Here is a 57,671-nt window from a genome sequence, read left to right as displayed (position 1 = left end):
CGTGAAATCTCAAGTCATATGCCATACAGTATTGGTTTCAAAAATGGCACAGATGGTTCGATTCAAATTGCTTTAGATGCTATTCAGTCGGCACAAAATGAGCATCAATTTCTAGGAATGAATCAGCAAGGTTTACCTTCTTTTATTCAGAGTGCCGGCAACCCATTACCACACTTAATTTTGCGTGGAGCGAATCATGGCCCTAATTATGATTTAGCTTCAATTCAGGCAATACGTGAAAAACATAAGCAAAATCTTCCTCCTTTAGTCATTGACTGTAGTCATGGCAATAGTGGTAAAGACCCTTTACGTCAGCCAGAGGTTTTGCAGCAAATCGTTGCTGAACGCTTAAAAACTCAGGTGAAGGGTGTCATGATTGAAAGTCATTTAGTTGATGGTAATCAGAAAATTTCGTGTGAAATGACGTATGGTCAGTCTGTGACAGATGGTTGTTTAGGATGGGATAAAACTGAACAACTTTTGTTAAATGTTGCTGAACAGTTAAAAGCAAATGAGTTAGCTCATTCAGCTTAATGATTTATGGTTTAAAAAAGGGATCTGTTTTTGCAGATCCCTTTTTTTTATGAAGCATGTTTGAGTTCGGATAAGAATGTAGTGATTTCATGTCCGAATTTTTTCGGTTCGGTTAATAATGGCGTGTGGCCAGAACGCTCGAAATAAATTGTTTTTGCATGTTCGACACTATGAGCAATCAGTGTCTGACCAGTTTCTGGATAGAGTGTTGAATTGCGGCCAATAAAGAAAGTTGTTGGGCACTGTAATTGTTGCAATGCCTCACGATAGTCTTCATTGTGAAAAAGATAATTTTCGACGTACCAAAATAAGTAGTCTAAGCGTTGAATCGGTAATAAATATTTCTGTAAAAATGGCTGTTTTAAAGCAGTTTTAAAAACAAATGGACTAAAAGGATTGCTACTTTGCAATTCAATAAAATCTACCCACAAACGTACCAATTTTTGACGGTCTGGAAGTGATAACTCATAAAGATATTTAGCATTTTTATGTTTTGATAATAATTGATAAATATCATTGAGTAATTGTTTAAATTGGGCATGTAATGGTCCGAATAAACCATATTGCCATGTCGCATCTACAGATATTTTAGGCGTTTGATCAATATGTAAATAAGCTTTTAACTGCTGAGCAAGATGAGCATGCTTCATACCATGCATTGCAGTGGTAGCACCCATTGAATAGCCCATTAAAATAAAGTGATCAAGTTTTAGTTGTTCAATTAAATGAGCGACATCTTGCCAGTGGCTTGATATGGCATCTTGCTCGGGAATAGCACAGTTTTTTGAACCGCCAAAACCACGCCAGTCAGGAATAATAAATTCATATTCTTTACGATTTGCGTAGATAAACGGTAGCCATTGCCAACTTTGCATACCTAGACCAGATAATACTAATACTGGTTCACCACGACCAACACGGCGTACAAATAATTTTTCCTGATCGGGCATGGTGTAATAAGGCATGGTTATTCTCCAGATGCGTTATCTTGAGCAAAAAGTTTTAATTGTGGGATGACCTGTTCTAACCATTTGATCCACTCAGTTTCCATAGTGATACCGAGTTCCAAGATCATTTTGTGGATATATAAAACTCGATTATTCAAGTCATCACTATCTTTAAAATCTTTATCGTAAATATTTTGGTAAAGCTTAAGCTTTTCTTGGTGTAAGCCAAGATGTCGTAACAGTTCGGGTAATATTTGATTATTGCCCAATTGTGCCTCGGCACGCAATCTTACCATTAAGTCATCTCTAAGCTGAGCGGGTTCACTTTGCTGTGTCATCCATGAGGCAAGTTCTATACGCCCAAGTTGTTCGACTTGATAAGTCTTTTTTCGGCCGCTATCCATCTCATTTTCTAAAGTAGAAACCCAGCCTTTTTTTAGCATGTTATTGAGTTCACGATAAATTTGCTGATGTGTGGCATTCCAGAAAAAGCCCATAGAGCGGTCAAAACGGCGAGCGAGTTCAAAGCCAGTGCTTGGACGTTCTAGTAAGCTGGTTAGTAAAACATGGGGAAGTGACATGGCAATCCGTTTGTAAGCAAAAGTAAAGTGTGACTCATAAGATTATGCAACATGTTGCATAAAAGTCAAAATTTGATTATAAATTTGTGCAACAAGTTGCATTAAGCAAGCAGATTAGCAAGCCAAGGAGTTGTTATGTCGTTATATCCACATTTATTAAAACCATTAGATTTAGGTTTTACGACATTAAAAAATCGCGTATTGATGGGGTCTATGCACGTTGGTCTAGAAGAAGCGCCAGGTGGCTATGAGCGCATGGCGGCTTTTTATGCGGAACGTGCTAAAGGAGATGTTGGTCTTATTGTTACTGGCGGTATTGCACCTAATCAGGCAGGTTTAACCTTTGCTCATGCTTCTAAGCTAGATAGCACAGAAGAAGCCGAAAAACATAAAGTCATTACCGAAGCTGTACATGCTGCTGGCGGAAAGATTGCTTTACAGATATTACATACGGGTCGATATTCTTATCAGCCAGAGATTGTTGCACCTTCGGCAATTCAAGCACCGATTAATCCAATTAAACCTAAAGCAATGACTTCTGCAGAGGTTCAACAAACGATTGATGATTTTGCAAACTGTGCGAAGCTTGCTCAATACGCTGGATATGACGGCGTTGAGATTATGGGTTCTGAAGGTTATTTAATTAATGAGTTTATAGCAGCAAGAACAAACCATCGTGATGATGAATGGGGTGGTAGCTATGAAAACCGTATTCGTTTTCCTATCGAGATTGTAAAACGTACACGTGAAATAGTGGGTGAAAACTTTATTATTATTTACCGTTTATCTATGCTTGATTTAGTTGAAGGCGGATCTACTTTAGAAGAAGTGATTCAACTTGCTAAAGCAATTGAAAAAGCTGGCGCTACGATCATTAATACGGGTATTGGCTGGCATGAAGCTCGTATACCAACAATTGCCACTAAAGTTCCAAGAGCTGCATTTACTTGGGTCACTGAAAAATTAAAAGGTGAAGTTTCAGTTCCATTAATTACCTCAAACCGTATTAATACCCCAGAAATGGCTGAACATGTATTGGCATCGGGTCATGCAGATATGGTTTCAATGGCACGTCCAATGCTTGCAGATCCTGAGTTTGTTTTAAAAGCAAGTGAAGGTCGTAGTGATGAAATCAATACCTGTATTGGCTGTAACCAAGCCTGTCTTGATCATATTTTCTCTATGAAAATCGCAACATGTCTAGTTAACCCTCGCGCATGTTATGAAACAGAACTTATTTTTAAAGAAGCACGAAATCAGAAAAATATTGCTGTCATTGGTGCAGGACCAGCAGGTTTAAGTTTTGCTGTATATGCGGCAGATCGTGGACACCAAGTTAAAATCTTTGAAGCAAGTCATCAAATTGGTGGACAGTTTAATATTGCTAAAACTGTGCCTGGTAAAGAAGAGTTCTACGAAACACTACGTTATTTTAATCGTCAAATTGAATTACGTCCGAACATTGAACTTGTATTAAATCATAAAGCGACTTATGAAGAGTTAAGCCAATCAGACTTCGATGAAATTGTAGTTGCAACTGGTGTAACACCTCGTCAATTACAATTTGAAGGTATTGATCATCCAAAAGTACTGAGCTACTTACAAGTACTTAAAGAGCGTGTACCAGTAGGTCAACGTGTTGCCATTATTGGGGCAGGTGGTATCGGTTTTGATACAGCTGAGTATCTAACCCATGAAGGTGAAAGTGGTAGTTTAAATCCAGAAAAATTTTATGAAGAGTGGGGTATTGATACTCACTATGAACACGTTGGTGGTTTAAAGCAGCCGAAAGTTGAAGCTTCTGAACGAGAAATCTATTTGTTACAACGTAAAGCTTCTTCAGTAGGTGCGGGACTAGGTAAAACGACTGGTTGGATTCACCGTACAGGGCTTAAGAACAGAAATGTGAAAATGTTGGCAGGCGTACAGTATGACAAAGTAGATGATCAAGGACTTCATATTACTGTTGATGGAAAACCAACAGTGCTTGAAGTTGATAACGTAGTGATTTGCGCAGGGCAAGAATCATTTACTGCAATGTATGACCAATTAAAAGCAGATGGTAAGAATGTTCATTTGATTGGTGGTGCTAAAGAAGCAGGTGAACTAGATGCTAAACGTGCTATTCGTCAAGGTGCTGAACTAGCAGCGGTTCTTTAATGATTTCAATGAGCACTGTCTTGGGTAAGAGAGTGCTCATGATTAAAAACTATTTGAAGGAAAAATAAAAAAATGACACTCGAAACAACTAAACAGTCATTAGAAAAATGGCATCACATGGTTAAATCAAATGACTTATCGAACTTAAATGATTTGCTGGCAGATGAAGTCGTTTTCCGTTCACCAGTCGCTTATAAACCTTATGAGGGAAGACAAGTTGTTTTCTTTATTCTTACTAATGTGATTCAAGTATTCCAAAATTTTACCTATTACAGAGAGTTTTACACAGAAGATGGTGAAAATGTAGTACTGGAGTTTAGTGCGAATGTAGGTGATAAATCATTAAAAGGGATTGACATGATTCGCTTTAATGAACAGGGTAAAATTATTGATTTTGAAGTAATGATTCGTCCAATGAGTGGTTTAGCTGCATTAGCTGAGCAAATGGGTATAAGAATAGCTCAATTTAAACCTCAATAATTTTGTTAAATAGCCTAAGAGTATTGAGATATATAAAATGTGGTTAAAACTTTCAACATTGCTTTTATTGCCCATACTATTTGTACAAGGTAGTAAAGTTCGAAAGAACACGCCACGTTTAGCAGAAGCCAAAGGTGAACGAGAAGGTTGTATTGGTCAAGGCAAGCCTTTATCCATGCTTATTTTGGGAGATTCTGCTGCAGCAGGTGTTGGTGTAGAAAATCAGAAAGATGCTTTGTCTGGTGCTATTATTCAAGAACTGCAAAATGAATTTTCCCTGCAATGGAAACTTCATGCTAAAACTGGTGATACAACTCGACAAGTTTTTAATGCTTTACAGCATTTAGACGAGCAGAAGTATGATGTGATTGTGACATCTATTGGTGTAAACGATGTTACTAAATTAACTTCTGCTAAATCATGGATTAAACAACAGAAGCAATTATTTGAGCACATACAGAAACGTTTTCAGCCAAAGTTGATTATCGTTTCTGGTGTGCCTCCAATGCAACATTTCCCTGCTTTACCCAATCCACTAGCTTGGTTATTTGGGCAATATGCAGAGCAAATGAATCAAAAATTACAACAATGGTTAGCACCGCAGAGCCAGTTTAAGTTTCTTCAATACGATATTGAAAATTTTCAAGCCATGAATTTGACAATGGCAAGTGATGGTTTTCATCCAAGTAAAGAAGTTTACGCAATTTGGGGAAGGCAGGTTGCTGCTTTAGTGCGGCAATCATTTAACTCATAGTCAGAGGTAGTCATTGGACATGGGCATATCTGTTTTTAGTAAAATTAAAGATTTCGGTTCAGAGCTGTTTGATTTAGTGTTAGGTGCTGAGCATCCAAAAGTTTATTATGATCCTCAAGGGCAAATAAAAGATGTGTTGGAGAAGCTTCCTCAACTCAAACAGAAATATCGACCTACGCCTTGGTTAACCAACAGTCATGTCCATTTACTCTATTTTGATCTTATTAGAAAACAGACAATAAAGTTGGCATATGACCGAATTGATCAACTCACTATGAGTGATGGTGGGATTACCGCTATAGCTTGGTATGGATATGATTTACCGGCAGATACTCCAACAATTGTAATTATGCATACTATTACAGGTACGCCTGAAAGTATGCGTGAGTTAGTACGTGATTTGAATCAATATACAGGCTGGCGAATTGCACTATGCCTGCGCCGTGGGCACGCAGGTTTGCCAATGCCTGTGCCGCAAATTTCTCTTTTTGGATCTACTAGTGATTTAAAAGAACAGCTTAACTATATTCAAAGTTTATTTCCGACATCAGATTTATATGCAGTAGGTTCTTCAGCAGGTACTGGCTTGCTTGTTCGTTATTTAGGTGAACAAGGCGAAGATACACCTTTTAAAGCTGCTTTTGCGATGTGCCCGGGTTATAACACGGAAATTGGTTTTAAAAATGTTCATCCTTTTTACAGTAAAATGATGACGAAAAAACTCTTCAAGTATTTTATTTATCCGTATCAAAATACGTGGAGCAAAATAGCATCTTTAGAAAAAGTCTTATCGACGACCAATTTAGAAGAATTTGAAAAAGAATACTTTGAAATGGCAGGTTTTCAAGATTACGAGACTTACTGTAAATCTATTAACCCGATTTATGTGTTTGAAAATATCAAAATTCCATTAATGATTCTTAATGCAGAAGATGACCCTGTTTGCTCTATTAAAAATTTAGAACCTTATAAAGAGCCAATTCAGCAAATGAGTACTGTTGCTGTAGTCACAACTAAAAAGGGAAGTCATTGTGCATTTTATGAAGGATGGCGCAGTACGTCATGGGCAGCACGTCTTATGTCTGATTATTTTCTAATTGAACGAAATAAATAGATAATTATTGAATATATAAGTGAAGCTCAAATTTTGGGCTTTATTTTTATATCTTAAAATAAGAGCGGTATTGCTTCATTTTTCCAAGTGTTTGAATTGAAATTTAAATGAATTTAATCTGTTTTTATTATGAATTTTGTATAAATGCCCAAATCAAAAAATTAATTTGGGCATTTATAAAACAGAAGCTTAGTTTTTAAGTGCTGGTGTTGCAGCAGCAATTGCAGCAGCAACTGCGTCATCTTCTGTCTTCGCAGGCTCAGTTGCCTTAGCTGGTTTAGGCTGAGCCTTTTCAGGTTTAGGTTCTGCTTTAGGCTCAGGTTTTTTTTCAGGTTTAGGTTCTACCTTTGGTGTCTCAGATTTAGGTTGTTCAGCAACTTGTGTCTGTGAAGATTCAGCAGAATGCGCAGGACGGGTTTCTCGGCGAATTTCAGTTGTAGTATTAGTTGTTTCTTCACGTTCAACTTCAACTTGTGGTTGCGCTGGAACTTGAGCTTCTTGATGAGTATCTACACTCTCTAAAGATTCAAATTTTGCAGGCTTCTCTGGTTGAGGTTCTGAAACAGCAGTTTCAACCTTGTCTTGCTCTTCTTCTTTCGGTGTCTCTTTTTTAACGCATGCGGTTAACAATAGTCCAGCCGCAATTGCAGCACAGATTAAAAGTTTTTTATTTGCCATTGCCCTAAACAACATTTAATTGAGGAATTGGCATTATAACAGTAAATAGCAATGAAAAAATCATGTCAGATTGAGCTAATTTTTTATTAAAAATGCTGATAGAATAACCAGTTGTTTATTGTTCTTTGAATTGATGCGGTTTGACTTTGCTTTATAGGGGCAGAGTACAGTAAAATTGCCAAACATTGTAGGCCGATTTCGGCTTGATTGTACGAGAAACTTAATGACCCATTTTATTTTTGTCACTGGTGGTGTGGTTTCATCGCTAGGTAAAGGTATTTCTGCTGCTTCTGTTGCTGCACTTTTGGAAGCTCGTGGCTTAAAAGTCACAATGGTTAAAATGGATCCTTATATTAATGTCGATCCAGGGACAATGAGCCCATTCCAGCATGGTGAAGTTTTTGTTACCGAAGATGGTGCAGAAACCGATCTGGATCTGGGTTATTACGAACGTTTCTTACGTCGCGCGAAAATGACCAAACTAAATAACTTCACTAGTGGTCGTGTATATCAAGACGTTTTAAATAAAGAACGTCGTGGTGATTACTTAGGTGGTACAGTTCAGGTTATTCCTCATATTACCGATAATATTAAAGAACGTGTTCTTCGCGCAGGTGAAGGCTACGATGTTGCTATCGTAGAGATTGGTGGCACCGTAGGTGATATCGAATCTTTACCGTTCATGGAATCGGTTCGTCAGTTAATGGTTGAGCTTGGTCATAAACGTACCATGCTTATGCATTTAACTTTATTGCCATATATTAAGTCGGCAGCAGAGTTAAAAACTAAACCAACTCAGCATTCTGTAAAAGAGTTACTTTCAATCGGTATTCAGCCAGACATTCTTATCTGCCGTACTGAATATGATGTAGATGTTGATACTAAACGCAAAATTGCATTATTCACTAACGTGGAAGCACGTGCTGTAGTGGTATGTAAAGATGCAAAAACGATTTATCAAATTCCACGTACCTTCTATGAACAAAACGTTGATGATCTAATTTGTGAGCGTTTTGGATTTAATGATCTTCCAGAAGCAAATCTAGAAGATTGGGACAATGTAGTCGAAGCATTACTGAACCCTGAATACACTTTACGTGTAGCTATGGTTGGTAAATATGTTGAGTTACCAGATGCTTATAAATCTGTAAACGAAGCATTGTTACATGCGGGTATTAAAAATCGTGTAAAAGTACAAATTGATTATGTCAACGCTGAAGAGCTTGAAAGCCAAGACGTATCTATTTTAAGTACAGCTGACGCAATTTTAGTACCAGGTGGTTTTGGTGAACGTGGTACTGAAGGCAAAATGAAAGCTATTCAATACGCACGTGAAAATCGTATTCCTTTCTTAGGAATCTGTTTAGGTATGCAATTGGCAGTTATTGAATATGCTCGCCATGTTGCAGGTATGCCAGAAGCATCTTCTACAGAATTTAACCGTTCTACAAAATATCCACTCATTGGTTTAATTACTGAATGGTTAGATGAGCGTGGTGAATTACAACAGCGTAGCCTTGAGTCTGACTTAGGCGGAACAATGCGTTTAGGTGCACAAAAATCAGAATTGGTTGAAGGCACAAAAACACGTGAAGTCTACGGAAAAGCTGAAATCACTGAGCGTCATCGTCATCGTTATGAAATGAATAATCGTTTCATTGAGGCGATTGAAAAAGCGGGCATGAAGATTTCTGGTTATTCTTCAGCACAACATTTGGTTGAAACTGTAGAAATTCCTGACCATCCTTGGTTTATTGCTGTACAATTCCACCCGGAATTTACAAGTTCACCACGTGATGGACATCCATTATTTGCTAGTTTTATTGACGCTGCAAAAACACAGCATCAAAAAAGTAAGTAATGCGATTTTAAATAAACTGGGAAAGTTTAAATGCCACAATTAAAACCACAAGAAGTTGTACGTTTAGGCGATATACAAATGGCAAATCATTTGCCATTTGTATTATTTGGCGGAATGAACGTACTTGAGTCAAAAGATTTAGCTTTTGAAATTGCTGAAACTTATATTGATATTTGTAAACGCCTAGATATTCCTTATGTATTTAAGGCGAGCTTTGATAAAGCAAACCGTTCTAGTTTGCATTCATTCCGTGGTCCTGGACTTGAAAAGGGTATTGAATGGTTAGGTGACATTAAAAAGCATTTTAATGTTCCAATTATTACCGACGTTCACGAACCATATCAGGCAGCACCAGTTGCCGAAGTCGCTGATATTATCCAGCTTCCAGCTTTTTTAAGTCGTCAAACTGATCTTGTTGAAGCAATGGCTAAAACCCAAGCTATTATCAACATTAAAAAAGCACAGTTTTTAGCTCCTCATGAAATGCGTCATATTTTGCATAAATGTTTGGAAGCTGGAAATGACAAACTTATTCTTTGTGAGCGTGGCTCAGCATTTGGCTATAACAATTTAGTTGTAGATATGCTTGGCTTTGACATCATGAAAGAAATGAATGTACCGGTATTCTTTGACGTGACTCATGCTTTACAAACTCCAGGTGGTCGTTCTGACTCAGCTGGCGGTCGCCGTGCTCAAATTACAACTTTGGCGCGTGCTGGTATGGCAACAGGTTTAGCGGGATTATTCCTAGAGTCTCATCCAGATCCAGACAAAGCAAAATGTGATGGACCATCTGCATTGCGCCTGTCGCAGCTTGAGCCATTCTTGGCACAACTAAAAGAATTGGATACTTTAGTTAAAGGATTCAAAAAGTTAGATACTCATTGATGCAGGAACTTGCATCGCGTTATTCATTCAACTGAGGAATTGTTCATGAGCCAAATCGTTGACATTCGTGCACGTGAAATTTTGGACTCTCGTGGTAACCCAACCATCGAAGCAGACGTCATCTTAGAATCTGGGGTGGTTGGTCGTGCATGTGCACCATCTGGTGCTTCAACTGGTTCTCGTGAAGCTTTAGAACTTCGTGACGGTGACAAATCACGTTACTTGGGTAAAGGCGTTCGTACTGCTGTTCAGAATGTAAATAGCTCAATTCATGAATTGCTTGTTGGTCAGAGTGTTTTTGATCAAAAAGCACTTGATGAAAAAATGATTGCATTTGACGGTACTGAAAACAAATCTAAATTAGGTGCGAATGCAACTTTGGCAGTATCTTTGGCAGCAGCTCACGCAGCAGCAGCTGAACAAAAACTTCCATTGTTCCAATATATTGCTAACTTACGTGGTCAAACTACTTTGACTATGCCTGTACCAATGATGAACATTTTGAACGGTGGTGCTCACGCAGACAACACTGTTGATATTCAAGAGTTCATGATTGAGCCAGTTGGTTTTACTTCATTTGCTGAAGCATTGCGTGCTGGTGCAGAAGTATTCCATTCTTTGAAATCAGTTCTTAAAAAACAAGGTTTGAATACAGCTGTAGGTGATGAAGGTGGTTTTGCACCTAACCTTCGTTCAAACGAAGAAGCAATTACTGTAATTCTTCAAGCAATTGAGCAAACTGGTTATAAAGCTGGTTCAGATATGATGCTTGCACTTGACTGTGCATCTTCAGAATTCTACAAGAATGGTCAATATATTCTTGAAGGTGAGGGCAACAAGTCTTTTACAAGCAATCAATTTGCTGATTACTTAGCTGGTCTTGTTAAGCAATATCCAATTATCTCTATTGAAGATGGTTTAGATGAGTCTGATTGGGAAGGCTGGAGCTATTTAACTTCAATTCTTGGTGATAAAATCCAATTGGTTGGTGACGATTTATTCGTAACTAATCCTAAGATTTTACAACGTGGTATTGATGAGAAAGTAGGTAACTCAATTCTGATCAAATATAACCAGATTGGTACATTGACTGAAACTTTAGATGCAATCTACCTTGCTAAAGCAAATGGTTACACGACTGTTATTTCTCACCGTTCTGGTGAAACAGAAGATTCAACTATTGCTGATTTAGCAGTTGGTACAGCAGCAGGTCAAATCAAGACTGGTTCACTTTGCCGTTCTGACCGTGTTTCTAAATATAACCAATTACTTCGTATTGAAGAGTTGACTAAAGCGGTTTACCGCGGTAAAGCTGAGTTCAAAGGTTTAAACTAATCTTTTGAATAATACTTTGCTGATTTAAATATTGATGACAAATTAATATTTAAAATATAAGTGCTATTTCTTTTTTGGGAATAGCACTTTTTTATTTATCCTAAACGTCGAGTTTTTAAAGATTCAGCCCAACTATGATGATGACAACGAGAACATTCTTGGTTAATTTTATTTAAAACCTTAGTCTCGCCACATTTCATACAAGAATAAAAAGTATTAATTTTAAGTACTCTAGCTTTGTTATAGGCATCGGGAAATAAAGGAAGTCCCCATTTAACATCTTCATCCTCATAATAAAGTAAGCTCAAAATGCCATCGGATTCAAGCAGTGCTGTTCTGACTTGACCTAAATGTTCTACGTTTTGCTGGCGCATTTCTGAGAAAAATTCATCGTGAGAATATGTTTGTTTCTGAAAATCTTTGTAGACCAAAAGACCCTCTTTGACGACGCAAAGAGCTCTTCCTTCTAACAATGTTTCAATTTTTTTGTGCTTTACCATACCCCAAGTGATAAGGCGATATAAAAAGAGGATTGCAACAAAAACTACTAAAGCGTGTGCAATTGGAACGTCTTTAGTAAACATAGGGTCACCAGCTGCAGATCCTAAACATAAAATGATAGCCAGTTCGAATAAAGAGAGTTGTCGAATACCACGTTTACCAGATAGTCTTAAAAAGCTAATGATAATAATGAACATGACAGTGCATCTTATTAAAATTTCTAAAGCAAAGCCCCATGTGGTATCACCAATAAAAATATTAGAAAGATCCATCTTTATCTCGCTTTTTCAAATTTTACAGATAGGGTAGATTTAAAATTCATAGCAAAATAAAAATCAAAAAACTATAGTTTTTAAGTGGTTATTGGTTAAAAGTATAAAAGATGTGTGATCGTGTATTAATTAAAAATAAATGAAATTCGTAGTGCGATTTTAAAACATAGATTATTGTAGTCTCTTAAGAATAATTATTTTGGTTTGGACTATGATCTATGTGGCACTTGCTTTTATTGGAGTTCTTTCAGGGCTGATTAGTGGAGTGGTTGGAACTGGATCATCAATTATTTTATTACCAATTCTTGCTTATATTTTTGGGGCCAAACTTGTTGTACCTATTATGGCAATTGCTGCAATTATGGGGAACATTTCACGTGTGATAATGTGGCGTAAAGAGCTTAATATTAGAGCATTTCTTTTATTTACAAGTTTGGGCATACCAGCAACGATACTCGGAGCCAATACATTATGGGTGATGTCACCTATGTTATCCAACTTATGTATAGGTGTATTTTTCTTCTGTTTAATACCGATTAGGCATTATGCCAAACGTCATAGTTTTAAATTTAGTTCATGGCAAATGGTCATTGCTGGGGGAGTGCTGGGCTATATCACAGGTGTTGTTTTTTCGACAGGCCCCTTATTACTCCCAGTTTTTAATGGTTTCGGTTTAACGAAGGGGGCTCTCTTGGCGACAGAGGCTGCCGCTTCATTTGGTATCTACGTAACAAAAAGCTTAACTTTTGGTGCACTAAGCGTTTTAAAACAAAATATTTTAATTGCGGGAGTTGCTGTTGGTTTTTCTCTAATTATTGGCAATTATATTGGCAAAACTTTTGTAATAAAGATGTCTGAGAAAACTTTTGATTTATTGCTAGATTGTATGTTGGTAGTTGCTGGTTTTTCGATGATATTGGCAGTTTTTAATCATTCTTAACAGTAACTTTTATATGCATAGATTGATTTATAAACAGTTGTGTTTATAAACATTATTTTCCTTTCCAATTGAGTTTAATTTTGACAAAATGAAACATGTCACAATGGTCAATTTAAAGTAATATGGCCATTCATAGTTTTGCAGGAATGTTGCAGGAATTTTGCATGTCGCTTGTAAATTGTCATACAATACAAAAACTTAATAAAGTTTTTAATTAAAGCTCTTAATGCTATGTTAGAAGTATTTCGATCCACTTCAAGCAAACTTATTTTGCTACTGGTTATTGTTTTAGTAGCTATATTGCAATATCAGTTCTGGTTAGGTGAGGGTGGTTATTTTCCTCATCAAGCACTTATGCAGCAAATTCAACAACAAGCTGAAGTAAATGATGAGCTTAAAGAGCGAAACCGTATTTTGGCAGCTGAGGTTTTCGACCTAAAAAATGGTACGGAAGCGATAGAAGAACATGCTCGTCTGGATCTTGGTTTGGTTAAGCCCCACGAAACATTTGTTCAAATGAGTACGATCAGTACTAATTATAAACCTATTTATATTGACCCGAACGCTAAAGTAGATTTGGAAACTAATGAGACACCTCCATCACCAGATATCCCAGACTAAACTATGGGCAGTTATTCCTGCTGCTGGTTCAGGAAGTCGTTTTTCCAAAACTGAATTAAAGCAATATCAATACATTCAAGATGTGACAGTGTTAGAGCATACTGTTAAGCGTTTAGCTGAGCTTCCATTAGCTGGCTATGTCTTAGCAATTGGTGCGCAGGATACTCTTGCTTCTACTTTAGCTTTTAGCGAAAAGCATAAGGTACATTTTTGTAATGGTGGTGCTGAGCGAGTCCATTCGGTTTTAAATGCGCTAAATTATCTGTCACAAATTACAGATGAGGATGATTGGGTGTTGGTACACGATGCTGCACGACCTTGTGTAACCCTTGATTGCTTAAATGCTCTTGTTTTGCATGCGATAAGTTCAAATCAAAGTGCTATTTTGGCAATTCCTGTGCGCGATACGTTGAAGCTTGTAGATAAAGAACAGCAGATTAATAAAACGGTAAGTCGAGAGTTATTGTGGCAGGCTCAAACGCCTCAAATTGCAAAAATTGGGACACTTAAAAAGGCGATTGAACAAGCGCTAATTAATAATTTGACTATTACTGATGAGGCAAGCGCGCTTGAGTTTATGGGGGAGAGCGTACATGTAGTTATGGGACGGTCTGATAATATAAAAATTACTTATCCCGATGATTTAGAACTTGCGCGTTTGATTCTGCAATCACAATCTTAATATTTTATATACTTAATAGCAGGCTATTTTATTTTAAAATAGCCTAAGTATACGTTTCATTTCTACACATCTATTCAAAATAATTTATATTTTTTTATAGCGGAAGTAGATAACATCATTATGTAATTTAATTAGATAATGTTCGATAGTCGAACAAAAAAATCCTAAATCGAACAAAAGTGTATGTAGCTTACTAGATCAAAATCTGAAAATTATCAAAAATAATCAAAAGGGAAATCTAAGGGAAACACTCGGGATTGAGTGAAATATTTATCTATCTTATTACCCCAGTGTGCCTATTCTCTTACCTTTCTCTTCTTCAATGAGCACAATGGAGTTGTCTAATGATTGACAAAAGTAAGTCCTCACTAAGCGAGGTTCTATCGCAAATTAAAGATGGTGCAACCATTCTGATTGGTGGTTTTGGTACCGCAGGACAACCCGCTGAACTCATTGACGGTCTTATTGAATTGGGTATTAAAGATTTAACCATTGTCAGCAATAACGCCGGTAATGGTGATTACGGTCTGGCTAAACTGCTTAAGGCTGGTTCGGTTAAAAAAGTAATCTGTTCTTTCCCTCGTCAGTCAGACTCTTATGTGTTTGATGAGTTGTACCGTGCTGGAAAGGTCGAGCTTGAAGTAGTGCCACAAGGTAATCTGGCTTGCCGTATTCAAGCTGCTGGTATGGGACTTGGCGCTGTGTTTACTCCAACAGGCTTTGGAACACTTTTGGCTGAGGGCAAAGAAACCCGTGAGATTGATGGAAAGAACTATGTCCTTGAATATCCAATTAAGGCGGACTTTGCTTTGATTAAAGCCTATAAGGGCGACCGCTGGGGCAATCTGGTTTACCGTAAATCTGCACGTAACTTTGGCCCGATTATGGCCATGGCTGCGGATGTCACCATTGCTCAGGTTTCTGAAGTGGTTGAACTCGGTGGCCTAGATCCAGAACACATCATCACCCCAGGTATCTTTGTACAGCACGTTGTACAAGTACAGCCCGCACAGTAAGCAATAAGGAGAAATAACATGAGCTACCAGAAACTCAGCCGTGACCAGATTGCAAAACGTGTGGCACAAGATATTCCAGATGGCGCCTATGTAAACTTGGGCATTGGCTTACCGACTAAAATTGCCAGCTACTTACCTAACGATAAAGATATTTTCCTTCATTCTGAAAATGGACTATTGGCTTTTGGCCCGCCACCAGCTGCAGGTGAAGAAGACCCTGAACTGATTAATGCGGGTAAAGAGTTTGTGACCATGCTAGAAGGCGGCAGCTTTTTCCACCATGGCGACTCGTTTGCGATGATGCGTGGTGGTCACCTTGATATTGCCGTGCTTGGAGCATTTCAGGTTGCTGCGAATGGTGACTTGGCCAACTGGCATACAGGTGCGCCGGATGCGATTCCTGCGGTGGGTGGTGCGATGGATTTGGCAGTTGGTGCCAAGAAAGTATTTATCACCACAGACCATGTGACCAAACAGGGTGAACCAAAGATTGTGGCTGAGCTGACTTATCCGGTAACGGGTAAACACTGTGTTGACCGTATTTACACTGACCTGTGTGTAATTGATGTGACCAAAGATGGTTTAAAGGTGATTGAGAAAGTAGAAGGTCTTAGCTTTGATGAGTTACAGGCTTTAACAGGTGCAACTTTGATTGATGCGACCCAAGGGTAAGGAAGTAGGGAAATGACATTAAAAAATGCTTATATCATCGATGCCATCCGTACTCCATTCGGCCGTTATGCAGGTGGCCTTGCTCCCGTTCGTGCCGATGACCTTGGCGCTGTGCCGATTAAAGCTCTTATGCAGCGTAACCCAAATATTGATTGGGAGCAGGTCGATGATGTGATCTATGGCTGTGCCAACCAAGCCGGTGAAGACAACCGTAATGTCGGTCGTATGTCAGCACTGCTTGCTGGTTTACCTTATCAGGTGCCGGCAACCACCATTAACCGTTTGTGCGGTTCATCACTCGATGCAATTGCCATTGCTGCACGCGCGATTAAAGCTGGCGAAGCAAACCTGGTGATTGCAGGTGGTGTAGAAAGCATGAGCCGTGCACCTTATGTGATGGGTAAGTCAGACAGTGCCTTTGGCCGCAGCCAGAAGATTGAAGACACCACCATGGGATGGCGTTTCATTAACCCAAAACTTAAAGAATTGTATGGTGTAGACACCATGCCCCAGACTGCCGAAAACGTGGCTGAACAGTTCAACGTCAATCGTGCAGATCAGGACCAGTTTGCCTTGGTGAGCCAACAACGCACCGCAAGCGCGCAAGCCAAAGGCTTTTTTTCTAAAGAAATCGTGGCAGTTGAAATCCCCCAGCGTAAGGGGGAGACTGTTGTGATTGATACCGATGAACATCCACGTGCATCAACCACACTTGAAGGCTTAAGCAAACTTAAACCAGTTGTGAAAGCAGATGGCACAGTTACTGCGGGCAATGCTTCAGGCATCAACGATGGCGCAGCAGCTCTACTGATTGCTTCTGATGAAGCAGTTCAGGCTTACAACCTCAAACCACGTGCCAAGATCATTGCTTCAACAGCGGTGGGTGTAGAACCACGCATTATGGGTTTTGCTCCAGCACCAGCCATTAAAAAATTACTTAAACAAACCAACCTGACTTTAGAGCAAATGGATGTAATTGAGCTGAATGAAGCCTTTGCTGCACAGGCTTTGGCAGTGACTCGTGATTTAGATTTACCAGACAACTCTGACAAGGTAAATCCAAACGGTGGTGCCATTGCTTTAGGTCATCCGCTTGGTGCATCAGGTGCACGCTTAGTGACTACAGCCTTAAACCAGCTTGAACAAACAGGCGGCCGTTATGCCTTATGTTCAATGTGTATTGGTGTGGGACAAGGTATTGCTTTGATTATTGAGAGAGTCTAATCATGAGTCAGTTATATGCCAGCTTGTTTTACCAAAAAGACGTCATAGACATCTTTAGTGATTCATCCTTAATCGCATACATGATTCAGGTTGAAGTTGCGTTAGCCCAAGCGCAGGCACAAGTTGGCGTGATTCCTCAAAATGCAGCAAATACCATTGCTCAAGTAGGTGAGCAGGCGCTAGAAAAGTTTGATTTTTCCGCTTTGGCGGTAGCAACTGGCTTAGCTGGGAATATCGCAATTCCGTTTGTAAAGCAGCTTACGGCAATTGTTAAAGATACTGATGAAGATGCTTCACGTTATGTGCATTGGGGTGCAACCAGTCAGGATATTTTAGACACAGCTTGTATTTTGCAATGCCGTGATGCGTTGAGTGTTATGGAAGCGCACCTTCAACAGTGCTACACCACAGCATTACAACAAGCTAAACAATATCGCCATCAAGTCATGATTGGGCGTACATGGTTACAGCAAGCTTTACCTATTACTTTAGGCCATAAGCTTGCTCGTTGGGCTTCTGCATTTAAACGTGATTTAGACCGTATACAAGCTATGAAATCACGTGTGCTCACTGCTCAGTTAGGCGGTGCTGTGGGTTCGTTGGCTTCATTGCAAGACCAAGGTTCGCTTGTGGTCAGTGCATTTGCGGAGCAACTGAATCTGACTGTACCAACAAGTACATGGCATGGTGAGCGTGACCGTATTGTAGAAATTGCAAGTGTGCTTGGCATGATTGTCGGGAATACGGGCAAGATGGCACGCGATTGGTCACTCATGATGCAAACTGAAATTGCAGAGTTGTTTGAGCCAACCGCAAAGGGTCGTGGTGGTTCATCGACCATGCCTCATAAGCGTAATCCAGTCGCAGCAGCTTCAGTACTTGCAGCAGCGAATCGTGTACCAGCGCTGATGTCTAGCATTTATCAAAGCATGGTACAGGAACATGAACGGAGTTTAGGTGCATGGCATGCAGAATGGTTAGCAGTTCCAGAAATCTTTCAGCTTTGTGCTGGAGCATTAAGCCGTACTAATGAAGTTCTACAAGGTTTTGAAGTTAATGCTGAGCATATGCAACAGAACCTTGAGTGTACCAACGGATTAATTATGGCAGAAGCTGTGATGATGGCACTTGCTCCCAAGATTGGCCGTTTAAATGCTCATCATTTAGTTGAAGCTGCATGTAAGACAGCGGTAGCACAAAACCAGCATTTGTTTGATGTTGTTAGCCAACTAGATGAAGTAAAAGGACAGTTTAGCCAGCAAGAAATACGAGATATTTTCAAACCAGAAAATTATTTAGGCAATATTCAGCAACAGATTGATGCGGTTTTGCAAGAAGCACAAGGAGAGTCAAAGTGAAACAGACTATTCGTAATCGTCAAGGAAAACAGTTAGCAGTTTATATAGATGGTCTAAAAGATGCTTCTGTGCTTGTGTTTTCTAATTCATTAGGAACAGACCATGGTATGTGGCAACCTCAGCTGAATGAGTTAAAAAGTCATTTTAATGTCATTACATACGACACACGTGGTCATGGTGAAAGTGATGTAATTAGTGAGACCACATTGCAAAACTTAGCTGAAGATGTTGTTGATATTTTAGATGCCTTGAATATTGAAAAAGCTCATTTTTGTGGCATTTCAATGGGCGGAATTACAGGGCTTTGGTTGGGTATTCATCATCAAAATCGTTTTAATAGCATTACAGTTGCAAACTCGGCAGCCAAAATTGGTCAGACTGAAGCTTGGTTAAGTCGTGCTGAATCGGTAGAACAAAATGGCTTAGCTGAGCTGGTTAAAACCACGCATACCCGCTGGTTCAGTGAAAAATTCGACTATCAACATAATATTGTTGCACAGACGACGATTCAAAGTCTGGCAAACACACCAGCACAAGGTTATGCCAACGCATGTCGTGCTTTAGCGTATGCCGATTTAAGAGATGAAATTGCACAAATTCAAATTCCAGTACTGCTGATTGCAGGAACAGAAGATCCGGTAACTACAGTAGCAGATGCCGAATTTATGCAGAAGGCAATTAAGAACAGTCAGCTAGCAAAACTGGAAGCATCTCATCTTTCTAATATTGAGCAACCACAGAGATTTACACAGGAATTGACTAGGTTTATTCAGCAAATCTAATCGCTTAGTAATTTAAAAGGAATTGGCCTTAAGGAGGCAAATATGGCGTCTCAGGATTACGCTACACCAAACAAAAGCATCGATGCTCAAGCACTGATTAATGATGCTCCACTTAGTAAATATCAATGGATGATCGCAATCATCTGTTTCTTAATTATTTTTACTGATGGTATCGATACAGCTGCGATGGGCTTTATTGCACCAGCATTGGCACAAGACTGGGGAATTGATCGTTCTCAGTTAGGACCGGTGATGAGTGCAGCACTTGGTGGAATGATTATTGGCGCTTTAGTTTCTGGTCCGACAGCGGACCGTTTCGGTCGAAAAGTTGTTTTAGCTGTGGCAATGCTTGTGTTCGGTGGTTTTACTTTGGCATCTGCTTATGCAACCAACTTGGATAGCCTTGTCGTTTTACGTTTTTTAACCGGTATTGGCCTTGGTGCAGCAATGCCAAATGCCACCACTTTATTTTCTGAGTACTGTCCAACCCGCATTCGCTCATTACTCGTGACATGTATGTTCTGTGGCTACAACTTGGGTATGGCTACTGGCGGTTTTATTAGTAGCTGGCTTATCCCGACTTATGGTTGGCATAGCTTATTTTTGCTCGGCGGCTGGTCACCTTTAATTTTAATGATTTTAGTGATTGTAGTGCTACCTGAGTCTTACCGCTTCTTAATCGTGAAAGGTAAGAATCCAGAAAAAGTACGCAAAATCTTAAATCATATTGCGCCAACACAAATTCAGAATGCGACTGCATTTCACGTTCCTGAAGAAAAAACTGAAACAGCTCAAAAGAAAAATGTCTTTGGAATTATGTTTTCTAAGCCATATGCCAAAGGAACAATTTTACTTTGGGTAACTTACTTCATGGGACTCGTGGTTGTGTACTTGCTGACAAGCTGGTTACCAACACTTATGCGTGAAACAGGTGCTTCGATGGAGCGTGCTGCATTTATTGGAGGTTTGTTCCAGTTCGGCGGTGTGGTAAGCGCTTTGTTCATTGGCTGGGCAATGGACAAATTCAACCCGAACCGAGTCATCGCTATTTTCTACTTTGCCGCAGGTCTATTTGCAATTGCGGTCGGTCAAAGCTTAGGCAACTCAACCTTACTTGCAGTATTAGTGCTTTGTGCTGGTATCGCCATTAATGGTGCGCAATCTTCGATGCCTGCGTTAAGTGCACGCTTCTATCCAACTCAGTGCCGTGCAACGGGTGTGTCTTGGATGACTGGTATTGGGCGTTTTGGTGCGGTATTTGGTGCATGGATTGGTGCGGTGCTACTCGGTAATGATTGGTCATTCACCGCTATTCTCAGTTTATTACTAATTCCAGCGACTGCTGCGGCTGTTGCTGTATTTGTTAAATCACTTGTTGCGCATACCGATGCAACTTAATAGAGGTCTATCACAATGAATGATGAACAACGCTATAAACAAGGCATTGAAGTGCGGACTGAAGTTTTAGGTGAAAAGCATGTTGGTCGGTCTTTGCAAAACCTAAATGACTTTAACCAAGATTTTCAAAATTTTATTAGCCGTTACGCATGGGGTGAGGTGTGGTCGCGTCCGGGCTTGCCACGTCATACACGTAGTTTAGTGACTATCGCAATTTTATTGGCACTGGGCCGTGAAGATGAACTACGCATGCATTTACGTGCTTGTTTCAACAATGGTGTAACCAAAGAAGATTTAAAAGAGCTGATCTTACACAGTTCACTCTATGCAGGTTTACCTGCTGCAAACGCTGCAATGCACATGGCTGAAGAAGTCTTTAAAGAGTTGGGAATAGAAGTAAACCCAATTGCAGCGAAAGAACAGGATTAAGGAGATAAAGATGTCACAACATAGCTGGGGTGCCTACGCCCAACGTAATACAGATGATCATCCACCAGCGTATACGCCAGGTTATAAAACAAGTGTATTGCGTTCGCCAAAAAATGCATTGATCTCTATTAACGAGACTTTAACTGAAGTTACTGCACCGCATTTTTCTTCAAATCTATTTGGTCCAAAAGATAACGATTTGATTTTGAACTATGCCAAAGATGGTTTGCCAATTGGTGAGCGTGTCATTGTTCATGGCTATGTTCGTGATCAGTTTGGTCGTCCTGTAAAAAATGCACTTCTAGAAGTATGGCAAGCCAATGCTTCTGGTCGTTATCGTCATCCAAATGACAAGTTTATTGGTGCAATGGACCCTAACTTTGGTGGTTGTGGTCGTACCTTAACAGATGAAAACGGTTTTTATATTTTCCGTACCATTAAACCGGGTCCGTACCCATGGCGTAACCGTATTAATGAATGGCGTCCTGCCCATATTCATTTCTCATTAATTGCTGATGGTTGGGCGCAGCGTTTGATTTCGCAATTTTATTTTGAAGGTGACACGCTCATCGACACTTGCCCGATCTTAAAAACAATTCCTTCTGAAGATCAACGTCGTGCCTTGATTGCGCTAGAAGATAAAAACAACTTTATCGAAGCCGATAGCCGTTGTTACCGTTTTGACATCACTTTGCGTGGTCGTCGAGCGACTTACTTCGAAAATGAATTGACTTAATCGGGAGCACGAGCATGAATAACTGGAATTTTCAGGAATTAAAAGAAACTCCATCTCAAACAGGTGGTCCTTACGTTCATATTGGGTTATTGCCACAACAAGCAAATATCGAAGTGTTTGAAAACAACTTTAATAACCAATTAGTACAAGACCAGACTCAAGGTGAACGTATTCGTCTTGAAGGTCAAGTGTTTGACGGGTTAGGTCTACCTTTACGTGATGTGCTTATCGAGATTTGGCAGGCTGATGCAAATGGTATCTACCCAAGTCATGCCGATACACGGGAGCAAAAAGCTGATCCTGCATTTCACGGCTGGGGTCGTACAGGTGCAGACTTTGAAACAGGTATTTGGAGTTTCAATACGATTAAACCGGGCGCGACAGCAGGCCGTAAAGGCTCAACTCAGGCACCACATATTGCATTAGTCATTTTCGCTCGCGGTATTAACTTAGGTCTTCATACACGTGTTTATTTTGACGATGAAGCTGAGGCAAATGCTAACGACCCAATTCTAAATAGTATTGAATGGGCACCACGTCGCCAAACACTTATTGCGAAACGTTTTGAAGAAAATGGTGAAGTTGTTTATCGCTTCGATATTCGCATTCAAGGCGATGATGAAACTGTATTTTTTGATATTTAAGAAACACCTAAGGCTACACCTGATTATTCAAGGATGTGTGTAGCCTTTTTAAGGATGAACTCTATGAACATGAAAACATTATTAAGCCTAAGTTTGCTTGTAGTCCCATTTTTTACAGCACAGGCAAATGCTGAACCTGTCGTTTTGGCTGCTCAAACACAAACTGCATCTACAGCTGTTAAAACGATTGTTCCGATTACCGCAAAAACCAAAGAACAAGCTCTGGCACAGGCTCAAGTGATTGCAAACACAGCAGATGCTGATTTGGCAGAGTTCCGTATCGATTTATTAAGCTTTGCCAGCGATACAAAACAAGTCATTGCCTTAGGTCATGAGTTGAAAAAGATTTTAGGCAACAAGCCATTGATTGCCACCATTCGTACGAAAAACGAAGGAGGTCAGCTTGAAATTAGTGATGCGGATTATGGTAAGACCTATCAAGCTTACTTAAAAAATCCGTTCATGGACTGGTTAGATGTTGAAATGTTCCGTGATCAAAAAGTAGTTTCAGAAATTGTTCAAAAAGCACATCAAAAGAAAGTGCTCGTTGTCATGTCTAATCACGACTTCCAAAAAACACCAAGCCAAGATGAAATTGAAAAACGCTTGTTAAAACAAGATCAAATGGGCGCAGATGTTCTCAAAATTGCTGTAATGCCTAAATCTAAACAAGATGTTTTCACTTTAATGAACGCAACTTTAAAGGTAAGCCAGCAGACCACTAAACCTTTATTGACGATGTCGATGGGCCAATTAGGTACGATTTCTCGTGTTGCAACTGCCAATATGGGCGGAAGTTATAGCTTTGGCATGATTGGTCAGGCTTCTGCACCAGGTCAAATTGATGTGACTAAGCTCAAACAGATTTTACAAACCGTTCAACCAACAAACCCATAAATCATAAGGATATGATGAAATGACTACATTACGTTTAACTACTCTTGCATTAGGTTTGATGGTTTCAGGCATAGCTGCGGCTCAAACTTATGTGGTTGACCGTTATCAAGACGATAGCAATAAAGGCTCTTTACGCTGGGCAATTGAACAAGCCAATGCGAACCCAAGCGAAGCTAGCGATATCTTGATTCAAGCAGTAGGCAAAGCACCTTATGCGATTAAATTAAACAGCGCACTTCCTGAAATTAAAGCCCCAGTTAAAATCATTGGTACTCAGTGGGATAAAACTGGCGAATATATTGCAATTGATGGTTCAAATTATATTAAAGGCGAAGGTGCAAAAGCTTGTCCAGGTGCAAACCCTGAGCAGTACGGTACCAATGTACGTACTATGACTTTACCGGGGTTGGTATTACGTGACGTCAACAATGTCACTTTAAAAGGTTTAGACATTCATCGCTTCTGTATTGGGGTATTGATTAACCGCTCAAGCAATAACCTGATTCAACATAACCGTATTAGTAATAACTATGGTGGTGCTGGTGTTATGTTGACGGGTGATGATGGTAAAGGTAACCCAACTGCAACCACGACTAATAACAATAAGGTTTTAGACAACATTTTCCAAGACAATGGAGATGGTTTAGAACTGACACGTGGTGCTGCTTTTAACTTAATTGCGAATAACCATTTTGTTTCAACCAAAGCAAATCCAGAACCATCACAAGGTATTGAAATTTTGTGGGGTAATGACAATGCCGTAGTTGGTAATAAATTCGAAAACTATTCAGATGGTTTACAGATTAACTGGGGCAAACGTAACTATATCGCCTACAACGAAATGACCAATAACTCGATTGGTTTCAATATGACGGGTGATGGCAACATTCTTGATAGCAATAAAGTACATGGTAACCGTATTGGTGTAGCCATCCGCTCTGAAAAAGATGCAAATGCAAGAATTACATTAACTAAAAACCTGATTTGGGACAATGGTAAAGATATTAAACGTTGTGAAGCAGGTGGTTCATGTGTACCAGATCAGCGTTTAGGGGCAATTGTATTTGGAGTACCTGCACTTGAGCATGAAGGGTTTGTTGGCTCTCGTGGTGGTGGTGTGGTGATTGAACCATCTAAGCTTCAAAAGACATGTACTCAGCCAAATGAGCAAGGCTGTAATGCTCAGCCGAATCAGGGTATTAAAGCTCCTAAGTTAACAGCGAATAAAGGTTCAGTTACAGTAGAAGTTAATGGCTTACCAAATCAACGCTATCAAGTTGAGTTTTTTGGCAACCAAAATACAGTATCAAAAGAAGCTGAGCAATATTTAGGAACAATAACAGTAGCTACAGATACCGAAGGTAAAGCAAAAGCCAATTGGAAACCAACAGTCAAAGTTGCCTCAATTACAGCAAATGTGACTGATCGCTTTGGTGCTACATCTGAACTCGGGTTTGTGCAAGTTAAATAACAAAAAATAAAGCGCCTCAAAACAGGGGCGCATTTCAGAAAAGACAAAAGGGACTTGAAATGCCAAATGTAATGAAATTGAGTGTGCTAACAATTGCTGTATTGGGCAGCCAATTTGCACTTGCAAATGAGCCGTGGTCACAAGACCGTCAATGGTTGCTTGGTGATTGGAATGGAAAACGCCAGCAATTAGAGCAACAGGGCTATAAATTTACTGCTTCTATTATGAGCCAAGCTGCTACAAACTTAGATGGTGGTTACAACGACAATAATACTTTTGAAAACGCTGCACAGCTTTCTTTAGGTGCAAACTTTGATTTAGAAAAAATCGCTGGATGGAAAGATACAACAGCGAGTCTCGTTGTGACTAAACGTGATGGTAATGCGCTTACTTTAGAGCGTATTAAAGACCCACGCTCTAGCCAATTAGGTAATGCACAAGAGATTTATGGTCGCGGTAAAATCTGGCGTCTGTCTCAAGCATGGGTAAAGAAAGGCTTTGTTGATAATACTGTACAGGTCAAATTTGGTCGTATGGGAATGTCAGAGGACTTTAATAGTTCTCAATGTGAGTTTCAGAACTTATTGCTTTGCGGTGGGCAGTTAGGAAAATCAATTGGTTCAATTTGGTATAACTCACCAGTCGGTGTTTGGGCGACAAACGTTAAATATCAGTTTGCACCTGAATGGACTTTAGGTGTTGGTGTGTATGAGGTCAATCCAGACAATATTAAAACTGAATCAAACAGTGATGGTTTTAATCTGGATATGAATAACGTCAAGGGTGCTACCATACCAGTTGAACTTGCATGGAAACCAAAACTTGCTGCTTTTAATGGTTTACCGGGTGAATATAAAGTAGGTGCGCTGTACTCAACCGCAGAAGCAAATGATATTAAAACTGCGGGTAAAGTGCATGACGGAAAACAAAGCTTCTGGATTAATGCACAGCAACAACTTACGAATAATGGCCAAGATCCGAAACGCGGTTTATATGTCAGTTTTAACAGCGTTGTAAATGATAAAGCAACGACTTTTGTTCAAAGTACGCAACAGCTTGCTCTTTGGTATAAGGGACCGTTTGATAGCCGTCCAAATGATTCGATTGGTTTTGGTATTGCCAATTATGTAGTCAATGATCGTGCTAAAGATAAACAGATCGCGACAAACGAAAGCCGCGGATACTATAGCTATGATCCGATTGCATCTGACTATATTCCAATTCAAGACGACGAGTTAAATGTCGAGTTGAACTATACCTATCAATGGTCTCCGGCCGTCATGCTGCGACCAAATATTCAATATATCCATCAACCTGCTGGTGTGAAAGAAGTCGATGATGCTTGGGTGGCAGGCCTGAGTGTAAAAGTTAATTTTTAATAATATTGATGGCTGGTTAGACATAGTTTAACTGGCCCAAATGCTTGAACTATTCGGGTTCAGTATATGTGGAGTAGGATCTATGTCTGAGTCAGATTCTAAGTTTCATATCTTATTCAAAATATGGTGTTTTATTTTAGGTTTAGCTTTATTGGCTACTGGTATTTTTTATATCGTGGGCGGTGGAAAGCTAGTATCTCTCGGTGGTTCTTGGTATTTCCTTATCTCAGGACTGTTTATAACCATTTCAGCAATTAGTATTTTCCGAAAAAAAGCGCTGGGCGTCTGGATTTTTGCGGCTGTTTTTGTTGGTACGGTAATTTGGTCACTCATTGATGCTGGATGGGAATTTTGGCCGTTATTTTCGCGGTTAATGTTTCCTGCTGGTCTTTTTGCTGCGTTGTTATTTACCTTACCTTCAATTCGACGCTACCAATTTCAAACTAGTTTGGCATCTTCAGCCTATGCAGTAGGTGGCTTAGTTGTTGTGGGAATGTTGATTGCGCTCTACCAAATGTTCCAACCGCATCCAACGGTCGCAAGTTCAGGTGAAAAACTACCTTTAGTACCAGTTGACCCTGCAAAAAAACAGGTGAATTGGGAAAATTATGGAAACGATACGGGCGGTAGTCGCTTTGTTGCTCTCGACCAAATTAACCGAGATAACGTTCATAAACTAAAAGAAGCATGGCGCTTTAGAACAGGTGATTTTACAACGGGTAGTGGTAATGGTGCTGAAGACCAAATGACCCCGCTACAAGTTGGAAATAAAGTCTTTTTATGTACGCCACATAACAACATTTTTGCGATAGATGCTGACTCGGGCAAACAACTCTGGAAAGCTGAGGTGAACTCTAAAGCCGATGCTTGGGAGCGTTGCCGTGGTGTTGCATACTTTGATTCAACAAAAACGCTTGTACAACCAACTTTAGCTGGTGCAACTCCGGTCACTACTGTTGCGAGCAACACAGCCTGTCCACGCCGTGTATATACCAATACGCCAGATGGCCGTTTAATTGCAGTCAATGCAGATAATGGTCAGCGCTGTGCGGACTTTGGGGTAAATGGAACAGTTGATCTACTCGAAGGCTTAGGCGGTGGGACTAAGGCTCCACGTTTTGAAGTGACTTCTGCACCGACTATTGCTGGAACAACTATTGTGGTGGGTAGCCGTATTGCCGACAACGTGGCAGCAGATATGCCGGGTGGTGTAATACGTGGTTATGACGTGATTACGGGTAAACTTCGCTGGGCATTTGACCCGCGTAATCCAAACCCTAACTATGTTCTTAAACCGGGTGAAACCTATAAACGTAGTTCGGCAAACTCTTGGGCTGCAATGTCATATGATCCACAAATGAATACAGTGTTCCTACCGATGGGTAGTTCATCTGTCGACATTTGGGGGGGTAACCGTAATCCGTTAGATCACAAATACAATACTTCTGTTTTGGCACTTGATGCGACAACGGGTAAAGAAAAGTGGGTATATCAAACTGTTCATAATGACTTATGGGACTTTGACTTACCAATGCAACCAAGTCTAGTCGACTTTCCATTAAAAGATGGTACGACTAAGCCAGCTGTTGTGATTGGAACCAAATCAGGTCAATTCTTTGTCCTTGACCGCATAACTGGTAAACCGCTAACTAAAGTAATTGAACAGCCAGTGAAAGCGGCAAATATTCCGGGTGAGCAATACAGTTTAACTCAACCACGTTCTGTTGAAATGCCTCAAATTGGTAATCAGACTTTAACTGAGTCAGATATGTGGGGTGCAACGCCGTTTGACCAACTAATGTGTCGTATTAACTTTAAGTCAATGCGTTACGAAGGTTTATTTACTGCACCGGGTACTGATGTTTCATTAAGCTTCCCTGGTTCTTTAGGTGGCATGAACTGGGGTAGTATTGCTTTTGACCCGACACATCGTTACATGTTCGTAAACGATATGCGTCTTGGTTTATGGGTTCAACTCATTAAACAAACACCTGAAGATATTAAGATTCAGGCGAGTGGTGGCGAAAAAGTAAATACAGGTATGGGTGCTGTACCAATGAAAGGTACACCATATAAAGTGAATAAAAACCGCTTTATGTCCGCTTTAAGTATTCCTTGTCAAAAACCACCGTTTGGTACCATGACAGCAATTGACATGAAAACTCGTCAGATTGCATGGCAAGTACCACTTGGTACAGTTGAGGACACTGGACCACTTGGTATTAAGATGGGCTTGAAAGCACCGATTGGTATGCCAACTATTGGTGGGCCAATGGCAACTCAAGGTGGTTTAGTTTTCTTTGCTGCAACTCAAGATTATTACTTGCGTGCTTTTGATTCATCTACAGGTAAAGAGCTGTGGAAGTCACGTATGCCAGTAGGTAGTCAAGGTACACCAATCAGCTATGTTTCACCTAAAACAGGTAAACAATATATAGTGGTTACCGCGGGTGGTGCACGACAGTCCCCAGACCATGGTGATTATGTGATCGCATATAGTTTAGAGAAATAATGAAAGAGGGCAAAAGGTTAAATTTTCTTTTGCCCTTATTTTTTTAATATCTTTTTTCTATTAGAGTGTTTGCGTAAATTCTGTAATTTTAGTGAGATAGCTTTACCAAATAGTAAAAAAGTGCTTGAAGTTATTGCTAAACTTAAAATATTCCTATAATTGATTCATCCTGAACACTAGATATAGCCGAACTATTAAGCATTTTTTTATAATGTTTTACCTATAAATAAAATTTCAAAATTTATTAAGTTTCGTTTAACTTAAAGTTGTGAATTTTAATTAAAAATAAACATTATTGAGTTTTTAACTCTAAAAAACAGGTTTTTTTTGTTGGAAAAACGAGCGTAAATATATACTTATATTATATTTAAATAATGTATTGCATTAAGATAGAATGGTCGGCGCAGGTTATTACTACCCAGTAATAATTTGTATTTCAGGAATTTAAGCTTTAATTGGCTTAAGGCTCATCTAACGATGGGCCTTTTTTTATGTGCTTTATATTTTAATTTTCTTGATAACTAAAAATAGCCTAAGTAATAGTAAATAATACTATGAAAAATGAGTCTTTAATGACAATTTGCATATGATTTGTTAGATTAATGCCACTTGATAATAATAGGTGATGTAATGAGATTTTTAGTTCTTGCAACTTTATCCGGTTTGGCTTTAATGGGTTGTGCTTCTGTTCAACAAGCACCTAATACACAAGAAACCATTCGTTATGCTTCTAGTCCATGTTTCGGCGCATGCCCAATTTACTCAGTAGAAGTAACACCTACAGGTTTAATTCGTTTTGAAGGTAAGCAATATACAAAAGCAATTGGCGTTAAAGAAATTCAAGGTAGCGTAAAAGATTATCAAAAACTTGCTGATGAATTAAAAACTTATCGTCCGCAAACAGGAACCCAATCTAAAACTGCAGGTTGTCAGCAAACTGCGACCGATATGCCTAGCTATTACATCACCTGGATTCAACCAAATGGTACAGAAACAAAATTAAGCCATTACACAGGTTGTATCTCTCCAGCAAATAATAGATTAAATAAAGTTATGGAAAAGTTACCTGAACAATTAGGCATTAAAGATCTAATTTAATGATAAAAGCCCCAAAATCTTGGGGCTTTTTCTTTTTAAGAAGAATTATAAACTCAAAAGTTTTATATTAAGTATTTCTAAAAGAATCAGCGTATAATATAGATTATAAAAACATATATTGTTAAGAGTGCTTATATGTCAAGTATTGTCTATGCCTTTGTGGGTGGTTTATTACTCGGTATCGCAACAGTTGGGTATTTATATATAAATGGTCGTATAGCTGGAATTAGTGGTTTGCTTGCTCAATTCATTAGCCCATCTAGAGATATATTTAAAAGTTCTGCATTCTGGTTCATTGCAGGACTCGTGATTACACCTTTCATATATGGTTACTTTTATCAGCCTGAAATCGAAATTAAAGCCAATTCATTTGTACTTATTCTGGCAGGGATACTTGTTGGTTTTGGTACACGACTTGGATCAGGCTGTACAAGTGGGCATGGCATTTGTGGAATGAGCAGGCTATCAAAACGCTCAATAATAGCGACCGCAGTTTTTATGTTTGCTGGCATGTTAACTGTTTATATCGTTCGTCATGTTTTGGGGTAATGTCATGAAAAACATTTTGGCTTTTATATTTGGTAGTTTGTTCTCTTTAGGTTTAATGATTTCGGGCATGTCTAATCCTGAAAAAGTATTAGGTTTCTTAGATATTTTTGGGCAGTGGGATATTAGCTTAATGTTTGTGATGCTAGGTGCTATTGCTGTGGCATTTATTCCGTTTCAAAGGGCCATTAAAAAATCAAAAACGATTTTTAATGAACAAATTCAATTACCAACAAATACACAGATTGACCAAAGGTTAATTGTAGGCGCTTTTATTTTCGGTATAGGCTGGGGAATAGCAGGTATATGTCCAGCGCCCGCTTTAACTCTTATTGGATTAGGGCATTTTGAAGCACTTTATTTTATTGTCGCGATGTTAGTAGGAATGTTTATTTACCGAATTTTAAATAAAGGAAATTAAAGCTATGCAACAACCTCTAGTAAAAGATTTTTTTGATGAAAATACCAATACTTTTAGCTATGTTGTTGCGGATTTAGCGACTCGTCAATGCGCAATTATTGATAGTGTGCTTGACTATGATGCTGCTTCGGCCACTACAAAAACAACTAATGCTGATCTGATCGTCGATTATGTCTTGGCGCAAAACTTCAAAGTACAATGGATTTTAGAAACCCATGTACATGCGGACCATATGACTGCGGCTCAATATTTAAAATCTAAATTGGGCGGTACAATTGCGATTAGTCAAAAAATCTCGGTAGTACAAGAAACATTTTCGGCTATTTATAATTTTGATTTTAAGAAATTCAATGAAAATCAGCCTTTTGATTATCTATTTGAAGATTATGAACATTTCAAAATAGGGGAAATAGATGCCTATAACATTCCTACACCAGGGCATACACCTGCTTGCTTAAGCTATGTGATTGGTGATGCTATTTTTGTCGGGGATACTTTATTTATGCCCGATTATGGTTCGGCTAGATGCGACTTTCCTAAAGGGAGTGCTGCTGCACTTTATGATTCGGTACAAAAGCTTTATACACTTCCTGATGATATGCGTATGTTTCTTTGCCATGACTATAAGCCTGAAGGCCGTGACGAATATATCTGTCAAACAGATATAAAAACTCAAAAACAAAGCAATATCCATTTAAATCGACGAGTTTCCAAAGAATCATTCATAAAAATGCGTCAAGAAAGAGATGCTACTTTGGCAATGCCAAAATTAATTCTGCCTTCAATTCAAATTAATATGAACGGTGGAAATTTTCCGGAACCTGAAGCGAATGGCATCCGCTATTTAAAAATCCCATTTAATTACTTTTAGAAATAGCCTAAGTATACATTCTGATCATTTTATTTAACCAAATAGCCTAAGCAAAAATAAAATTAATCTTATGTAAATAGCCTAAGCAAGATTTAAAGAACTTGTCTTAAATCCCGCGCAGTCTCTTGCAATAGCGGCAAAATATGTTGAATTAAATATTCTTCAGTTGTTCTGATGGTTGGAGAAACAATATTTAAGGCAGCAACCACTTTAAAATCTTGTCCATAAATCGGTACGGCGAGCGCATGGACACCTAATTCGTGCTCTTCACGTGAATAACACCAATCTTGTTCTCGGATTTCTTTTAGTAACTCTAAAAATTTATCATTTTCGACATGCGTATATTTAGTTAAACGCTGAAGTGGATATTTTTGAAGCCAGTCCAATTGTTCTTCTTGGCTTAAATGTGCTAGTAAAATTTTACCCGCTGAAGTTGCATGAGCAGGTAAGCGATTACCCAAGTGCAAACCATATGGATTTACACGGTCAGTTTGTTGGTGGGCAGCACTACGGGCAATCGTAATGGCTTCATAACCATCAAGAACCATCACTGAATAAATAAGGGAAGTCTGGTTAGTTAACAGATTTAATAAAGGCTGGGACACTTTTGGAAGCTGAGCTGCACCTAAATAAGCTCCTGAAAATTTAAGAATCTTTGGGGTTAAATAGTAATAGTGGCCATCTGACTCAAGATATCCTAAATATTCTAATGTTAATAAATGGCGTCTTGCTGCCGCTCGGGTGAGCCCGGTTTTTTCAGCCGCCATAGAAATGTTTAAACGATGTTGATTACTACTAAAACTATCTAAAATCGCCATGCCTTTACCAATGCCAGCAATGTAATCTTCATGACGAATCGTTTTTTTGTTGTCCTGATTCTGGATTATCCGTTCATCTTTACTCATTACTGATCCTTGTACGATAGAAGCTTAGTAGATCAATTTGCTTTACTGAAAAAGTTTAATAATTTCATGTCGCAAAAATTGATGCCTTAAATTATCCCTTAAATCTTCGTGCCAAAACATACCCATTTTAATATTGGTCATCTCAAAAGGTAGAGAATGTAACCGAATCTTAGGGCTATAAGATAAATGCTGCAAAATCATACGGGGCATGGTGAGTATTGCGTCGGCTTGGGCTCCCAAGACTTGTAACGCGGTTGAGTAGTTTTGACAGCGCATAAATACATTTCTTGAAATTTTTTGGTGTTGGTTTAAATAAATATCTTCAAGTAAAGCACCCGTACGGCGTGATGAAACACCAATGTGCCGTCCATTAATATAACTAGCTAAATCGACTTCTTTAAGTTGGCTGCAAATAACGAACTCATCTGTGACCAAATGATCAAAGGTAATTTTTGGAGATAAGTATTGTTCTAGATCAATCACGAAATCGAGCTGCTGTGTCGCCAAGTCCGCCATAATATGTTTTCGATCGAGTTTCATACTGACAAACTGCAAATCTAAATTAAGATTTTGAAAATGTTGAGCCAGTCTTGGGAGAATAATCGGCTCAATTTCATCATGCACGGCGATTTTTAAGTTTTTTAAGCTTGTTGGATCGAACATATGTTTCTGTTGGCTAATATTTTGAATCGTTAAAAGTGCTTGCTTAACAGTTGGATAAATCTGCTCGGCAAAAGGAGTAGCAGACATTTTATTGCCTACACGTATAAATACATCATCTTCAAGTTGCTGGCGTAAACGCTGCAAAGCATGACTTGCTGCTGACTGCGTAATATTGAGACTACTTGCCGCGTTTGAAATACTTTTTTGCTCATAAATCGCGATAAAAAGCGGATATAAATTAATATCAATTCGGTGAAAAAAACTTAGGTCTAGACCATGTAAGTTATGAATATTATTCATGATGCATTATTTAATAAAATCATTTCATTCATATTAAGTTTCAAGTTATGTTGATGTAAAGACCAGATAATGATGTAAAGGAAAAAGAATGTTTGAACTCTCCAAGAAAGCTCAAGATTTTGCTGAGCGAACTAAAAAATTTATTTTAGAAGAAATAGAACCTGTTGAAGCAAAATTTTGGGAAGAAGTTCATGAGTTAAATCCAGATGGAAACTGGAAAAAATGGCAATGGCCAGACCTTTTAGAAACTCTAAAATCTAAAGCCAAACAGGCAGGCCTTTGGAATATGTTTTTACCCGATGAAAAGCTAGGTGCTGGGTTAACTGTTCAAGAATATGCACATATTGCTGAATTGACTGGCCGCAGTTTATTGGCACCAACCGTTTTTAACTGTAATGCACCAGATACGGGAAATATGGAGGTGTTATGGCGCTATGGCAGTGAACAGCAAAAACAACAATGGTTACAGCCTTTATTGGACGGAAAAATTCGTTCTGTTTTTTGTATGACTGAACCAGATGTTGCGTCAAGTGATGCAACCAATATGCAAGCGACTGCACTCATCGAAGGAAATGAAATTGTTTTAAATGGCAAAAAGTGGTGGTCGTCTGGTTTAGGTGATCCAAATGCCAAAGTCATTATTTTTATGGCGCATACTCCAGATGAAACTAAAGATCGCCATCATCAACACTCTATGGTTTTAGTACCGATTGATACGGCGGGTGTTGAAATTCAGCGTATGTTACCTGTGTTTGGTGATTACGATGCACCACATGGACATGGTGAAGTTCACTTTAAAAATGTTCGAGTACCTCTTGAAAACTTTATTGGTGGTGCAGGCCAAGGTTTCGAAATTGCACAAGGTCGCTTAGGGCCAGGGCGTATTCACCATTGCATGCGCTGTATCGGAGCTGCTGAAAAAGCACTAGAGCTTATGATTGATAGAGGTATGTCTAGAACGGCGTTTGGCAAAGAAATTTTAAAACTCGGTGGGAACCTTGAACGTGTAGCCGATGCGCGAGTAGCCATAGATCAAGCTAGACTTTTAACCTTGTATGCTGCTTATAAAATGGATACTTTAGGAAACATGGCCGCTTTAACAGAAATATCTGCAATTAAAGTCGTGGCTCCAAGTGTATTAGAAAAAGTAGTCGACATGGCAATTCAGCTACATGGCGGTGCAGGCGTTTCACGAGATACACCTTTAACAGGTTTCTTTGCTCAAGCACGTAGTTTACGTTTAGCTGATGGTCCGGATGAAGTACATAAAGGCATGATTGCCAAATTAGAGTTGGCCAAACGTGGTTATGGTCGTCATAAGAAAGTATAAGTTTAAAGGAAGAGAATATGTCGGTAATTGATATTGGCGGTGAAGTACGTGAAGGTGAAGAACTTGATATTGGGGCAGTTGAAAACTGGTTAAAAAAGCAAGGTGTTGAGCTGGTTGGCCCAGCAGTCGTTACTCAATATACGGGCGGGGCCTCGAATTGGACTTATCGTTTAAAGTATGAAAATACGGATTTAATTTTACGACGTCCACCAAAAGGAACAAAAGCCAAGTCAGCCCACGATATGGCTCGTGAGTATACAGTGCAGAAAAACCTTGCACCTTATTATCCAGTACTTCCTAAAATGGTGGCACTTTGTCAGGATGAATCGGTCATTGGCTGTGATTTTTATGTCATGGAACGCATTGAAGGAATTATTCCTCGTGCAAAATTGCCGCCTGAGCTTAGCTTTAATGAAGAAGATGTTCATGAGCTTTGTTTAAACGTTATTGATAAACTCATTGAGCTACATCAAGTTCCTTATGAGAACACACCTTTAGCTGAACTTGGCAAAGGTACTGGCTATTGTCGTAGACAAGTTGAAGGTTGGGATAAACGTTATGAAAAAGTCCGCACAATTAACGTTCCTTCATTTAAATATGTCCGAAAATGGCTAAACGATAATATTCCTCAAGACTCTACGACTTGTATTATTCACAATGATTGGCGTTTTGATAACGTAATTTTAAATCCAGAGCACCCAACAGAAGTGATTGGGGTGCTGGATTGGGAAATGGCGACCTTGGGTGATCCATTAATGGATTTAGGTAGTGCTTTAGCTTATTGGGTTGAGCCTACGGATAATATGATCTTCAGGTCAACACGCCGTCAGCCTACTCACCTAAAGGGAATGTTCTCTCGCAAAGAAGTCGTTGACTATTATTTGCAAAAAACTGGTCTGGAACCTCAAAACTGGACTTTTTATGAAGTCTTCGGGGTATTCCGTTTAGCAGTGATCGCTCAGCAAATCTATTACCGTTATTATCATAAACAGACCCGAAACCCTGCATTTAAAGATTTCTGGATAGTGATCCATGCACTACATATGAGAGCTTTAAAACTTATCGCGCAGCAAAAATTGCAAGAATCGGAATTTGCTCAGCAATCTCTACAAAAAATACAGGGTATTTTAAGAAGATGACCACAATTTATCTGGTAAGACATGGACAGGCATCATTTGGTAAAAGTAACTATGATGAGTTGTCTGAAAATGGTGAAGCTCAAGCAACTTTATTAGGCCAATATTTTAAGAAAATATTGAAAGAACAACCTTATGTAGTTGCAGGAACTATGCAGCGCCATGAACAAACTGCACAGCTTGCACTGAAAGAATGTTTTCCAGATGCGGTAATTCATCATAATAATTTATGGAATGAGTTTAACCATCAACAGGTTTTTGCCCGTTATGAGCCGCGTTTTGAACAGCCTGAACTGTTAAAAGCTGATGTCGCAAAAGAGCATAACCCTCGCGCGTATCTTGCCAAAATCTTTGAGGGTGCGATTGAACGATGGACCGACGGCGATTTTCATCATGAATATGATGAGTCTTGGCCGCATTTTAAAAGCAGAGTCGAAACGGCGCTACAGCAACTTTGTGATGATTTGGCAAAAACCAAACCTCGTTATGCAGTCGTTTTTACCTCGGGTGGTGTGATTTCGGTAGCAATTGGCAAGCTGCTTGAACTGAGCCCTAATCGAACTTTTGCTTTGAATTGGGCAATTACCAATACAAGCCTCACGACTTTACGTTTAGTTGGAAATGAAGCTCAGGTTTTAAGTTTAAATGAACACCATTTTATAAAAGCTGAGCGTCCAGATTTACTGACATGGATTTAAAATAAGGATAAAAGCATGGCGAAGACAATTTTAATTACAGGCGCAAGTTCTGGTTTAGGCGCAGGTATGGCGCATGAATTTGCAGCAAAAGGTTATAACTTGGCGATTTGTGCACGCCGTTTAGACCGATTAGAGACTTTAAAAACCGAACTAGAACATCAGTACGGTATTAAAGTCATTGCGAAAAGTCTGGACGTTACCAATTACGATCAGGTTTTTGAAGTTTTTCGTGCCTTTAAACAAGAATTTGGCTATTTAGACCGAATTATTGTAAATGCCGGAGTCGGAAATGGTCGCCGTATTGGTAAAGGTAATTTTGAAATTAACAGAGCCACGGCCGAAACAAACTTTATCTCTGCTTTAGCACAGTGTGAGGCAGCGATTGAAATTTTTAGAGCGCAAAATGCAGGTCATTTGGTGGTCATGTCGTCTATGAGTGCGATGCGCGGATTACCAAAACATTTATCGACCTATGCGGCGAGTAAAGCTGCAGTTGCTCACTTGGCCGAGGGTATTCGTGCTGAATTACTGGATACTCCAATTAAAGTCTCAACCATTTTCCCGGGTTACATCCGAACTGAAATGAATGAAGGTGCTAAACATTTACCTTTTGAAGTAGACGCCAAAACAGGGTGTAAAGCTTTAGTAAAAGCTATCGAAAAACAACCTGTAAAAGCTTATGTGCCACAGTGGCCGTGGTTACCAATGAGTATTGCTATGAAGGTTTTACCATTAAAGTTGGTCAATAAATTAGGATAAAAAATTGCCCCCTAAAATTAGGGGGTAATTTTTATTTAGAATTTTTTGGTGTAATTAACAAATAAACGGTCTTCGCCAAAGTCATTGCCGTGTTTTACGTTGTAATCAATACGAATATATTGTAGGGCCACGCCTTTTAAAAATGGTTGTTGGAATGCATAGTTTAAAATCACATTTGACTCGGTTTCGTGGTTTTTCTCACCATTAGCTGCTTTAAAGTCATGACCATAAACATATTTCACCATTGCGTTTAAGCCGGGAATGTAATCTTTAAAGTCATAGCCATACATGACATGGTAAGACTTTTCATCTTCTTTAAAGAAACCTGTAGCATTCCAGTTAATGAAATAGGTTTCTGGCAAGAAACCATCTGGTAGAGGGTAAGCCGACTCTCCAATAATTTGTTGGTAACCCAAACCAAAGGTATGGTTTTTTACTTTGACGGTTTCAAGTAAACCAATGTTCTGAGCATCAATATCAAAGGTATTGCCATCATCTTTCGCATTAAAGTATTTAAATTTGGAGGTCAGGGCAAAAGTTGGTTGTTTCCACGTATGCTCAAGCCCTACATAGTGTTTATTGTAGAGATCTTCTAAATTACCAAAATAATATTCGCCCTTCAAAGACGGCGTGAATTGATAGCGCAGATCTATGTAATTTAAACCATCAGATTCTTTAGTAACTCCATTTGCAGTAAAGGAAAACTTTTTAAAGTCTTCTTCATTACGTGGAGAGACTTTTTCAACTCGGCCAATTTCTGCATACAGCTGATCTGAAAGTTGTGACTTAAGATTGGTTCCCCAATACGAAGTGAGTAACTGACGACTAGCATCAACAGCCGTTACAGGTAAATCTAGCCAGAGTTCACCGACACTTAAAAGAGTTTTGTCATAACCTAGTTTTAAAGTCGCGCCGTATTTTAGATAATCAGATGCTTGAGATTGCATTTCTTTATTAAAAGGCAAAACTGTATCTGCGACATGTTTGTCTGAACTCAAGCGTACGGCGTATTGAACGGAAGCATCAGCTCCAATGGTGATAGGCTTATCTGCTATGACTAGTGGAGTGTCATGCATTTTCGATTTATAAAATAAAGATGCTGCCTGAGACCAACTACCGGTATCTTTAAGGGCGTCATTATCAAAATCACGATTGATATAGGCATTTTTTAAAGTGAATTTCCACTCATCTTCAGTTTGCTGATTTGGATTTGCAGCCCAAGAACTGCTGCACATAATAAATAAAGTGGCAAAAGCTAAAGTGTGTGGTTTAAAGCGGTGAAATAATTCCATAATCCATTTCCAAGATATATGCCAGTCCTCGGCATTACGTATTGTGAAATATTGGTGTGGTGTTCCCTAAATTGTTTAAAGGGAACTCCTGTTTTTATAAGTGGCTGTTGCTTCAATTAACGTAATTTTTCAAGCTTCATGCTTTCACTAAAGGATTTACAGCCTTTGAAAAGTAGAGCCAAAGCCAGTACACAGGACAAACCACCCACAATAGATAAAGAAGAACCCACCATTAATGGATTGCCAAAAACCTTATCTGTAATAATTGCGACTAATGTTGTACCAACACCTAGTCCAATTAAGTTACTTACCAAAAGGAATAGGGCAGAAAGGCGTGCTCTAAATTGGTTGGGTGCTAACATTTGCAATGCTGTTGCCGAAATCACAAGCGGGAAGGAGGCAAAGAACATTGCAGGAATGAGCAAAGTTACTGAAAGCCAGAGTTGATCTGTTTGGGTAAAAAATGCAATTGGAATAATCAGGCCAACAATACCAATCACACCCGTGAACATCGGTGCATCTTGGCGTCCTTTTTTAATAAACCAGTCGTTTAGCCATCCTGCACAAAACACGCCTAAAGTATTTGCAACCAGCAATATAGTGCCGAGCATATAGCCTGTTTCAGTCGGCGCGAGTTGAAACTTACGAATATAAAATGCTGGTGTCCAACTAGTCAGACTGTAGAGTGCCATTGCATAAAAGGTAAAACCTAAATAGTGACAAGCAAATGTTTTTGCATGTTTCTTGATAAACTGAAGGCACTGCGTGAATTTAACTTGGTCAACTTGTCCGCTTTGGTTGAGCTGCTGTCCTTTACGTGCAGGATCTTTAACTGTCAAAATAAATAGCAAACCAATAATAATGCCGGGTAACCCCACCACTAAAAAGGCAATTTGCCATGCCTTGAGTGCACCTAATAAAGGAACTTCAATGAGTGTCACGCCTTTAAGCAGGTTAATCACGTAACCGCCAACTAAAAAGGCGATACCTCCACCTAAGAAAGCACCAATTGAATAGATCCCGACCGCGCGGCCTAGTTTGTCTTTACTGAACATGTCACTAAACATTGAATAGGCCGCTGGAGATAAAGCTGCTTCACCAACGCCCACAGCCATACGGCTTAGGAATAGTTGAATAAAGTTTTTACTTAAACCGCAAGTTGCTGTTGCTAAGCTCCAGACAATAATCCCGATTGAAATCAGTTTTGGTCGGGAAAAACGGTCGGCAATATAGGCTAATGGTAAGCCCATCACAGCGTAGAATAGTGAAAAGGCAAGGCCATGTAACAAGCTAAATTGAGTATCTGAAAGTTGAAGGTCTGCTTTGATGGGTTCAATCATCAAGGCCAGAATTTGACGGTCAATAAATGAAAATATATAGGCCAACATACAAAGTATGACCACATACCATGCATATGCATTGGTTTTCTTTTGTGTCCTTTCAACAGCGATATTACTTTGGTTCATACACTTAATCCTTATGTATAAAACGCTTTAAAGAAATTGATCTCTAGCTTCTATTCATCCTCAAAATTTTTGATACGTCCCCATTTGAAATGAATTATGAAACGGCTAGAAATGATTGAATTTGGTTTGGTAAGGGGCCTTGAAGAAGGTGACTTAACACAAACGGAAATAGTAATGCTGACTAGATTATTGAATTATTATTTTCTTTTTATATGTAAAATTCCATTACTTGTTGAGTATGTTTAGATACCTAAAAAGTATGTTAAGTGAGCTATTGGAAGGGTTTTATTTTTATAAATATTTGAATTTAATAAATTTTATTATTGATGGCAGATTTTTTATAGTGAGCAGCTAAAGAAAGACTAGCTTTAACTGCTCTAGAGCCAAGTTAATTTAGTGTCGATGGAAATAATTAACTTGATGGCATGAGATCAAATAATTTTTTTAACTGATGATTTAGGTTATGCAGTTCATCTTCTGAAAAAGCATTGAGGATCCCCGCTAAGGTAACCACACTAATTTGGTTAATCTGTTCAACCAGCTCAACACCTTTGGCCGTTAATTTCACCATCGAAATCCGTTCATCAGCGGTAGAAGAGTAGACTTCCACAATGCCATCTTCTACCAATCGATATACAGCCTTTGTTGCTGTTGTGAGTTTTAAAGTAGAAAGATTGGCAATGTCAGTGATACTGGCTTCCCCAAGCGCATTGGTACTTAAAATAATTTTGCGGCGAGTATTATCAATGCCAAGTTTCTTTATAGATTTTTCAATAAGTTGTGAATATTTACCATTAACTTGGGAAATCCAGAAAAAGGGGAAGTTTTGAATACTCGACGGTTCTTTATTGGGAAGAAATTGTTCTAAATGATCAAGCATAGCTAAGCAATAACTTAGTAAAAAAAGGGTAATTCTATTATAAACAAAATTTTGCATATTTCCTTGAACGCACATTAGAAAAATTACTTGACAATTCCATTAAATTTTCTGATATTTTAATTAATGGATAAAAATACATGGAAAAGTGAATGAATATTATTAGCCAAAGTGTGCACAAAGGAAATGGCAAGCTCAAGGTGATGGTGAAGGACACAATTGATATTCAAGGTCTAAAAACCATTGCTGGCAGTAAAGCTTTATTAGAAGTTGAACCTGCGCACGATGATGCAGAGGTGGTTAAAAACATCTTAAAAGCTGATTGCGAAATTATTGGCAAGACAAATTTGCACGAATTGGCTTTTGGAATTACAGGTATTAACCACGCTTTTGGTACACCTATTAACCCTAAATATCCTGAACTTATTCCGGGCGGCTCTTCAAGTGGTTCAGCCGCGGCAGTTGCAGCAAAACAAGCTGACTTTACTCTAGGCACCGACACGGGCGGCTCTATCCGTATGCCCGCTGCGTGCTGCGGAGTTTTTGGTTTAAAACCGACTTTTGGTCGGGTAAGTCGCGAAGGCGTATACCCGCCGTCAAGTTCTTTGGATTGCGTTGGTCCTTTTGCAAATTCAGTCGAGATGATTGAAAAAGCCATGCAAATTATTGATCCAACTTTTAAGCCGGCTGAATGCACTCGTACACCAAAGCTTGCGCTGCTCAATGTCAAAGCAGATGAGGTTGTTTGGAACTGTATTTATCAAGCACTTCAAAAAGCGAATTTAGAGACCGTTTTAGAAAAAGTTGAACATTTTGAAGCAGCTTATGATGCAGGCATGCAGATTATTAACTATGAAAACTGGCAAGCTTTTGGTGAGTTAACTCAAACAGGCTTAATTGGTTCTGATGTAAATAATCGTTTATTAAAAGCTGCCGCAACAACTTTAGAGCAAGTAAAACAAGCAGAAGTTGTGAAAGCGCAGTTGAACCAAGAACTCGATGCTTTATTAGAAAAATATGATGCATTGGTTCTACCGACACTTCCACAAATTCCACCAAAAGTTTCTGAAGCTGAAAACACGGTCGCTTTTTTGAACCTAACCGGTTTAGTTCGACCATTTAACTTATCAGGACATCCAGCCATTTCAGTGCCACTTGAAACCAGTGAAGGTTTGCCTGTGGGCTTACAGATCGTATCAAAGCATCAAAAAGATGAGCAATTATGTGCAATAGCTAAATTTTGTGTTGATGCAATGCAATAAATTACAAGGAGTTAGATGATGAATAAGTTGTCTAAAATGGAGTTTGCTTCTCAAGACAAAGCAGTTGACTTAGATGCTTTGTGCCAAGAAATTCGTGAGCGTGCCTGTGCAGGTGAATTTGATAATCAGGCCTATGTGAGCCAAGACATTATCGAAAAACTTAAAAAAATTGGTGTTTACCGTGCCTTAGTGCCTAAACGTTTTGGTGGTGAAGAATGGTCACCGCGGCAGTTTTGTGAGTTGATCGAAACTTTATCTAAAGCTGACGGTTCAGTGGGTTGGGTGGCAAGTTTCGGTATGAGCCCTGCGTATTTAGGAAGTTTGCCGGAAGAAACGCTTAAAGAGTTATACCAAAACGGGCCAGATGTCGTATTTGCCGGAGGTATTTTTCCGCCGCAGCCTGCCGAAATTACCGATGAAGGTGTGGTGGTGCGCGGACGCTGGAAATTCTCAAGTGGTTGTATGGGCGCTGACATTGTTGGCGTGGGAATTTCACCCCTTAAAAATAATGAAATGCAAGGTTTACCACGCATGGCAGTGATGCCTGCCAACAAAGCCAAAATCGAAATGACATGGGACACTGTTGGCCTAAAAGGTACCGGAAGCCATGATTTGGTGGTTGAAGATGTATTGGTCGAAAAGAAATGGACCTTTGTACGTGGCGAACCCTCAAAACTCAGCGAGCCATTTTTTAAATATCCATCACTGTCTTTAGCGACTCAAGTATTAACCGTGGTGGGTATTGGGGTTGCAGCTGCCGCATTAGAAGAATTTGAAAAATTAGCACCGGGTAAAGCATCTATTACGGGTGGATCAGAAATTGCAAACCGCCCAGTGACTCAATATGAGTTTGCTCAAGCTGATGCAGAGTTTCAGGCGGCAAAGTCTTGGTTTTATCAAACCATGGATATTGTGTGGAATGAAATTATTGCTGGTCGTGAAGCAACTGCTGAACAAATTAGTGATATGCGTTTGGCATGTACCCATGCAGCTCGCGTTTGCGCCAAAGTGACCCGAAAAATGCAAATGCTCGCGGGTATGACAGCGATTTATACCAACAATCCATTTAGCCGTTTTGTAAATGACACCAATGTGGTGACCCAACATGCCTTTATGGGTGATGCAACTTTACAAAATGCAGGTTTAGTCAGTTTCGGGTTAAAGCCAACCCCAGGTTATCTATAAGTTTAAATTTTGAAAAAGGAATATTGAGATGGAAGCTAAAAAACCATTACGCGTGTTGTTTTGCATGGGTATTAACCAGAACTTTTTTGATGCAGAACCTGCTGAAGCAAAAGCGGTTTGGGCAGCATTTGGTGAAATGTGGAATGGCATTCATGACCTACCTGATGTGCATGTTTTTGGGAATCTTGATGATGACCAAAGCATGGTGGGTGCAAGTACGGGCTGGCCTTGGACCACTTATTTGCTTGCAGATGTTCCGGATATTGAGACAGTACATGCAGCTTGTAACTTGTTTAGAACGACCGTGGTGGGTGAAGGGCCATACAAACTTTGGAAATATTGCAAAGTTGAAGCTCGTGTTGGGCGTGAATTGATTATTCAACGTTAAGGCGACCGCAATGACTGACAAAGTGAATATTGCAGAAATTATAAAACGGCTAGAACAGTTGGAAGCACTTAATGCCATTCGTAACTGCATAAACCGTTATATGGAAATCTGCGACGAGCTCAATGCAAATACAGATCTTTATGAGTTGATGAATCTTTTTGATCAAGACTGTATTTGGGAAGGTATTGGTGACAAATATTCCAAATCCTTTGGTCGTTATGATTCTTGGCAGTCGATTTACGACATGTTCAAACGCTATACCCAAAAAGAATCTCACTTTGTCATGAATGCACACTTTGTAAATTCAGAACAAATTTATGTAAATCAAAATGATGCAAATGCTTCATGGCTGATGTTGCAAACTTCAACTTTTCAAGATGGCCGGAGTCATCTGAATGCGGCAAAGCTCAAGGTGAAGTTTCATAAGCAAGCAGATGGAACATGGAAAATTAAACATTTCCAAACACAGAATATTTTCAGTCGTCCGGTATCGCATTGGCACAGTGAAGCCGAGTTGCCGGTACCTTCCCAGGAATGACCCAGGACATATTTAAAAGGACTATTGATATGAACAGTATTATCTCAACGCATAACATTGGCATTGATTACGATGCTTTAGTTAAAAGTGACCGTGCCCATACTTCTCTTTATAAAGATGAACGCATTTTTGATGAAGAGATGGAAAAAATCTTTTATAGCACTTGGGTGTGGGTTGCGCATGCTAGCGAAATTCCGGAAGGCGGAAGCTATAAAACCATTAACATTGGTAAACAGCCTGTGGTTGTGGTACGTGACCGTAAAAAGAAAGTCCATGTACTTTTAAACCGTTGCCGTCACCGTGCAGCAACCGTATGCGAACATAAAAAAGGGAAAACCAACAGTTTTGTATGCCCATATCACGGTTGGAGTTATGCACTTGATGGCAGTTTACGTGGTGTGCCATCTCCGGAAAGTTACGGCGATTGTTTAGATAAATCAGAATTACCACTAGTGAGTCTACGGGTAGAAGAATATAACGGCATGATCTTCGCTTCATTTAAAGAAGACATTCAACCGCTTGAAGAGTTCCTTGGGCCAGCAAAAAAATGGATCGACCTGTTTATGAAGCAAGGTGCGGGTTATCCAATTAAAGTGTTGGGTGAACACCGTTTCCGTTTCCCGGGTAACTGGAAAATCCAGCTTGAAAATACCACCGATGCATATCACTTCCCGTTGGTACACAAATCATTCTTAAGTTCTGTAGATGAAAAAACCGAAGAACTCTTTAACTTCGAAAACCAGCCTGGCTTTGTTGAAGACTTAGGCAACGGTCACAGTGTCATGGTGATGATTCCTGAACTGGTTGATTTAGAAGAAGACTTAATGGAGCGACCAATTCAAGAGCGTTTCGAAGACTTGGCTCAAGCTTTGCGTGACGAAGGGCATGAAGAGTTAGAAGTACGCCGTATTGTTCGTGCAGTGGGTGGTTCTGGCTTTAACTTAAATTTATTTCCGAATATTGCATGTTCAATGGCGTTCTTCCGTGTGTTACAGCCAATTTCAGTTGCTGAAACAGAAATTCATCACTCGGTGATTACGATGGATGGCGGTCCACAAATTGCCAATCAATATCGCTTACGTTTGCATGAACATTTCCAAGGCCCATTTGGTTTTGGTACGCCAGATGACTCTGAGGCTTGGGAACGCGTACAACATGGTGCCAATGCCGGTAATGATTTATGGATCATGCTCAACCGTGGTTTACCGGGCGAAGTCAAAACTGAAGATGGCTTAAAAAGTGATGTCAGTGCTGAAACAGGTATGCGTGCAGCATATCAGCAGTGGAAAAAGATGATGACAGCTTAAGGAGAGAGCAATGAATATTAATCTGCAATTATTAAATGAAGTCACTGCTTTCATCTGGGCCGAAGCAGATATGTTAGACCATAGCGAGTACCGTGAATGGCTCAATTTATGGAATGAAAAGGGTGTTTATATCATTCCGATTGACCCGAACCTCACAGACTACGAAAACAACTTAAATTATGCCTATGACGATAATCATATGCGTAAGTTACGTGTAGAACGACTCGAAAATGGTGAGGCAATTTCTACGGCACCAAAGGCGAATACGGTACGCAGTATTTCGCGAGTACGAGTGATTCAAGATCAAGATGATGAAATCGTTTTACGCTGTGCTCAAAATTTACGTGAATTCCGTAAAGAAAACCTCAAGCATTACACGGCCGATATTACGTACCATCTAACCCGTAATGCCGATACTGGTTTTAAGATTAACCGTAAAATCATTAACTTGGTTAACTCAACCGATACCTTAGCTGGTATTAGCTACATTCTTTAGGAGCGGTAACATGAAACAGGTTGTTTTAGTGACAGGTGCTGCTTCTGGACTCGGTAATGTGATTGCTGAATATTTTGCGAGCCAAGGTCATCAAGTGATTTTGTCGGCAAGTACGCTTGAAAAAGCCGAAAATGCCAAAGCACAAAGTCAGTATGCCCAAAATATGCTTCCTTTAAAGCTGGATATTTCGGTCGAGGCAGATTTTCATGCAGCGGTGCAATGGATTGAAGAGAAATTTTCTAAACTTGATGTGTTAATTAACAATGCTACCGTCACTAAAGCAACACCCGTATTAGAAATTACCGCAGCCGATTTTGATTGGGTGACCCAAGTTAACCAACGCGGCACCTTTCAAGCTTGTCAAATTGTTGGTCAATACATGGCCAAAAAAGGTTATGGACGCATCATTAATATGGCGTCTTTGGCAGGACAAAACGGCGGTACTGCAACGGGTGCACACTACGCGGCAACCAAAGGGGCCATTGTGACGTTAACCAAAATTTTTGCCAAAGAGTTTGCGGCAAAAGGGGTGACGGTTAATGCGGTTGCACCAGGACCAATGGAATCTCCAATCGTTCATAGTGTGGTGCCAGACGAAAAAATGGAACAGTTCATCCAGAATATTCCGGTTAAAGCCTTAGGAAGTATGCATTTTATTGCTGAAACTTGTGGGTTGCTTGCGAGTCCAAATGCGGGGTTTGTGACTGGTGCAACATGGGATATTAACGGTGGTTTATTCATGCGTTAAGCCAATCGCTTAAGCATGAAAAGGGAGTTAAATCATGACTACACTTTATGATGTTGTCGTTAAAAATCGCCATGTGGAAGGTGGAAATATTGCAGTTATGGAATTTGAATCTGCAACTTCTGCTGCATTACCAAAGGTTGAACCCGGTGCACATATTGATGTGCACTTACCGAATGGTATGGTGCGCCAATATTCGCTTTGCCAAAATCCAAATGACGAAGGAAAGTTTCGCCTTGGAATCTTACGTGACCCTGAATCACGTGGCGGCTCGATTTCTGCATTTGATGAAATTAAAGATGGGATGCAAATTCAGGTCAGTGAGCCAAAAAATTTATTTCCACTTTTAAAAGCCAAGCACAGTGTATTGATTGGCGGTGGAATCGGGATTACGCCATTAATTACGATGGCATATCAACTTGCACATGAAGGTGCATCATTTGAGCTTCACTACTGTGGTGCTAGCTCTGAAAAATGTGCTTTTGTTGATGAAATTAAAAATGGTGAGTTAGCACAATACACAACTTTCCATTTTAAATCCGAAGGTGCAAGCCACAGAGCATTTTTTGAATCTGCCATTAAAGATATTAACCCTGAAAGTCATATTTATACCTGTGGTCCAGTCGGTTTCATGGATTGGGTGATTAATCTCGCCACGACTCACGATTTTCCTGAGCAGCAAATCCACAAAGAGTATTTCCAAGTCGAAACAGACACGTCAGGAGATTCATTTGAGGTGGTGGCTGAGCGAAGTGGAAAAATCATTATGGTCGAAGCTGGTGAAACCATTTTGCAGGCTTTGGCTAAAGAAGGCATCGAGATCGAAATGTCATGCGAGCAAGGCGTATGTGGAACCTGCATGTGCGATGTGATTGAAGGCGAACCAGATCACAGAGATGTTTATTTTACTGATGAAGAAAAGGCCAGCAATGAGCAAATATTAGTGTGCTGTTCACGTTCTAAAACACCGAGATTAGTTTTAGATATCTAATGCTCTCGCGATTTATATGGATGTAAGAGAAGGTTTAGGAGAAAGATGATGAATGTATTACAACAAATAGATGAGTTTACGGTCGATCCACTACAGTTTCGACGAGCATTAGGAAATTTTGCAACAGGCGTTACCATTGTTACTGCACAAAATGCACAAGGTGAGAAAGTCGGTGTAACCGCAAATAGTTTTAACTCGGTATCACTCGATCCACCACTTATTTTGTGGAGTATTGATAAAAAATCGTCAAGTTTTTCAGTATTTGAAGAAGCAACACATTTTGCAGTCAATATTTTATCAGGCACGCAAATTGAGCTGTCTAATAAGTTTTCGAGACGCAATATTGATAAATTTGCCGACACAAATTTTCAACTTGGCGCAGGACGCGCACCCATTTTAGAAAATTGTTCTGCGGTGTTTGAGTGCGAACGTTATCAAGTGATCGAAGGTGGTGACCACTGGATTATTATTGGTAAAGTGGTTCGTTTCCATGACCAAGGCCGAAGCCCGCTGGTTTACCATCAAGGTGCATATTCTTGTGTAATGCCGCATCCAAGCCTTCAAGTTAAACAAACTGAAGAGAACGGCGTAGACCAAACACATTATGGGCACTTATATAATAATGTTTGCTATTTGATGAGTCGTGCTTTTAAAGCTTATCAAACCGACTATATTCCTAAGCAAATGGCTTCGGGTTTCCGTACCAGTGAATCACGTCTTTTGCTCGTTTTAGCCAGTGGTACTGCTTCAAGTAAGGAAGATTTACCGCGTGATATTGCTATGCCAATGCAAGAAGTTGAAAGATCAGCTGAAATTCTAAAATTTGAAGGGCTATTGGTTGACCACGATAATTTATATGCACTAACGGAAAAGGGTAAACAAACGGCGCAGTATTTATTTGATATTGCCGATAGCCATCAAAATGAGGTGTTTAAAAAGTATTCTGAGGAACAAAAGGATATTTTTATTACCATGCTGAGAGATTTTGCAGGAGTAGCATAAGTCCCATTAAGCTGATAAATTGAATTGATTTATCAGCTTATTCATATCTAGCTGACTATCATCAAAACAATTCCAAGGATAAGGAATTTTTGGCACACAATTTGTTTATCAATAAAACAAGATTGCAAATAAGCCAAGACAGTGCACCACCACAAACGCAAAATTTTGAGTGGTGGCATATGTATAGAGAGGTAAGGGATGAACCAATATGTAAGCGATGCATTACTCACATGGACGCACCATATTAAAAGTGTGTGCGGCAATTTTGAAACCGATTTTGACGGGACCCGTAATTTATTCATAGGTGAAGTTCAGTGCTTTTTATTGGGCGATACCGAAATTGCTTTTATCAAAAACAATGCCAATAAAATTGTCCGAAAAGCCGATGAAATCGATCGAGTGAATAATCGTTTTTGTTTTTTGATTTTGCAGTATTCGGGAAAAATGCTGCTCGAGTATAAAAATGAAACCTTAAGCCTAAATGAAGGCGATATTGTTTTGGTCGACCCGGTCGAAACAATTTCGATGTATCCGCAAGGTTTAGTCAGCCAGATTTCAGTCCATCTATCGCGTGAAAAATTACTGAAAGAAAATATTAGTACCGAATATTTTGGAAAACTGATTACTCAAAATATGAGCGGCTTTTTACTTAAAAATATTTTGAAAAACATGTCTGCTGAAAATATCAAACTTTGGTACGCAACTGAAGATGGTAATGCTTTTGAAGATGCGTTAATTGCTCTAATTAAACCGACAATTAATTATAAAAATATTAATAGCTCAAATAATCTAATGGAAAAAGCTGAGCGTTATATTATAGAAAACTTAGCAAAACCAGATTTAACCCCTAAATTAATTGCAGAGCATATTGGGGTGTCGCTACGTCATCTCTACCGTTTATTTCTTCAAGAAAATTTATCTATTAACAAATATATACAGCTCAAACGCCTAGAAAAAGTCAAAGCAGATTTGCTTGATAAAAGAAATAAACAAAGCTCAATTACCCAAATTGCCTTGAAGTGGGGTTTTTGGGACGGTGCTCATTTTTCAAAAATCTTTAAAAAGACTTATGGTATTTCTCCTAAAGAATTTAGAGAGGGTATGTCGGTTTAATTCTTTCATCTCTCAATGTCATTTTTAGACAAATCCGACGTCATTCTTGAACAAGCTAGCCTTATGTAACTGTGTTGAAATTAAATTCATTAGAGCAGGTTAGATAAGCTTAATAACCATAAAACTATTAAGTTGGTCTAATAAATTTCACTCACAGGAAGTGCATTTTAACTATCTGATTCAGATAGTTCAGGGATAGATGAAAAGGATGAAACCAATGCGTAAACAACGATTATTGAATGACATACAAAAAATACTGGCACTTAACTTATCAATCGCTGCAAGCTTTTGGGGACTCAATACTCAAGCGTTTGCTCATGCTGGAAAGGCCGACATGGTCTCACTTTATCAAAACATGAGTGAGCAAGGCGCTAAAGTCATTAAAGATGACTTTACCAATACCTATACAATTACTAAAGGCTCTATGGTGGTTAGAGCCAAGCCAAACTCAAATCAGGTTTTAGTGAATGGCAAACCTTTCAAACTCAGCGTGCCTTTATTAATTAAAGATGGTAAACCTGTTATTGGAAAAGATTTTTTTAATGAAGTCTTCCAGTCTGGGTTGGATCAAACCTTTAAAGTTGAAAATACTTTTCATCCGCTCAACAGTTTAAATTCTGACGAAATTAAAAAAACATTTGATGTGATTAACCGCTCGAAATATGCCTATAAAAATATGCGTTTTGCCGAGTTAAAGCTTAAAGAGCCTGAAAAAGCAAAAGTTTGGGATTACTTTATTAATCACAAAGAATTTAAAGAAGATCGTATTGCCTCTTTTATTTTGTTAAAGGGGAGTCAAGCGATTGAAGGTGAAGTTAATCTTAACACTCAACAAGTCACCAAATGGAATGTACTTAAAGACACTCATGGAATGGTGCTGCTCGATAATTTTGAAGCCGTACAGCGTGTAATTGAGACAAGTAAAGAATATCAGGAAGCTTTACGGAAACGCGGCATTACCGATGTGAAGAAAGTGATTGCTACACCGCTAACTGTTGGATATTTTGGCGGTAAAGATGGTTTGGACAAACAACTCAATATATTAAAAGTTGTTGCTTACTTTGATGTCGGTGATGGTAACTACTGGGCGCATCCGATTGAAAATTTAGTTGCCGTAGTCGATTTAGATAAAGAAAAAATTATTAAGATTGAAGAAGGTTCAATCATTCCTGTACCAATGGCAAATCGACCTTATATGTCGAATAAGCCAGTACCAAGTAAGCTAAAACCACTCAATATTACTGAACCTGAGGGTAAGAACTTTAGCATTACAGGTCAAACCATACATTGGGGCAACTGGTGTTTGCATGTGGCCTTAGACTCTCGTGTTGGCTTACAGCTTTCAACCGTGACCTATAAAGATAAAGGCGTTAAGCGTAAAGTCATGTATGAAGGGAACTTGGGTGGAATGGTGGTTCCATATGGTGACCCTGATATTGGCTGGTACTTCAAATCTTATTTGGACTCTGGCGAATATGGTATGGGAACACTCACATCATCTATTCTTCCTGGAACAGATGCACCAGACAACGCTGTTTTACTTGATGCCGTGATTGCAGACTATAAAGGCCAACCACAAGTAATTCCAAATGCGATTGCTGTATTTGAACGTTATGCTGGGCCTGAATATAAACATCACGAAATTTTTGGCAACCAAGATGCGAGTGAAGCCCGCCGTGAACTTGTTGTGCGCTGGATTAGTACAGTGGGGAACTACGATTACATGTTTGACTGGGTATTTGCCCAAAATGGTGTAATTGGGATTAATGCGGGTGCAACAGGTATTGAAGCTGTTAAAGGTGTTAAATCACGCACCATGCATGACAGTAACGCAAAAGAAGACACTAAATATGGAACTTTAATTGACCATAATATTGTGGGTACAACGCATCAGCACATCTATAACTTCCGCTTAGACATGGATGTAGATGGGGAAAACAACAGCTTTATGCATATGGACCCTGTGGTGAAAGCCAATGACAAAAGTGGTGTCCGTACAAGCTCAATGCAAATTGACAGTAAAGTCATTACGAATGAGCAAAATGCAGCTGAAAAATTTGATCCATCCACTATTCGCTTACTCACGAATTTCAACAAAGAAAATAAACTAGGTAATCCGGTTTCTTATCAACTCATTCCTTTTGCAGGTGGAACACACCCTGTAGCAAAAGGAGCCAATTTCTCTAAAGATGAATGGTTATTTAAACGTTTGAACTTTATGGATAAGCAAATTTGGGTGACTCAGTACAATCCAGACGAACGCTACCCTGAAGGGAAATATTCAAACCGTTCAACTCATGACACAGGATTAGGACAATTCATTGGCAACAATGAGAATATTGAAAATAAAGACCTTGTGGTGTGGATGACAACAGGAACAACCCATGTGGCACGTGCTGAAGAGTGGCCAATCATGCCAACAGAATGGGTAAATACACTCATCAAACCTTGGAACTTCTTTGACAGTACCCCGACTTTAAACTTGGGTGAAGACGAGCAAAACACACAGCACGACCATCACTAAACGGGTGCATGATCTAGAGTGGGTAACGAATCAGTTACCCACACTTGAGCACGGTTAGGCCGTTCGCAAAAAAGGAATTTCTCAATGAAAAATTTATTTTCTCAGGTTGTGAGAGGGACTCTCTTTGTCTCATTTTTTTCAACTGTGCATGCTGGTGAGCTTGAAATTAAGCCAACTTTTGAAGCAACTTTTGGGGCTTTTAGTAGCGGCAAAAGCTATAACGGCGAAAACCTAGATGATGAAAGAGTCAATTGGCAAGAAGGTCATCTTAAATATGGTGCGAAGGGAAACTACACCTTTAAAAACAATCAGCTCTATGCAAGCTTGAGCGGTATTAGCTCGGCAACATTTGGTGATGGTGACGCAGGCCAAAATAGTAATGGTAAAGAACGTAAAACAGATGTGAATGAATGGATCATTGGTTTTAAAGACGGCACCAATAAAGATGAGTTAACGACCTATGATTTAAGTATCGGTCGACAAAATATCATGATTGGTGATGGGTTCTTCATTGCGGGTGATGCGTTAAATCTTGGTAAAGCGCCTGCGGATGGCACCCTAGATCGGGGCGGAGCATATTATCTGGCAGCTCGTCGAAGCTTTGATTTTACAAGTTTGCTTCAATATAAACCGCAAGAAAATACAACGCTAAAGCTGGCTTATCTAAAGTCAGACAATAAAGCACAATTTTCCCCAGAACTCTTTGTGACTGATCTGATGTATCAGCTTAAAGATAAAGGCGTTGGGTTTACTTATTTAAATGTATTAGACCTTAAAGATGCTGAACAGGTTTCAGAGCGACAAGATCTCAAAAACTATGCTTTACGTTTGAATTATCAACCTTTGCCAGAGTTACAAGTTAAAACTGAGTTTGTAGTTCAAGATAAAAAAGATGGACAAGAAAATGCTGGCTACTTAGCGCTGAACTATAACTTTTTATCTTCAAAATATACCTCCTCATTAGGTTACCGTTTTAGCCATTTTTCCGACCAATACGATCCAATGTTTTATGGCAATACAGTCGGGTTCGGTACTTGGTTTCAGGGCGAAGTTGCCGGAAATTATGCTGGTCCATTCAATAAAAATGCAGATATTCATCAAGTCTCTTACACGATGAATTTGAAAGAAAATTTTATGTTGGGTGCTTTGGCTTATAAGTTCAAAACAGTAAATAAGTCTTTAACCAATGTAGATGGACATGAGCTGGATGTATTCTCGGTTTGGTCGGTCAATAAAAAATTCAACGTGATTCCTTTAGTGGGACTCTATAAACCGAAACACGATATCCATAGTGGTGCTACACAAAACTACGATGACAAAACCAATGTCTATGGGCAGTTAATTTTGCAATACATCTATTAATAGATCCTTTAAATGAATTGAGAGAAATAAAATGAGTGAAGTTCAGATTTTACAAAGCGTGCAGCAATTTATGGCACGTCAACATGGACATTTTATTGATGGAAAATTAGTTGCTGCTGAACATTTGGATAAAGTGGATATTGTGAATCCATCGACTGAACAAGTGGTTGCTCAAATTAGTATCGGTAGTCAACAAGATGTCGAAAGCGCCGTGAAAAGTGCTGAACATGCTTTTCAAAATGCTTGGGCTGAAACGACGCCGTATGAACGTGGCGTTAAACTAAATAAGTTAGCAGATTTAATTGAGCAACATGGTGAAGAACTTGCACAGCTCGAGTCGTTATCCACCGGAAAGCTTATCAATATTTCCCGTCATCTTGAAGTCGCACAATCCGTTATTTTCTTAAGATATTTTGCAGGTTGGGCAACCAAAATTAATGGTCAAACCATGCAACCTTCTATTCCTTCTATGCAAGGTGAGAAATATACGGCCTTTACTTTAAGACAGCCTATTGGCGTGGTTGCAGGTATTGTGCCTTGGAATTTCTCACTGATGATTGGAGTTTGGAAAATAGGTTCAGCTTTGACAACTGGTTGTACCATTGTGCTTAAACCAAGTGAGTTTGCCAGCTTATCTTTATTACGTTTAGCTGAACTTGCCATTAAGGCAGGTATTCCGGCAGGTGTGATTAATGTGGTTACAGGTAAGGGAGATACAGGGCAATATTTAATTGAGTCGCCACTCGTTAAGAAAGTTTCATTTACAGGTTCGGTACCAACAGGTATTGCCATCGGTAAACTTGCGATGAGTAGTGATTTAACCCGTGTAAGTCTGGAGCTGGGCGGTAAAAATGCCATAGCTGTTTTAGCCGATGCAAATATTGATGAGATTTTACCGACTTTGTTGCAAGCAACTTTTGTACATCAAGGTCAAGTTTGTGCATCCCCAGAGCGTTTTTTTGTACACCATACAAAACATAATGAACTAGTCGAAAAACTCTCTAAAGCACTTTCTAGTTTAAAAATTGGATCGGCTATGGATGAAGGAAGTATGTTTGGTCCACTCTCTAATCAGCCACACTTTCATAAAGTGAAACATTATTTAGATATGGCTAAAGCCAACAACCAGATTATTGCTGGAGGTGAGGCTTTAGATCGATCAGGATATTTTGTACAACCGACTTTAATTTCCTTTAAAAATACCAATGATCCTTTATTTTCAGAAGAAACTTTTGGTCCAGTAGTCGGGGTAATGCCATTCGAAACTGATGAAGAACTTATTCAGCTTATGAATCAGTCGCGCTTTGGTTTAACCGCAAGTATTTGGACAAATGATTTGTCTAAAGCTTTGCGTTTAATTCCTAAAATTGAAGCAGGGACCTTGTGGGTCAATATGCATACGTTCTTAGATCCCTCAGTTCCATTTGGTGGTGTGAAAGCTTCAGGAATTGGTAGAGAGTTTTCAGATGCATTTATTGAAGATTACACCGAATTAAAATCGGTGATGATTCGTTATTAATTTTAAAAACTAAATGCAGATATAAAAAATGGCCCCTATAGGCCATTTTTTTTGAATCATTAAATTAGCCTAATAAAAAATCCTTTAGGATTTTATTAAAAGCTTCAGGCTGTTCTACATTGGAAATATGAGAAGCGTCTATCTCTGCAAGTTGTGATTGTGGAATGCGCTGCTGCATAAATTGACCATCTGCAACAGTCGTTACAGGGTCTTGAGTTCCAGCAATCACCAATACAGGTATTTTGATGTCTTTTAACTGCTCACGGACATCCGCTTTAGCCAAAGCCTCGCAACAATTGGCATAACCTATTGCGCTGCCAGCACTTAAGTCGTTACACAGGTTGTTGACAATTGAAGGATGACTTTGGATAAAGGGATCTGTAAACCATCGCGAAGCTGCTGTAGCTGCGATTGGCTGTAAACCTTGCTCACGTACTAATTTTGCACGGTCAAGCCACGCCTGCTCTTGTCCGATTTTAGCGGCAGTATTTGCAACAATGACATGACTAAAACGGTTAGGGTAGTGAATCGCAAGCCATTGACCTGTTAAACCGCCCATTGAAATACCACAAAAAGCAGCTTTGCTAATATTTAGATGGTCGAGTAAACGGACAACATCTTCACCTAATTGCTCTACAGTATATGGACCGTCAGGCGTAGATGATGAACCGTGACCACGAGTGTCATAACAGATCACAAAAAATTGATCTTTTAACTCATTAAACTGTTTTTGCCACATGCCATAGTTAGTGCCCAAAGAATTGGAAAACACCAGAGCAGGGGAAGAAGGTTCGCCAAAAGTTTGATAGTTAATTTGTGCATCGGCAGATTGAAAAGATGGCATTTGTTTCTCCTTAAAGTGCTTCAACACGTTCAATAATGAGTGCAATCCCTTGTCCCACACCAATACACATTGAACACAAGGCATAACGACCACCTGTTTGTTCAAGCTGGTTCAAGGCTGTAGTGACTAGCCGTGCACCCGAGGCACCAAGTGGATGGCCCAATGCAATTGCTCCACCGTTTGGATTGACCTTGTCAGAGTTGTCTGGCAAACCTAAATCACGAGTCACTGCCAAAGCCTGTGCAGCAAAGGCTTCATTCAGCTCAATTACATCCATCTGCTCTAAAGTCAGGTTGGCTTGTTTCAGTAATTTTTTAATGGCTGGTGCCGGAGCAAAACCCATAATGCGTGGTTCTACACCCACCGCTGTTGAAGCAATGATCTTGGCACGTGGTTTGAGGTTGTAAGCCTGAACTGCATCATCAGAAGCAATCAGTAAAGCTGCCGCACCATCGTTGATGCCTGAAGCATTACCCGCAGTAACTGTACCATCTGCTTTCACAACAGGTTTAAGTTTGCTTAAACCTTCAAGTGTGGTGGATGCACGTGGATGTTCATCAGTATCAATCACAACAGCCTCACCCTTACGCTGAGGGATTTCAACTGGCACGATTTCTTTAGAAAAAAAGCCTTTGGCTTGCGCGCTTGCGGTGCGTTGTTGGCTCACCAAGGCAAACTGGTCCTGATCTGCACGATTGACGTTGAACTGTTCAGCGACGTTTTCGGCAGTCTGGGGCATGGTGTCTACACCATACCATTCTTTAAGTTTGGGGTTAATGAAACGCCAACCCATGGTGGTATCTTCAATCTTCTGGCTACGGCCAAAAGCACTGTCAGACTTACCCATCACATAGGGGGCACGGCTCATACTTTCCACACCACCTGCAATCACCAAGTTCGCTTCACCTGCTTTAATGGCACGGGCAGCAATAGCAATCGCATCGAGTGATGAACCGCATAAACGGTTAATGGTGGTTGCCGGCACCTGATACGGTAAACCAGCAAGCAGTGCTGACATACGGCCAACATTACGGTTGTCTTCACCGGCTTGGTTGGCACAGCCATAAATCACATCATCGACCTGTTCCCAATCTACACTTGGGTTACGCTGCATGAGGGCTTTAATGGGTACAGCACCAAGGTCATCGGCACGAACGGGAGCAAGGC

Annotated in this window: 56 protein-coding genes (1 of these 56 running past the window's edge); 45 read left to right on the top strand and 11 right to left on the bottom strand. The window is 39.5% G+C overall.

All coding sequences use genetic code 11. The annotated features are described in order from the left end of the window. Positions 1-534: the 3' portion of a 3-deoxy-7-phosphoheptulonate synthase gene (locus tag J582_RS08695; RefSeq protein WP_032047765.1), read on the top strand. It extends 522 nt beyond the left edge of the window; only the last 534 of its 1,056 coding nucleotides appear in the window; the start codon falls outside the window, past its left edge; its stop codon occupies positions 532-534. Between the two features lie 47 nt (positions 535-581). Here J582_RS08695 and J582_RS08690 read toward each other — a convergent pair whose 3' ends face one another. Both J582_RS08690 and J582_RS08685 read right to left on the bottom strand, forming a co-directional pair. Further along, positions 582-1,499 (bottom strand): alpha/beta fold hydrolase, encoded by a 918-nt coding sequence (locus tag J582_RS08690; RefSeq protein ID WP_002050701.1) that lies wholly within the window; start codon positions 1,497-1,499, stop codon positions 582-584. 2 nt (positions 1,500-1,501) lie between these two features. Next, the gene (locus tag J582_RS08685) at positions 1,502-2,062 is read right to left on the bottom strand and encodes a PadR family transcriptional regulator (RefSeq protein ID WP_002050679.1); all 561 of its coding nucleotides are present in this window, start codon (positions 2,060-2,062) and stop codon (positions 1,502-1,504) included. A gap of 135 nt (positions 2,063-2,197) precedes the next feature. Between J582_RS08685 and J582_RS08680 the strand changes: the two genes are divergently transcribed. The 4 genes from J582_RS08680 (at position 2,198) to J582_RS08665 (ending at position 6,570) form a co-directional block, all read left to right on the top strand. Next, positions 2,198-4,222 (top strand): NADPH-dependent 2,4-dienoyl-CoA reductase, encoded by a 2,025-nt coding sequence (locus J582_RS08680; RefSeq protein WP_032047763.1) that lies wholly within the window; start codon positions 2,198-2,200, stop codon positions 4,220-4,222. Positions 4,223-4,294: 72 nt separating this feature from the next. After that, positions 4,295-4,702, top strand: coding sequence for a nuclear transport factor 2 family protein (locus J582_RS08675; protein WP_032047762.1), 408 nt, complete (start codon positions 4,295-4,297; stop codon positions 4,700-4,702). Positions 4,703-4,739: 37 nt separating this feature from the next. Continuing rightward, positions 4,740-5,456: an SGNH/GDSL hydrolase family protein gene (locus J582_RS08670; protein WP_032047761.1), complete on the top strand. Its 717-nt coding sequence runs from the start codon at positions 4,740-4,742 to the stop codon at positions 5,454-5,456. A gap of 19 nt (positions 5,457-5,475) precedes the next feature. Further along, positions 5,476-6,570, top strand: coding sequence for a YheT family hydrolase (locus J582_RS08665; protein WP_032047759.1), 1,095 nt, complete (start codon positions 5,476-5,478; stop codon positions 6,568-6,570). A gap of 189 nt (positions 6,571-6,759) precedes the next feature. Here the strand turns inward: J582_RS08665 and J582_RS08660 are convergent, their stop codons facing one another. Continuing rightward, on the bottom strand, positions 6,760-7,248 hold the full coding sequence (locus J582_RS08660) for a hypothetical protein (RefSeq protein ID WP_032047758.1): 489 nt from the start codon (positions 7,246-7,248) through the stop codon (positions 6,760-6,762). Positions 7,249-7,471: 223 nt separating this feature from the next. Here J582_RS08660 and J582_RS08655 point away from each other — a divergent pair, with 223 nt between their 5' ends. The 3 genes from J582_RS08655 to eno are packed head-to-tail and all read left to right on the top strand — an operon-like array spanning position 7,472 to position 11,332. After that, a complete protein-coding gene (locus tag J582_RS08655; protein WP_002050609.1) occupies positions 7,472-9,109 on the top strand; it encodes a CTP synthase in 1,638 nt (545 codons plus the stop codon). Between the two features lie 30 nt (positions 9,110-9,139). Next, complete coding sequence (gene kdsA, locus J582_RS08650; RefSeq protein WP_002050694.1) at positions 9,140-9,997, top strand: 3-deoxy-8-phosphooctulonate synthase; 858 nt, start codon at positions 9,140-9,142, stop codon at positions 9,995-9,997. Between the two features lie 45 nt (positions 9,998-10,042). Beyond that, positions 10,043-11,332, top strand: a complete 1,290-nt coding sequence (gene eno, locus J582_RS08645) for a phosphopyruvate hydratase (RefSeq protein ID WP_004708520.1) — start codon at positions 10,043-10,045, stop codon at positions 11,330-11,332. Positions 11,333-11,427: 95 nt separating this feature from the next. Here the strand turns inward: eno and J582_RS08640 are convergent, their stop codons facing one another. Next, entirely contained in the window at positions 11,428-12,105 is a 678-nt protein-coding gene (locus tag J582_RS08640) for a DUF421 domain-containing protein (RefSeq protein WP_032047757.1), read from the bottom strand. 211 nt (positions 12,106-12,316) lie between these two features. Here J582_RS08640 and J582_RS08635 point away from each other — a divergent pair, with 211 nt between their 5' ends. The 20 genes from J582_RS08635 (at position 12,317) to J582_RS08540 (ending at position 31,802) form a co-directional block, all read left to right on the top strand. Next, positions 12,317-13,045, top strand: a complete 729-nt coding sequence (locus J582_RS08635) for a sulfite exporter TauE/SafE family protein (RefSeq protein ID WP_032047755.1) — start codon at positions 12,317-12,319, stop codon at positions 13,043-13,045. Positions 13,046-13,276: 231 nt separating this feature from the next. Continuing rightward, on the top strand, positions 13,277-13,666 hold the full coding sequence (gene ftsB / locus J582_RS08630) for a cell division protein FtsB (protein ID WP_004701341.1): 390 nt from the start codon (positions 13,277-13,279) through the stop codon (positions 13,664-13,666). Next, positions 13,632-14,348, top strand: coding sequence for a 2-C-methyl-D-erythritol 4-phosphate cytidylyltransferase (ispD, locus tag J582_RS08625; RefSeq protein ID WP_032047753.1), 717 nt, complete (start codon positions 13,632-13,634; stop codon positions 14,346-14,348). Before ftsB ends, ispD begins: the two co-directional genes overlap by 35 nt. Positions 14,349-14,692: 344 nt before the next feature. Then, positions 14,693-15,364, top strand: coding sequence for a 3-oxoacid CoA-transferase subunit A (locus J582_RS08620; protein WP_032047752.1), 672 nt, complete (start codon positions 14,693-14,695; stop codon positions 15,362-15,364). An 18-nt stretch (positions 15,365-15,382) separates the two neighbouring features. Beyond that, a complete protein-coding gene (locus J582_RS08615) occupies positions 15,383-16,036 on the top strand; it encodes a 3-oxoacid CoA-transferase subunit B (protein ID WP_004792076.1) in 654 nt (217 codons plus the stop codon). Positions 16,037-16,048: 12 nt separating this feature from the next. Beyond that, the gene (gene pcaF / locus J582_RS08610) at positions 16,049-17,260 is read left to right on the top strand and encodes a 3-oxoadipyl-CoA thiolase (RefSeq protein ID WP_032047751.1); all 1,212 of its coding nucleotides are present in this window, start codon (positions 16,049-16,051) and stop codon (positions 17,258-17,260) included. 2 nt (positions 17,261-17,262) lie between these two features. Continuing rightward, on the top strand, positions 17,263-18,618 hold the full coding sequence (locus J582_RS08605; RefSeq protein WP_032047750.1) for a 3-carboxy-cis,cis-muconate cycloisomerase: 1,356 nt from the start codon (positions 17,263-17,265) through the stop codon (positions 18,616-18,618). Beyond that, positions 18,615-19,400, top strand: a complete 786-nt coding sequence (gene pcaD, locus J582_RS08600; protein ID WP_032047748.1) for a 3-oxoadipate enol-lactonase — start codon at positions 18,615-18,617, stop codon at positions 19,398-19,400. Before J582_RS08605 ends, pcaD (J582_RS08600) begins: the two co-directional genes overlap by 4 nt. A gap of 42 nt (positions 19,401-19,442) precedes the next feature. Further along, positions 19,443-20,798: an MFS transporter gene (locus J582_RS08595; protein ID WP_002048835.1), complete on the top strand. Its 1,356-nt coding sequence runs from the start codon at positions 19,443-19,445 to the stop codon at positions 20,796-20,798. Between the two features lie 15 nt (positions 20,799-20,813). After that, a complete protein-coding gene (gene pcaC / locus J582_RS08590) occupies positions 20,814-21,227 on the top strand; it encodes a 4-carboxymuconolactone decarboxylase (protein ID WP_000997505.1) in 414 nt (137 codons plus the stop codon). 10 nt (positions 21,228-21,237) lie between these two features. Further along, positions 21,238-21,963 carry a protocatechuate 3,4-dioxygenase subunit beta gene (pcaH, locus tag J582_RS08585; RefSeq protein ID WP_000077913.1) on the top strand — a complete coding sequence of 242 codons (726 nt, stop codon included), beginning with the start codon at positions 21,238-21,240 and terminating at the stop codon, positions 21,961-21,963. A 14-nt stretch (positions 21,964-21,977) separates the two neighbouring features. Continuing rightward, positions 21,978-22,607: a protocatechuate 3,4-dioxygenase subunit alpha gene (pcaG, locus tag J582_RS08580; RefSeq protein ID WP_002048841.1), complete on the top strand. Its 630-nt coding sequence runs from the start codon at positions 21,978-21,980 to the stop codon at positions 22,605-22,607. Positions 22,608-22,676: 69 nt separating this feature from the next. Next, entirely contained in the window at positions 22,677-23,504 is an 828-nt protein-coding gene (gene aroD / locus J582_RS08575; RefSeq protein ID WP_080961401.1) for a type I 3-dehydroquinate dehydratase, read from the top strand. 19 nt (positions 23,505-23,523) lie between these two features. Then, positions 23,524-24,975, top strand: coding sequence for a NosD domain-containing protein (locus J582_RS08570; protein WP_032047747.1), 1,452 nt, complete (start codon positions 23,524-23,526; stop codon positions 24,973-24,975). Positions 24,976-25,034: 59 nt separating this feature from the next. Then, positions 25,035-26,354, top strand: coding sequence for a carbohydrate porin (locus J582_RS08565; RefSeq protein ID WP_032047746.1), 1,320 nt, complete (start codon positions 25,035-25,037; stop codon positions 26,352-26,354). Between the two features lie 82 nt (positions 26,355-26,436). Beyond that, positions 26,437-28,866 carry a glucose/quinate/shikimate family membrane-bound PQQ-dependent dehydrogenase gene (locus J582_RS08560; protein ID WP_032047745.1) on the top strand — a complete coding sequence of 810 codons (2,430 nt, stop codon included), beginning with the start codon at positions 26,437-26,439 and terminating at the stop codon, positions 28,864-28,866. Positions 28,867-29,496: 630 nt separating this feature from the next. Beyond that, entirely contained in the window at positions 29,497-29,964 is a 468-nt protein-coding gene (locus J582_RS08555; protein WP_001211835.1) for a DUF6438 domain-containing protein, read from the top strand. Positions 29,965-30,099: 135 nt separating this feature from the next. After that, positions 30,100-30,513 carry a YeeE/YedE family protein gene (locus tag J582_RS08550; RefSeq protein ID WP_032047744.1) on the top strand — a complete coding sequence of 138 codons (414 nt, stop codon included), beginning with the start codon at positions 30,100-30,102 and terminating at the stop codon, positions 30,511-30,513. A gap of 4 nt (positions 30,514-30,517) precedes the next feature. After that, positions 30,518-30,931: a DUF6691 family protein gene (locus tag J582_RS08545; RefSeq protein ID WP_032047743.1), complete on the top strand. Its 414-nt coding sequence runs from the start codon at positions 30,518-30,520 to the stop codon at positions 30,929-30,931. Positions 30,932-30,935: 4 nt separating this feature from the next. After that, positions 30,936-31,802, top strand: a complete 867-nt coding sequence (locus J582_RS08540; RefSeq protein ID WP_032047742.1) for an MBL fold metallo-hydrolase — start codon at positions 30,936-30,938, stop codon at positions 31,800-31,802. A 92-nt stretch (positions 31,803-31,894) separates the two neighbouring features. On the opposite strand, the gene pcaU is transcribed toward J582_RS08540, so the two are convergent. Further along, positions 31,895-32,707: an IclR family transcriptional regulator PcaU gene (gene pcaU / locus J582_RS08535; RefSeq protein ID WP_032047741.1), complete on the bottom strand. Its 813-nt coding sequence runs from the start codon at positions 32,705-32,707 to the stop codon at positions 31,895-31,897. A 42-nt stretch (positions 32,708-32,749) separates the two neighbouring features. Then, positions 32,750-33,670 carry a LysR family transcriptional regulator gene (locus tag J582_RS08530; protein WP_032047740.1) on the bottom strand — a complete coding sequence of 307 codons (921 nt, stop codon included), beginning with the start codon at positions 33,668-33,670 and terminating at the stop codon, positions 32,750-32,752. An 88-nt stretch (positions 33,671-33,758) separates the two neighbouring features. Here J582_RS08530 and J582_RS08525 point away from each other — a divergent pair, with 88 nt between their 5' ends. Genes J582_RS08525 through J582_RS08510 form a run of 4 tightly spaced genes read left to right on the top strand, consistent with a single transcriptional unit; the run spans position 33,759 to position 37,593 of the window. Next, entirely contained in the window at positions 33,759-35,000 is a 1,242-nt protein-coding gene (locus J582_RS08525) for an acyl-CoA dehydrogenase family protein (protein ID WP_032047739.1), read from the top strand. Between the two features lie 17 nt (positions 35,001-35,017). Continuing rightward, on the top strand, positions 35,018-36,139 hold the full coding sequence (locus J582_RS08520; protein WP_032047738.1) for a phosphotransferase family protein: 1,122 nt from the start codon (positions 35,018-35,020) through the stop codon (positions 36,137-36,139). Beyond that, positions 36,136-36,834 (top strand): histidine phosphatase family protein, encoded by a 699-nt coding sequence (locus J582_RS08515; protein ID WP_032047737.1) that lies wholly within the window; start codon positions 36,136-36,138, stop codon positions 36,832-36,834. The genes J582_RS08520 and J582_RS08515 overlap by 4 nt, the downstream gene beginning before the upstream one ends. 15 nt (positions 36,835-36,849) lie before the next feature. Then, the gene (locus J582_RS08510) at positions 36,850-37,593 is read left to right on the top strand and encodes an SDR family oxidoreductase (protein ID WP_020753192.1); all 744 of its coding nucleotides are present in this window, start codon (positions 36,850-36,852) and stop codon (positions 37,591-37,593) included. Positions 37,594-37,628: 35 nt separating this feature from the next. Here the strand turns inward: J582_RS08510 and J582_RS08505 are convergent, their stop codons facing one another. From J582_RS08505 to J582_RS08495, 3 genes are all read right to left on the bottom strand, one after another. Next, positions 37,629-38,885: an OprD family outer membrane porin gene (locus tag J582_RS08505; protein ID WP_032047735.1), complete on the bottom strand. Its 1,257-nt coding sequence runs from the start codon at positions 38,883-38,885 to the stop codon at positions 37,629-37,631. A 116-nt stretch (positions 38,886-39,001) separates the two neighbouring features. Next, the gene (locus J582_RS08500; protein ID WP_001076619.1) at positions 39,002-40,351 is read right to left on the bottom strand and encodes a spinster family MFS transporter; all 1,350 of its coding nucleotides are present in this window, start codon (positions 40,349-40,351) and stop codon (positions 39,002-39,004) included. Between the two features lie 412 nt (positions 40,352-40,763). Continuing rightward, on the bottom strand, positions 40,764-41,231 hold the full coding sequence (locus tag J582_RS08495) for a MarR family winged helix-turn-helix transcriptional regulator (protein ID WP_000884019.1): 468 nt from the start codon (positions 41,229-41,231) through the stop codon (positions 40,764-40,766). A gap of 149 nt (positions 41,232-41,380) precedes the next feature. Here J582_RS08495 and J582_RS08490 point away from each other — a divergent pair, with 149 nt between their 5' ends. The 13 genes from J582_RS08490 (at position 41,381) to J582_RS08430 (ending at position 55,660) form a co-directional block, all read left to right on the top strand. Then, positions 41,381-42,490 carry an amidase gene (locus tag J582_RS08490; RefSeq protein WP_032047733.1) on the top strand — a complete coding sequence of 370 codons (1,110 nt, stop codon included), beginning with the start codon at positions 41,381-41,383 and terminating at the stop codon, positions 42,488-42,490. A gap of 36 nt (positions 42,491-42,526) precedes the next feature. After that, the gene (locus J582_RS08485) at positions 42,527-43,675 is read left to right on the top strand and encodes an acyl-CoA dehydrogenase family protein (RefSeq protein WP_060706136.1); all 1,149 of its coding nucleotides are present in this window, start codon (positions 42,527-42,529) and stop codon (positions 43,673-43,675) included. Positions 43,676-43,703: 28 nt separating this feature from the next. Then, complete coding sequence (locus J582_RS08480) at positions 43,704-44,063, top strand: hypothetical protein (RefSeq protein WP_000387549.1); 360 nt, start codon at positions 43,704-43,706, stop codon at positions 44,061-44,063. Positions 44,064-44,073: 10 nt separating this feature from the next. Continuing rightward, positions 44,074-44,601 carry a nuclear transport factor 2 family protein gene (locus J582_RS08475; RefSeq protein ID WP_032047732.1) on the top strand — a complete coding sequence of 176 codons (528 nt, stop codon included), beginning with the start codon at positions 44,074-44,076 and terminating at the stop codon, positions 44,599-44,601. A gap of 29 nt (positions 44,602-44,630) precedes the next feature. After that, the gene (locus tag J582_RS08470) at positions 44,631-45,908 is read left to right on the top strand and encodes an aromatic ring-hydroxylating oxygenase subunit alpha (RefSeq protein ID WP_032047731.1); all 1,278 of its coding nucleotides are present in this window, start codon (positions 44,631-44,633) and stop codon (positions 45,906-45,908) included. Positions 45,909-45,918: 10 nt separating this feature from the next. After that, positions 45,919-46,404, top strand: a complete 486-nt coding sequence (locus tag J582_RS08465; protein ID WP_032047730.1) for an aromatic-ring-hydroxylating dioxygenase subunit beta — start codon at positions 45,919-45,921, stop codon at positions 46,402-46,404. Between the two features lie 10 nt (positions 46,405-46,414). Then, entirely contained in the window at positions 46,415-47,152 is a 738-nt protein-coding gene (locus J582_RS08460; RefSeq protein WP_032047729.1) for an SDR family NAD(P)-dependent oxidoreductase, read from the top strand. Positions 47,153-47,186: 34 nt separating this feature from the next. Beyond that, positions 47,187-48,140, top strand: a complete 954-nt coding sequence (locus tag J582_RS08455) for a PDR/VanB family oxidoreductase (protein WP_032047727.1) — start codon at positions 47,187-47,189, stop codon at positions 48,138-48,140. A 45-nt stretch (positions 48,141-48,185) separates the two neighbouring features. Further along, positions 48,186-49,142: a p-hydroxyphenylacetate 3-hydroxylase reductase component gene (locus J582_RS08450; protein WP_080746809.1), complete on the top strand. Its 957-nt coding sequence runs from the start codon at positions 48,186-48,188 to the stop codon at positions 49,140-49,142. Positions 49,143-49,340: 198 nt separating this feature from the next. Continuing rightward, entirely contained in the window at positions 49,341-50,255 is a 915-nt protein-coding gene (gene feaR / locus J582_RS08445) for a transcriptional regulator FeaR (RefSeq protein WP_022574416.1), read from the top strand. A 208-nt stretch (positions 50,256-50,463) separates the two neighbouring features. Next, positions 50,464-52,779 (top strand): primary-amine oxidase, encoded by a 2,316-nt coding sequence (tynA, locus tag J582_RS08440; RefSeq protein WP_081405523.1) that lies wholly within the window; start codon positions 50,464-50,466, stop codon positions 52,777-52,779. 144 nt (positions 52,780-52,923) lie between these two features. After that, the gene (locus J582_RS08435) at positions 52,924-54,141 is read left to right on the top strand and encodes a hypothetical protein (protein ID WP_080746814.1); all 1,218 of its coding nucleotides are present in this window, start codon (positions 52,924-52,926) and stop codon (positions 54,139-54,141) included. Between the two features lie 31 nt (positions 54,142-54,172). Further along, positions 54,173-55,660 (top strand): NAD-dependent phenylacetaldehyde dehydrogenase, encoded by a 1,488-nt coding sequence (locus tag J582_RS08430; RefSeq protein WP_032047723.1) that lies wholly within the window; start codon positions 54,173-54,175, stop codon positions 55,658-55,660. 64 nt (positions 55,661-55,724) lie between these two features. Here J582_RS08430 and pcaD (J582_RS08425) read toward each other — a convergent pair whose 3' ends face one another. Both pcaD (J582_RS08425) and pcaF (J582_RS0104455) read right to left on the bottom strand, forming a co-directional pair. Continuing rightward, the gene (pcaD, locus tag J582_RS08425) at positions 55,725-56,504 is read right to left on the bottom strand and encodes a 3-oxoadipate enol-lactonase (RefSeq protein WP_032047721.1); all 780 of its coding nucleotides are present in this window, start codon (positions 56,502-56,504) and stop codon (positions 55,725-55,727) included. A 10-nt stretch (positions 56,505-56,514) separates the two neighbouring features. Continuing rightward, the coding region (gene pcaF, locus J582_RS0104455) for a 3-oxoadipyl-CoA thiolase (protein ID WP_032047720.1) at positions 56,515-57,671 on the bottom strand (1,157 nt) is incomplete at its 5' end.

It is taken from the genome of Acinetobacter sp. 1566109, from assembly GCF_000582255.1.
Classification (GTDB): domain Bacteria; phylum Pseudomonadota; class Gammaproteobacteria; order Pseudomonadales; family Moraxellaceae; genus Acinetobacter; species Acinetobacter nosocomialis.
Note: the sequence above shows the minus strand (reverse complement) of the source record. Positions and strands in the feature narration are given on the sequence as shown.

Coding starts and splice junctions, on each gene's coding strand:
- J582_RS08690 (WP_002050701.1), bottom strand. CDS start 1,499: ATGCCTTATTACACCATGCCCGATCAGGAAAAATTATTTGTACGCCGT.
- J582_RS08685 (WP_002050679.1), bottom strand. CDS start 2,062: ATGTCACTTCCCCATGTTTTACTAACCAGCTTACTAGAACGTCCAAGC.
- J582_RS08680 (WP_032047763.1), top strand. CDS start 2,198: ATGTCGTTATATCCACATTTATTAAAACCATTAGATTTAGGTTTTACG.
- J582_RS08675 (WP_032047762.1), top strand. CDS start 4,295: ATGACACTCGAAACAACTAAACAGTCATTAGAAAAATGGCATCACATG.
- J582_RS08670 (WP_032047761.1), top strand. CDS start 4,740: ATGTGGTTAAAACTTTCAACATTGCTTTTATTGCCCATACTATTTGTA.
- J582_RS08665 (WP_032047759.1), top strand. CDS start 5,476: ATGGGCATATCTGTTTTTAGTAAAATTAAAGATTTCGGTTCAGAGCTG.
- J582_RS08660 (WP_032047758.1), bottom strand. CDS start 7,248: ATGGCAAATAAAAAACTTTTAATCTGTGCTGCAATTGCGGCTGGACTA.
- J582_RS08655 (WP_002050609.1), top strand. CDS start 7,472: ATGACCCATTTTATTTTTGTCACTGGTGGTGTGGTTTCATCGCTAGGT.
- kdsA (WP_002050694.1), top strand. CDS start 9,140: ATGCCACAATTAAAACCACAAGAAGTTGTACGTTTAGGCGATATACAA.
- eno (WP_004708520.1), top strand. CDS start 10,043: ATGAGCCAAATCGTTGACATTCGTGCACGTGAAATTTTGGACTCTCGT.
- J582_RS08640 (WP_032047757.1), bottom strand. CDS start 12,105: ATGGATCTTTCTAATATTTTTATTGGTGATACCACATGGGGCTTTGCT.
- J582_RS08635 (WP_032047755.1), top strand. CDS start 12,317: ATGATCTATGTGGCACTTGCTTTTATTGGAGTTCTTTCAGGGCTGATT.
- ftsB (WP_004701341.1), top strand. CDS start 13,277: ATGTTAGAAGTATTTCGATCCACTTCAAGCAAACTTATTTTGCTACTG.
- ispD (WP_032047753.1), top strand. CDS start 13,632: ATGAGACACCTCCATCACCAGATATCCCAGACTAAACTATGGGCAGTT.
- J582_RS08620 (WP_032047752.1), top strand. CDS start 14,693: ATGATTGACAAAAGTAAGTCCTCACTAAGCGAGGTTCTATCGCAAATT.
- J582_RS08615 (WP_004792076.1), top strand. CDS start 15,383: ATGAGCTACCAGAAACTCAGCCGTGACCAGATTGCAAAACGTGTGGCA.
- pcaF (WP_032047751.1), top strand. CDS start 16,049: ATGACATTAAAAAATGCTTATATCATCGATGCCATCCGTACTCCATTC.
- J582_RS08605 (WP_032047750.1), top strand. CDS start 17,263: ATGAGTCAGTTATATGCCAGCTTGTTTTACCAAAAAGACGTCATAGAC.
- J582_RS08595 (WP_002048835.1), top strand. CDS start 19,443: ATGGCGTCTCAGGATTACGCTACACCAAACAAAAGCATCGATGCTCAA.
- pcaC (WP_000997505.1), top strand. CDS start 20,814: ATGAATGATGAACAACGCTATAAACAAGGCATTGAAGTGCGGACTGAA.
- pcaH (WP_000077913.1), top strand. CDS start 21,238: ATGTCACAACATAGCTGGGGTGCCTACGCCCAACGTAATACAGATGAT.
- pcaG (WP_002048841.1), top strand. CDS start 21,978: ATGAATAACTGGAATTTTCAGGAATTAAAAGAAACTCCATCTCAAACA.
- aroD (WP_080961401.1), top strand. CDS start 22,677: ATGAAAACATTATTAAGCCTAAGTTTGCTTGTAGTCCCATTTTTTACA.
- J582_RS08570 (WP_032047747.1), top strand. CDS start 23,524: ATGACTACATTACGTTTAACTACTCTTGCATTAGGTTTGATGGTTTCA.
- J582_RS08565 (WP_032047746.1), top strand. CDS start 25,035: ATGCCAAATGTAATGAAATTGAGTGTGCTAACAATTGCTGTATTGGGC.
- J582_RS08560 (WP_032047745.1), top strand. CDS start 26,437: ATGTCTGAGTCAGATTCTAAGTTTCATATCTTATTCAAAATATGGTGT.
- J582_RS08555 (WP_001211835.1), top strand. CDS start 29,497: ATGAGATTTTTAGTTCTTGCAACTTTATCCGGTTTGGCTTTAATGGGT.
- J582_RS08550 (WP_032047744.1), top strand. CDS start 30,100: ATGTCAAGTATTGTCTATGCCTTTGTGGGTGGTTTATTACTCGGTATC.
- J582_RS08545 (WP_032047743.1), top strand. CDS start 30,518: ATGAAAAACATTTTGGCTTTTATATTTGGTAGTTTGTTCTCTTTAGGT.
- J582_RS08540 (WP_032047742.1), top strand. CDS start 30,936: ATGCAACAACCTCTAGTAAAAGATTTTTTTGATGAAAATACCAATACT.
- pcaU (WP_032047741.1), bottom strand. CDS start 32,707: ATGAGTAAAGATGAACGGATAATCCAGAATCAGGACAACAAAAAAACG.
- J582_RS08530 (WP_032047740.1), bottom strand. CDS start 33,670: ATGAATAATATTCATAACTTACATGGTCTAGACCTAAGTTTTTTTCAC.
- J582_RS08525 (WP_032047739.1), top strand. CDS start 33,759: ATGTTTGAACTCTCCAAGAAAGCTCAAGATTTTGCTGAGCGAACTAAA.
- J582_RS08520 (WP_032047738.1), top strand. CDS start 35,018: ATGTCGGTAATTGATATTGGCGGTGAAGTACGTGAAGGTGAAGAACTT.
- J582_RS08515 (WP_032047737.1), top strand. CDS start 36,136: ATGACCACAATTTATCTGGTAAGACATGGACAGGCATCATTTGGTAAA.
- J582_RS08510 (WP_020753192.1), top strand. CDS start 36,850: ATGGCGAAGACAATTTTAATTACAGGCGCAAGTTCTGGTTTAGGCGCA.
- J582_RS08505 (WP_032047735.1), bottom strand. CDS start 38,885: ATGGAATTATTTCACCGCTTTAAACCACACACTTTAGCTTTTGCCACT.
- J582_RS08500 (WP_001076619.1), bottom strand. CDS start 40,351: ATGAACCAAAGTAATATCGCTGTTGAAAGGACACAAAAGAAAACCAAT.
- J582_RS08495 (WP_000884019.1), bottom strand. CDS start 41,231: ATGCTTGATCATTTAGAACAATTTCTTCCCAATAAAGAACCGTCGAGT.
- J582_RS08490 (WP_032047733.1), top strand. CDS start 41,381: ATGAATATTATTAGCCAAAGTGTGCACAAAGGAAATGGCAAGCTCAAG.
- J582_RS08485 (WP_060706136.1), top strand. CDS start 42,527: ATGGAGTTTGCTTCTCAAGACAAAGCAGTTGACTTAGATGCTTTGTGC.
- J582_RS08480 (WP_000387549.1), top strand. CDS start 43,704: ATGGAAGCTAAAAAACCATTACGCGTGTTGTTTTGCATGGGTATTAAC.
- J582_RS08475 (WP_032047732.1), top strand. CDS start 44,074: ATGACTGACAAAGTGAATATTGCAGAAATTATAAAACGGCTAGAACAG.
- J582_RS08470 (WP_032047731.1), top strand. CDS start 44,631: ATGAACAGTATTATCTCAACGCATAACATTGGCATTGATTACGATGCT.
- J582_RS08465 (WP_032047730.1), top strand. CDS start 45,919: ATGAATATTAATCTGCAATTATTAAATGAAGTCACTGCTTTCATCTGG.
- J582_RS08460 (WP_032047729.1), top strand. CDS start 46,415: ATGAAACAGGTTGTTTTAGTGACAGGTGCTGCTTCTGGACTCGGTAAT.
- J582_RS08455 (WP_032047727.1), top strand. CDS start 47,187: ATGACTACACTTTATGATGTTGTCGTTAAAAATCGCCATGTGGAAGGT.
- J582_RS08450 (WP_080746809.1), top strand. CDS start 48,186: ATGATGAATGTATTACAACAAATAGATGAGTTTACGGTCGATCCACTA.
- feaR (WP_022574416.1), top strand. CDS start 49,341: ATGAACCAATATGTAAGCGATGCATTACTCACATGGACGCACCATATT.
- tynA (WP_081405523.1), top strand. CDS start 50,464: ATGAAACCAATGCGTAAACAACGATTATTGAATGACATACAAAAAATA.
- J582_RS08430 (WP_032047723.1), top strand. CDS start 54,173: ATGAGTGAAGTTCAGATTTTACAAAGCGTGCAGCAATTTATGGCACGT.
- pcaD (WP_032047721.1), bottom strand. CDS start 56,504: ATGCCATCTTTTCAATCTGCCGATGCACAAATTAACTATCAAACTTTT.